56 protein-coding genes and 4 tRNA genes (1 of these 60 running past the window's edge) are annotated in these 57,671 nt (G+C 40.7%); 52 read left to right on the top strand and 8 right to left on the bottom strand.

The genetic code is table 11. The annotated features are described in order from the left end of the window. From GYA54_02745 to GYA54_02725, 5 genes are all read left to right on the top strand, one after another. A protein-coding gene (locus GYA54_02745) for a hypothetical protein (GenBank protein NMC51620.1) crosses the window boundary here: on the top strand, nt 1-164 show its 3' portion. 157 nt of this gene lie to the left of the window's left edge; the window shows 164 of its 321 coding nt (coding positions 158-321); its start codon lies beyond the left edge, outside the window; it ends in the stop codon at nt 162-164. A gap of 9 nt (nt 165-173) precedes the next feature. Then, entirely contained in the window at nt 174-1,904 is a 1,731-nt protein-coding gene (locus tag GYA54_02740; GenBank protein ID NMC51619.1) for a type II/IV secretion system protein, read from the top strand. A 30-nt stretch (nt 1,905-1,934) separates the two neighbouring features. After that, the gene (tadA, locus tag GYA54_02735) at nt 1,935-3,023 is read left to right on the top strand and encodes a Flp pilus assembly complex ATPase component TadA (protein NMC51618.1); all 1,089 of its coding nucleotides are present in this window, start codon (nt 1,935-1,937) and stop codon (nt 3,021-3,023) included. A gap of 3 nt (nt 3,024-3,026) precedes the next feature. Beyond that, complete coding sequence (locus GYA54_02730) at nt 3,027-4,232, top strand: type II secretion system F family protein (GenBank protein NMC51617.1); 1,206 nt, start codon at nt 3,027-3,029, stop codon at nt 4,230-4,232. 171 nt (nt 4,233-4,403) lie between these two features. Next, nucleotides 4,404-4,877, top strand: a complete 474-nt coding sequence (locus tag GYA54_02725) for a prepilin-type N-terminal cleavage/methylation domain-containing protein (GenBank protein NMC51616.1) — start codon at nt 4,404-4,406, stop codon at nt 4,875-4,877. A gap of 77 nt (nt 4,878-4,954) precedes the next feature. On the opposite strand, the gene GYA54_02720 is transcribed toward GYA54_02725, so the two are convergent. The 3 genes from GYA54_02720 to GYA54_02710 are packed head-to-tail and all read right to left on the bottom strand — an operon-like array spanning nt 4,955 to nt 7,778. Then, on the bottom strand, nt 4,955-5,362 hold the full coding sequence (locus tag GYA54_02720; GenBank protein NMC51615.1) for a GtrA family protein: 408 nt from the start codon (nt 5,360-5,362) through the stop codon (nt 4,955-4,957). A gap of 24 nt (nt 5,363-5,386) precedes the next feature. Then, on the bottom strand, nt 5,387-6,127 hold the full coding sequence (locus GYA54_02715; GenBank protein NMC51614.1) for a glycosyltransferase family 2 protein: 741 nt from the start codon (nt 6,125-6,127) through the stop codon (nt 5,387-5,389). Between the two features lie 13 nt (nt 6,128-6,140). After that, nucleotides 6,141-7,778 (bottom strand): hypothetical protein, encoded by a 1,638-nt coding sequence (locus GYA54_02710; protein NMC51613.1) that lies wholly within the window; start codon nt 7,776-7,778, stop codon nt 6,141-6,143. A gap of 79 nt (nt 7,779-7,857) precedes the next feature. On the opposite strand from GYA54_02710, the gene GYA54_02705 reads away from it, so the two are divergent. The 6 genes from GYA54_02705 to GYA54_02680 all read left to right on the top strand — a co-directional run bounded on the left by GYA54_02705 (nt 7,858) and on the right by GYA54_02680 (nt 11,873). Further along, nucleotides 7,858-8,322: a type II secretion system protein gene (locus GYA54_02705; GenBank protein NMC51612.1), complete on the top strand. Its 465-nt coding sequence runs from the start codon at nt 7,858-7,860 to the stop codon at nt 8,320-8,322. 61 nt (nt 8,323-8,383) lie between these two features. After that, the gene (locus tag GYA54_02700) at nt 8,384-9,196 is read left to right on the top strand and encodes a prepilin peptidase (protein NMC51611.1); all 813 of its coding nucleotides are present in this window, start codon (nt 8,384-8,386) and stop codon (nt 9,194-9,196) included. Nucleotides 9,197-9,201: 5 nt separating this feature from the next. Further along, nucleotides 9,202-9,786 carry a hypothetical protein gene (locus GYA54_02695; GenBank protein NMC51610.1) on the top strand — a complete coding sequence of 195 codons (585 nt, stop codon included), beginning with the start codon at nt 9,202-9,204 and terminating at the stop codon, nt 9,784-9,786. A 6-nt stretch (nt 9,787-9,792) separates the two neighbouring features. Further along, nucleotides 9,793-10,350 (top strand): hypothetical protein, encoded by a 558-nt coding sequence (locus GYA54_02690; protein ID NMC51609.1) that lies wholly within the window; start codon nt 9,793-9,795, stop codon nt 10,348-10,350. A gap of 22 nt (nt 10,351-10,372) precedes the next feature. After that, the gene (locus GYA54_02685) at nt 10,373-10,936 is read left to right on the top strand and encodes a prepilin-type N-terminal cleavage/methylation domain-containing protein (protein ID NMC51608.1); all 564 of its coding nucleotides are present in this window, start codon (nt 10,373-10,375) and stop codon (nt 10,934-10,936) included. Between the two features lie 19 nt (nt 10,937-10,955). Beyond that, nucleotides 10,956-11,873, top strand: a complete 918-nt coding sequence (locus GYA54_02680; GenBank protein NMC51607.1) for a hypothetical protein — start codon at nt 10,956-10,958, stop codon at nt 11,871-11,873. A gap of 55 nt (nt 11,874-11,928) precedes the next feature. Here the strand turns inward: GYA54_02680 and GYA54_02675 are convergent, their stop codons facing one another. Next, nucleotides 11,929-12,414, bottom strand: coding sequence for a hypothetical protein (locus GYA54_02675; GenBank protein ID NMC51606.1), 486 nt, complete (start codon nt 12,412-12,414; stop codon nt 11,929-11,931). A gap of 121 nt (nt 12,415-12,535) precedes the next feature. Between GYA54_02675 and GYA54_02670 the strand changes: the two genes are divergently transcribed. The 25 genes from GYA54_02670 to GYA54_02550 all read left to right on the top strand — a co-directional run bounded on the left by GYA54_02670 (nt 12,536) and on the right by GYA54_02550 (nt 32,662). Next, a tRNA-Ser gene (locus GYA54_02670) sits at nt 12,536-12,620 on the top strand. Between the two features lie 317 nt (nt 12,621-12,937). Further along, nucleotides 12,938-14,041 (top strand): UDP-N-acetylmuramate dehydrogenase, encoded by a 1,104-nt coding sequence (murB, locus tag GYA54_02665; protein ID NMC51605.1) that lies wholly within the window; start codon nt 12,938-12,940, stop codon nt 14,039-14,041. 11 nt (nt 14,042-14,052) lie between these two features. Beyond that, the gene (locus GYA54_02660; GenBank protein ID NMC51604.1) at nt 14,053-15,888 is read left to right on the top strand and encodes a DNA primase; all 1,836 of its coding nucleotides are present in this window, start codon (nt 14,053-14,055) and stop codon (nt 15,886-15,888) included. Nucleotides 15,889-15,992: 104 nt separating this feature from the next. Next, entirely contained in the window at nt 15,993-17,228 is a 1,236-nt protein-coding gene (locus GYA54_02655; protein ID NMC51603.1) for a sigma-70 family RNA polymerase sigma factor, read from the top strand. A gap of 60 nt (nt 17,229-17,288) precedes the next feature. Further along, the gene (locus GYA54_02650; GenBank protein ID NMC51602.1) at nt 17,289-17,543 is read left to right on the top strand and encodes a GIY-YIG nuclease family protein; all 255 of its coding nucleotides are present in this window, start codon (nt 17,289-17,291) and stop codon (nt 17,541-17,543) included. Continuing rightward, nucleotides 17,534-17,605 (top strand) — tRNA-Asn (locus tag GYA54_02645). The genes GYA54_02650 and GYA54_02645 overlap by 10 nt, the downstream gene beginning before the upstream one ends. Nucleotides 17,606-17,746: 141 nt before the next feature. Continuing rightward, nucleotides 17,747-18,244: a hypothetical protein gene (locus GYA54_02640; protein NMC51601.1), complete on the top strand. Its 498-nt coding sequence runs from the start codon at nt 17,747-17,749 to the stop codon at nt 18,242-18,244. 84 nt (nt 18,245-18,328) lie between these two features. Continuing rightward, nucleotides 18,329-19,831: a hypothetical protein gene (locus GYA54_02635; GenBank protein ID NMC51600.1), complete on the top strand. Its 1,503-nt coding sequence runs from the start codon at nt 18,329-18,331 to the stop codon at nt 19,829-19,831. A 122-nt stretch (nt 19,832-19,953) separates the two neighbouring features. Next, nucleotides 19,954-20,835 (top strand): hypothetical protein, encoded by an 882-nt coding sequence (locus tag GYA54_02630; GenBank protein ID NMC51599.1) that lies wholly within the window; start codon nt 19,954-19,956, stop codon nt 20,833-20,835. Between the two features lie 12 nt (nt 20,836-20,847). Beyond that, on the top strand, nt 20,848-22,278 hold the full coding sequence (locus tag GYA54_02625) for a hypothetical protein (GenBank protein NMC51598.1): 1,431 nt from the start codon (nt 20,848-20,850) through the stop codon (nt 22,276-22,278). Between the two features lie 23 nt (nt 22,279-22,301). Next, entirely contained in the window at nt 22,302-23,663 is a 1,362-nt protein-coding gene (locus GYA54_02620) for a DHHC zinc finger domain-containing protein (GenBank protein ID NMC51597.1), read from the top strand. A gap of 4 nt (nt 23,664-23,667) precedes the next feature. Continuing rightward, complete coding sequence (locus GYA54_02615; GenBank protein NMC51596.1) at nt 23,668-23,892, top strand: hypothetical protein; 225 nt, start codon at nt 23,668-23,670, stop codon at nt 23,890-23,892. Further along, nucleotides 23,868-24,119, top strand: a complete 252-nt coding sequence (locus GYA54_02610) for a hypothetical protein (GenBank protein NMC51595.1) — start codon at nt 23,868-23,870, stop codon at nt 24,117-24,119. The genes GYA54_02615 and GYA54_02610 overlap by 25 nt, the downstream gene beginning before the upstream one ends. Nucleotides 24,120-24,773: 654 nt before the next feature. Continuing rightward, nucleotides 24,774-25,172 carry a hypothetical protein gene (locus tag GYA54_02605; protein NMC51594.1) on the top strand — a complete coding sequence of 133 codons (399 nt, stop codon included), beginning with the start codon at nt 24,774-24,776 and terminating at the stop codon, nt 25,170-25,172. An 80-nt stretch (nt 25,173-25,252) separates the two neighbouring features. Further along, entirely contained in the window at nt 25,253-25,798 is a 546-nt protein-coding gene (locus GYA54_02600) for an RNA polymerase sigma factor (GenBank protein NMC51593.1), read from the top strand. Next, on the top strand, nt 25,780-26,322 hold the full coding sequence (locus GYA54_02595; GenBank protein ID NMC51592.1) for a hypothetical protein: 543 nt from the start codon (nt 25,780-25,782) through the stop codon (nt 26,320-26,322). The genes GYA54_02600 and GYA54_02595 overlap by 19 nt, the downstream gene beginning before the upstream one ends. A gap of 155 nt (nt 26,323-26,477) precedes the next feature. Beyond that, nucleotides 26,478-26,717 (top strand): DUF5320 domain-containing protein, encoded by a 240-nt coding sequence (locus GYA54_02590; protein NMC51591.1) that lies wholly within the window; start codon nt 26,478-26,480, stop codon nt 26,715-26,717. 97 nt (nt 26,718-26,814) lie between these two features. Further along, nucleotides 26,815-27,093 carry a DUF134 domain-containing protein gene (locus GYA54_02585; protein NMC51590.1) on the top strand — a complete coding sequence of 93 codons (279 nt, stop codon included), beginning with the start codon at nt 26,815-26,817 and terminating at the stop codon, nt 27,091-27,093. Nucleotides 27,094-27,096: 3 nt separating this feature from the next. Continuing rightward, on the top strand, nt 27,097-28,212 hold the full coding sequence (locus tag GYA54_02580) for a YibE/F family protein (GenBank protein ID NMC51589.1): 1,116 nt from the start codon (nt 27,097-27,099) through the stop codon (nt 28,210-28,212). Nucleotides 28,213-28,223: 11 nt separating this feature from the next. Further along, entirely contained in the window at nt 28,224-28,493 is a 270-nt protein-coding gene (locus tag GYA54_02575; protein NMC51588.1) for a thioredoxin family protein, read from the top strand. A 2-nt stretch (nt 28,494-28,495) separates the two neighbouring features. Next, complete coding sequence (locus GYA54_02570; GenBank protein ID NMC51587.1) at nt 28,496-29,719, top strand: hypothetical protein; 1,224 nt, start codon at nt 28,496-28,498, stop codon at nt 29,717-29,719. A gap of 218 nt (nt 29,720-29,937) precedes the next feature. Next, the gene (locus tag GYA54_02565; GenBank protein ID NMC51586.1) at nt 29,938-31,233 is read left to right on the top strand and encodes a hypothetical protein; all 1,296 of its coding nucleotides are present in this window, start codon (nt 29,938-29,940) and stop codon (nt 31,231-31,233) included. After that, the gene (locus GYA54_02560; protein NMC51585.1) at nt 31,230-31,634 is read left to right on the top strand and encodes a cytochrome b5 domain-containing protein; all 405 of its coding nucleotides are present in this window, start codon (nt 31,230-31,232) and stop codon (nt 31,632-31,634) included. Before GYA54_02565 ends, GYA54_02560 begins: the two co-directional genes overlap by 4 nt. 216 nt (nt 31,635-31,850) lie before the next feature. Further along, on the top strand, nt 31,851-32,171 hold the full coding sequence (locus tag GYA54_02555) for an FKBP-type peptidyl-prolyl cis-trans isomerase (protein NMC51584.1): 321 nt from the start codon (nt 31,851-31,853) through the stop codon (nt 32,169-32,171). A gap of 5 nt (nt 32,172-32,176) precedes the next feature. Continuing rightward, nucleotides 32,177-32,662, top strand: coding sequence for a PspC domain-containing protein (locus GYA54_02550; protein ID NMC51583.1), 486 nt, complete (start codon nt 32,177-32,179; stop codon nt 32,660-32,662). Between the two features lie 58 nt (nt 32,663-32,720). On the opposite strand, the gene GYA54_02545 is transcribed toward GYA54_02550, so the two are convergent. Then, entirely contained in the window at nt 32,721-33,464 is a 744-nt protein-coding gene (locus GYA54_02545) for a ZIP family metal transporter (GenBank protein ID NMC51582.1), read from the bottom strand. A 1-nt stretch (nt 33,465) separates the two neighbouring features. Continuing rightward, nucleotides 33,466-34,875 carry a hypothetical protein gene (locus GYA54_02540; protein ID NMC51581.1) on the bottom strand — a complete coding sequence of 470 codons (1,410 nt, stop codon included), beginning with the start codon at nt 34,873-34,875 and terminating at the stop codon, nt 33,466-33,468. 134 nt (nt 34,876-35,009) lie between these two features. Here GYA54_02540 and GYA54_02535 point away from each other — a divergent pair, with 134 nt between their 5' ends. From GYA54_02535 to ligA, 3 genes are all read left to right on the top strand, one after another. Then, nucleotides 35,010-36,380, top strand: coding sequence for a cation:proton antiporter (locus GYA54_02535; protein NMC51580.1), 1,371 nt, complete (start codon nt 35,010-35,012; stop codon nt 36,378-36,380). A gap of 74 nt (nt 36,381-36,454) precedes the next feature. Then, nucleotides 36,455-36,931 carry a prepilin-type N-terminal cleavage/methylation domain-containing protein gene (locus GYA54_02530; protein NMC51579.1) on the top strand — a complete coding sequence of 159 codons (477 nt, stop codon included), beginning with the start codon at nt 36,455-36,457 and terminating at the stop codon, nt 36,929-36,931. Between the two features lie 56 nt (nt 36,932-36,987). Further along, nucleotides 36,988-38,997 (top strand): NAD-dependent DNA ligase LigA, encoded by a 2,010-nt coding sequence (ligA, locus tag GYA54_02525; protein ID NMC51578.1) that lies wholly within the window; start codon nt 36,988-36,990, stop codon nt 38,995-38,997. A 59-nt stretch (nt 38,998-39,056) separates the two neighbouring features. On the opposite strand, the gene GYA54_02520 is transcribed toward ligA, so the two are convergent. Next, nucleotides 39,057-39,137, bottom strand: a tRNA-Tyr gene (locus tag GYA54_02520). 10 nt (nt 39,138-39,147) lie between these two features. Beyond that, a tRNA-Met gene (locus GYA54_02515) sits at nt 39,148-39,224 on the bottom strand. 252 nt (nt 39,225-39,476) lie between these two features. On the opposite strand from GYA54_02515, the gene gatC reads away from it, so the two are divergent. The 13 genes from gatC to GYA54_02450 all read left to right on the top strand — a co-directional run. Then, nucleotides 39,477-39,767, top strand: a complete 291-nt coding sequence (gatC, locus tag GYA54_02510; protein ID NMC51577.1) for an Asp-tRNA(Asn)/Glu-tRNA(Gln) amidotransferase subunit GatC — start codon at nt 39,477-39,479, stop codon at nt 39,765-39,767. Further along, complete coding sequence (gatA, locus tag GYA54_02505) at nt 39,764-41,203, top strand: Asp-tRNA(Asn)/Glu-tRNA(Gln) amidotransferase subunit GatA (GenBank protein NMC51576.1); 1,440 nt, start codon at nt 39,764-39,766, stop codon at nt 41,201-41,203. Before gatC ends, gatA begins: the two co-directional genes overlap by 4 nt. Before the next feature lie 163 nt (nt 41,204-41,366). Continuing rightward, a complete protein-coding gene (locus GYA54_02500; GenBank protein NMC51575.1) occupies nt 41,367-41,846 on the top strand; it encodes a hypothetical protein in 480 nt (159 codons plus the stop codon). A gap of 29 nt (nt 41,847-41,875) precedes the next feature. Beyond that, nucleotides 41,876-42,535 (top strand): SdpI family protein, encoded by a 660-nt coding sequence (locus GYA54_02495; protein NMC51574.1) that lies wholly within the window; start codon nt 41,876-41,878, stop codon nt 42,533-42,535. A 224-nt stretch (nt 42,536-42,759) separates the two neighbouring features. After that, entirely contained in the window at nt 42,760-43,392 is a 633-nt protein-coding gene (locus GYA54_02490) for a hypothetical protein (protein ID NMC51573.1), read from the top strand. 96 nt (nt 43,393-43,488) lie between these two features. Next, complete coding sequence (locus tag GYA54_02485; protein ID NMC51572.1) at nt 43,489-46,818, top strand: peptidoglycan DD-metalloendopeptidase family protein; 3,330 nt, start codon at nt 43,489-43,491, stop codon at nt 46,816-46,818. A gap of 557 nt (nt 46,819-47,375) precedes the next feature. Continuing rightward, entirely contained in the window at nt 47,376-47,942 is a 567-nt protein-coding gene (locus GYA54_02480) for a T9SS type A sorting domain-containing protein (GenBank protein NMC51571.1), read from the top strand. Nucleotides 47,943-48,071: 129 nt separating this feature from the next. Further along, complete coding sequence (locus tag GYA54_02475) at nt 48,072-54,008, top strand: DUF2341 domain-containing protein (GenBank protein NMC51570.1); 5,937 nt, start codon at nt 48,072-48,074, stop codon at nt 54,006-54,008. An 87-nt stretch (nt 54,009-54,095) separates the two neighbouring features. Continuing rightward, on the top strand, nt 54,096-54,350 hold the full coding sequence (locus GYA54_02470) for an NrdH-redoxin (GenBank protein ID NMC51569.1): 255 nt from the start codon (nt 54,096-54,098) through the stop codon (nt 54,348-54,350). Nucleotides 54,351-54,360: 10 nt separating this feature from the next. Then, complete coding sequence (locus tag GYA54_02465; GenBank protein ID NMC51568.1) at nt 54,361-55,041, top strand: thioredoxin domain-containing protein; 681 nt, start codon at nt 54,361-54,363, stop codon at nt 55,039-55,041. Nucleotides 55,042-55,087: 46 nt separating this feature from the next. Then, a complete protein-coding gene (gene lgt / locus GYA54_02460) occupies nt 55,088-55,936 on the top strand; it encodes a prolipoprotein diacylglyceryl transferase (protein ID NMC51567.1) in 849 nt (282 codons plus the stop codon). Between the two features lie 691 nt (nt 55,937-56,627). Continuing rightward, complete coding sequence (locus GYA54_02455) at nt 56,628-57,305, top strand: hypothetical protein (protein ID NMC51566.1); 678 nt, start codon at nt 56,628-56,630, stop codon at nt 57,303-57,305. Between the two features lie 130 nt (nt 57,306-57,435). Continuing rightward, nucleotides 57,436-57,671, top strand: a 236-nt coding sequence (locus GYA54_02450) for a hypothetical protein (protein ID NMC51565.1), incomplete at its 3' end; no start/stop codon positions are given.

The raw sequence follows: 57,671 nt of genomic DNA, 5'->3' as shown, positions 1-57,671 counted from the left end.
TTAACACCACTATTCAAACCGGAGCCAACGCTAACCCCGCCCAAAAAGAGGCAGCCATTTTGGAAGATAGTCTCTTCGCAAAGTTAAAAAAAATAGGTGACTGGCCAATAGTGCCTAGCAATGTTGGCAAAGCCGATCCCTTTGCTCCTTATTTCGCTCAGTAATTTTATTTTATGAAAAAAACAGAGGATCTCAAGGATAAAATTCTTGATTATTTTTTATCTAATGGCAAAATTACAGCTGCTGACATTAACCAGCTAAAATTAGAGTTAGATTTACCAAAACTAGAACAAGCCCTCCAAAAGACAAAAGATATTTCCGAAGAAGATATCACCAAGGCTAAAGCGGCAATTTTTAACTTACCCTATACAGTTTTGGGGGAGGAGCGCATTCCTGGCGCCATACTTTTTATTCTCCCTAGAGACTTGGCAGAAAACTATCAAATGGTTGTTTTCGCCAAAGAAAATGATTTGCTCAAAGTTGCCCTTGTTGACGCCCTAAATATAAAAGCCAGAGAAGCTGCCGATTTTGTAGCTCGAGGCAAAGGGTTGCAGATTGAATATTATATCACCTCTCCGAGCAGCTTCAATAAAGCTTTGCAGCAATATGGTAGCCTCAAAACTGAAGTCAGTGAAGCTTTAAAAGTTGCTGAAGATAAATTTGAGACCGAAGAACCTGGCGAAGACAAAATGGATCAGGTTATCAAATCAGCGCCCATTTCCAAGATGGTCTCTGTTATTTTGAAACACGCCGTAGAGCTTGGCGCTTCAGATGTTCATATAGAGCCAACAACCGGAGAGACACGAGTGCGTTATCGTATTGACGGGCTTTTGCAAACATCTCTTCTTTTGCCGAAATATGTTCATGCCGCTATAGTTTCACGCATCAAAGTCATGGCCAATCTAAAAATTGACGAAACCAGAATTCCCCAGGACGGCCGCATTCGTCTCAATATCAACAACAAAAATATCGATTTCCGTGTATCTACGCTTCCCCTATATAGTCAAGAAAAGGTGGTAATGAGGATTCTGGATACTTCTCACGGCGTTTCCACTTGGGAGGATTTGGGCTTTGAGGGTAAAAATTTAGAATTGATGTACAACAACATTGTTAAACCGCATGGCATGTTTCTTGTTACTGGCCCTACTGGTTCCGGTAAGTCAACCACTCTTTATGCCGCCCTGCAGATCCTCAACAAAGAAGAAGTAAACATTGTTACCCTTGAAGACCCAGTAGAATATTATTTGACTGGTGTCAACCAATCACAGGTTCACCCAGAAGTGAAATTTACTTTTGCTTCTGGCTTGCGCTCCATTCTCCGTCAAGATCCAGATATTATCATGGTTGGCGAAATACGCGACGCCGAAACAGCCGAACTGGCCATCCATGCCAGCCTTACTGGACACACTGTTTTGTCCACCCTTCACACCAATGACGCTTTTGGCGCCATTCCCCGTCTGATTGACATGAAGGTCGAACCATTTCTTTTGGCCTCTACCCTAAATGTTATTATTGCCCAAAGGCTCGTTCGGCGTATCTGCGCGGAGTGCAAAGAGCCAGTACCCATGCCCAAAACCCTTGTTGATCAAGCCAAAGAAATTTTTCAATCTATCCCCAAGGGTAGTCTACCAAAGGGCATAAACGAAGAAAGCCTAAAAACCATTTATCATGGCAAGGGTTGTTCTCGTTGCGACCAGACGGGCTACAAGGGACGCACCGCCATCGTTGAAGTTTTGGACATCAGCGAGGAGATAAAAAATATTATTTATTCAGGTTCTAGTCTTGACAAAGTCAAAGAAATTTTTGTGCAACAAGGCATGTTGACCCTCAAACAGGATGGTATTATCAAGGCCCTCGAAGGCAAAACTACCGTTGAAGAAATATTAACAGTTACCAAAGAATAATCTTTAAATAATTCTAATGTCCCAACCAATATGTCTACTCAAAGCAGCCTTATACTCAACAAAATAATAAATAGTGTTGTTAAAAGTGGTGCTTCTTGTTTTCATTTAGAGCCTGGCTCCAAGCCCATTGTCCGTTCAGATCAACGCCTTGTTCTTCTTGATAGTGAAGATATTGTTGGTAATGAATTTTTGGAGGATGTGGTCAAAATTATTTTATCGAAAGAGGAAGTAGCTGAATTTGAACAAAAAAAATCTATTATTATTACCCACACATTTGAGGGTGATATTCGTTTCAAAATTCATATCTTTTATCAAAAAAATAGTCTGTCAATGATTTTTACTTATATCCCGACTGTCATCAATGACCCAGATTTTTTGGGTATTAGTCGGGAATTTGCCGACTTAACCAAAAACAAAAGCGGTCTGATAATCATCTCTGGACACCACGGTTCCGGGCGGACATCAACAGCCTTGTCTCTTTTAAATAATATTAACAAAACAGAGTCAAAATATATTTTGACTCTTGAACAGCCTGTAGAGTATATTCTTACTTCTGAAAAGAGCATTATTGAACAGCGGGAGATAGGCCGCGATAGCGGCAGCTATCTTGACGCCCTCAAGTTTTCCAAAGACAGCGACGTTGATATTGTTTTTCTTTCCAAGATAGAAAGTGCTGATATTTTAAATAATATTTTTAGTTTTATAGAAAGTGGCCGCTTAGTAATAGCTATTACCGAGTCCAATTCTGTTGCCGATGCTGTTGATAATCTCGTGAAGCTGGTGCCCGAAAGTGAAAGTGAAAAAACAAAAGATACTCTTGCTGAGATCTTGTTGGGGGTTTTGGTCCAGCAGCTTTTGCCGCGTCGTGGCGGTGGTGAGATTACCGTTATGGAAATTCTTATTTCCAACTCTGCTTCCCGCGCCCTAATCAGAGAAGGACGCTTTGCTCAGCTGACAAGCGTCATCCAAATGTCCAAAGAAGAGGGGATGCGTAGCCTAGACCAGACACTCTTGGAGTTGGTAAAAACCGGAGAAGTTAGTTATACTGATGCCCTAAAGGCGGCTGTTGATAAAATAGATTTTCAGGCCATGGCTCAAAAATTTCATGTTGCCAATTAATATATGATATTCAAATATAGAGGCAAAAACAAAGAAGGACAGAGTGTTGAGGGGCTTATCGAGTCTATCAACAAAAATGATGCCGTGGCAACCCTTAGTGAACAAGGGGTTGCTATTATTTTTCTTGAAGCTCAAGCCAAAAAAACAGCGCTCAATATCAGTCTGCCATTTTTTAATAGAGTAAAAATAAAAGATCTAGTTATGTTTTCTCGTCAATTAGCAGTTATGTCTACAGCCACTCTTCCCATTGTGCAGTCATTGCGTATTTTGATAGAACAGACAGAAAACAATGCTTTTAAGTCTGCCATCTCCGAAATCGCCGATGATGTAGAGGGCGGCGAAAGGCTTTCCAACTCTCTGGAGCGCCACAAAAAGATATTTAGTCCATTTTTTATTGCCATGGTGCGATCCGGGGAGACGTCGGGCAGCTTGGACAAAGTTTTAAACTATCTGGCTGATGAGCAAGAAAAAGATTATGCTCTTATGAGTAAGATCAAGGGCTCAATGATTTATCCCGCCTTTATTTTGGCGGCCCTCGGCGGCGTCGGTATTATAATGATGGTTTTCGTTGTACCAAAAATTACTGCTATATTATCGGAAACTGGCGGCGAATTGCCGCTGGCCACGAGACTTTTGATCGGCACCAGTGCTTTCTTGGTAAATTATTGGTGGGCCATAATTATTTTTGCTGTTATTTTCGTTGTCGGCATGAGATATCTACTTCGTCAGCCCGGGCCTCGCCGCAAGTGGGACTATCTCAAGTTGAAATTGCCAGTTTTTGGCACACTTTTCCAGCGTATTTATCTCGTGCGCTTTACTCGCAGCATGGCAACTTTAGTGGAAGGCGGGGTCCCCATTACTACCTCTTTGAATATTGTCAGTGATGTTGTGGGCAATGCTTACTACAAAGACCTAATCGACCGCACAGCCAAAGATGTCCAGGACGGCAATCCTATTGCCACGTTATTTTTGAAGAGCAAGGAGATACCGCCTATGATTGCCCACATGCTTTCGGTTGGCGAAAAAACAGGCCGCATCAGTGATGTTTTGAGCAAAATGACCGATTTCTACGCTAGAGAGGTCGAGTCCTTGGTCGCCAACCTTATTAGTCTTATAGAGCCTATGATTATGGTAGTTATGGGCGTGGGGGTCGGTATCATGGTCGCGGCTGTCATTATGCCTATGTATAATATGTCTTCTGGCTTTTAGTAAATAGCTTATTTCAGCAAAATATTTGTCCTTTTTTTGTTTTGATGTTATAATTAAACTGTGGATAAATAATTATTTGCATTTAGTTACAAAATACAAAAGCAAAGGTCGAAATCTTTTTTTGTAATAAATCTAGCTAGGTTTATTAAATAAGTAATTTGTTAAAAATTTATGAAAAATAGAAAAGGTTTTACTTTGATTGAGCTCTTGGTTGTTATCGCCATTATTGGTCTTCTAGCTACTCTTTCTGTCGTGGCTCTAAACAATGCTCGTCAAAAATCCAGAGACGCCAAACGTGTTTCTGATATCAAACAAATCCAGACTGCTTTAGAATTATATTTTGTTGATCAAAATGGCTATCCAAGCGTTGGCACAGGCCAGACACTTGGTTCTAGTAATTATGCAGCTCTTAGCGCCGGTGGATTTACTGCTACTGGTTCTACCTCTGGCACAGTTTATATGGGTCAAGTCCCGAGCAATCCGACACCAAATGGTGCTGATTACACTTATTGTAGTGCCACTTCAGCTGCGCCCACCACTTGTGCTGCTAGCACCCAAAGCTATATGATTACTTTCAGTCTTGAGGGAGCTACTGGTGGTCTAGCCTCAGGCGCGAGAACCGCCACCCCCAACGGTATTCAGTAAATTTCGGTTTTTATAAAACGCCCCTTACGCATGAGGGGCGTTTTTGTTGTAAAATTTTATTTTTCGTTACTATTCTTTTAGGTTTTTTCAAAAGTTAATTTTTTGTTAGCCCAAAATGTCCAACTTACACCAAAAATAACCGTAATAATTTTGGCGGCTATATAATAAACATCAAAATATTCTACGAGAATATAAAGTGCGGCCGTATTTATCGCCAGCCCGACCAAGTGTATAACAAAAAAAGATTTATATTGTTGCCAGTATTTTTTGCCCCTATCATCAAATACCCACGCGCGGCTAATTGAGAAATGAGTAATTGAGCCCACCAGAAAAGAAAAGACGGAGGATATTAAATACCAGATGCCCAACCATTCTGTTAGTATATATAGCAGGGAGATATCCACTACCGTGGCTATGCCTCCGGAAATAGCGAAGCGGATAAATTTTTTTTGGAGAAAATAGTTAATTATCTTTTTAAATATCATTTTAACATCTGTAATTTGTATTAACTATCCAAATTTTTTGTATTTTTTCCAGCCCAACCTAAATAAAATATATTCTCCCAAATTTTTTATAATACTCAGGCCGTAGATCAGGCTTCTCTTGAATCCTATCATCGAAGCTTCTTTAAAATAACGAGTACTAATTGGCACTTCTTGGATATGCATTTTTTTTATTCGAAGTTGTATAATTATCTCTGTATCAAAAACAAAATCATCCGAATTGTCCAAAAAATTTATTTGTTCTAGAGCTTTTTTTGAATAAGCGCGAAAACCGGAATGATATTCGGTCAACCTAAGGCCAAGTATCAGGTTTTCCAACTTAGTTAAAAAAATATTGGCCCAGTATTTCCAGCTGGGCATGCCTCCATTTCTGGCTCCACCCGGTCTCATCATCCTTGATCCAAAAACAGCATCTGCGTCCTCTCTTAAAAGTGGCAAAAGTAAATCTGGCACCAAGCGCGGATCATATTGGTGGTCCGGGTGTATCATTATGGCGATATCGGCTCCCAGTTTTAGGGCTTCTGTATAACAAGTTTTTTGGTTTCCTCCGTAACCCAAATTTTTATTATGAGTGAATGTTTTTATCCCCAAAAATCTGGCCAATTCAACTGTTTTGTCTCCGCTGGCGTCATCTACCAATATTATTTCATCTACCCAATCTTTTGGTATATCGTCGAGTGTTTTTTTTAGGGTTTTCTCGGCATTATAAGCTGGCAAAACGGCTATTACTCTTTTGCCCGGGTGTATTTTTGGCATAATATTATTTATTTTTTGTTGGTTCTATTTTGACGTATAAACTTACCGGGAAGAGTTTGCCGATTGGTTTAAATGCCATGCGCCAATCGTCCGTCCGAAACCAGTCTTTGACATCATCAGAAGCACAAACAACCCAGACCCTTTTTGGGTTATATTTTTTTATCAGATAATTCATTTTTATATTTAAGCGACTTTCCACCATACCAGTTTCTTTTAATAAATGAAAAGCGCTTTCCACAAAACCCAAGGTGTCTCTTGTTGCCAAAAGATCATTCTCGCCAATAATCGTTGGATAAATAGTCTTAAAGCCCTGAATATCGTTTCTCAAATAATAATTCATATCCGATCTAACTATACTATCATTGATCAAAAGCAGGTCGCCATCCTTGTATTGCTCATTTATATAATTGGCCACTATTCCAAAGCGGCTGTTGATATCAAAAAGTGAATCATCGCTCAATATTTTTATATTTAGAGTGAATAAGCTTACAACTATCAAACCCAAAGCTATCAATATCCACCGGCTTTTTCGCAACCCAAAGACTATCAAAAAAGACAGCAATAAAGCCAAGAGAACAGAGTCAACTATCAGGTGTCTTTCCAGGAGCGTTGTATAAGCATTGGAGCTGGGCATAAAAAGAAAAAGCAGGCTGCTTATGACTATTACCCACCCTATAAAATTTATTGCCGACCGATTTTTTTTAAAGTGGTCTTTTCCGTTGGTTATAATTATTAGTACAAGTATTAATACAAAAATTTTTACAACAAAAGCAGCAAACACCTCCACTGGAGAGGATAGGGGCATTTTGTTCGTCCATATTAGTTGGCTCATTGCGGTTTCCATAAAATCAAAAGGCCTAGCCGTGGTCATCAGTATCTGGCTATTAGTTATCACATTATTGGACAAAAAGCTTTTAAAAATAAATACTGATAGCCACGGGTAAAAACCTAGAAAAATTATTGTCATAGTCCCCAGCCACCATAGAAAATCCTTACTCTTTTTTTCTTTTATTACTTTTATCAACCACCAGCTGGCCGTTGGTATTATTATTAGCAGAAACGAGTAGTGAAGATAAAGGCCAATTATGCTTGTCGCTGCGTAGAAGAAAGATAATAAAATTTTTTTATTCTTTTTTTCAGCTTCAAAATATTTGGCCAGCAGGATAATACTGGCCAAACCAAAGAAACAATAAATAGCATAAGGTCTAGCCTCTTGGCCATACTCTATCTGCATTGGCAAAATAGCCGCCAAAAACGAGGCAACGATAGCTATTTTTTTGTTTTTTAAAAAAACTACTCCGGCTATATAAGTTAACCATACAACACCCAAACTAAAGACAAGGGACATTGCCCTTGTGGCGGCTTCTCCGTGGCCGAATATTTTTATCCAAAAACTAAGCAAATAATAATAGAGCGGTGGGTGTATATCTACCAATCGTAAATAATCCCACATTTCTGCCAGATTGTTAATATAGTGTTTTGCCACTCCCAAACTTAAAAGTTCATCGCACCAATATGGTTCTTTCTCGATATTCACCAACCTCAAAAATAGCCCCAATATTATAATTAGAGTCAATAAAAAAGGATATTTGTGCGAAACAAGAAAAGATTTAAGATTTTTATAGTATTTATCTTTTGCCATTATCCACCGTTCTTTGTTGTTAATTATTATAATTTTAAGCTATAATAAATAATAATACAATAGAAACTATTTTTAAAATATGTTTTACAAACAAAAAAGTCAACCCGGGTTTACTTTAATTGAGCTTTTACTGGTCATAGCGATTATTGGGCTTTTGGCTACCTTGGCCGTAACTTCATTAAACAACGCCAGGATAAAATCACGCGATAGCCGCAGGTTGGGGGATGTTCGCAATATCCAAACCGCCCTTGAGCTTTATTTCAATGACTTGGGCGGTTATCCTTCTGGCACCATTGGTGGCGTGGTACAAGATGGAGCACTGGGTGTAGATCCCAGGACTAGCCTTAGTTCTGCCAACGGTTTTAATTCCTCGGTTTCCGGTAGTACTTATATGGCAAAAATTCAAGCGAACCCCTCTCCGGGTGGGTCTGATTATGTTTATTCAAGTGATGGCTCTACCTATACTATTACCTTTACTTTAGAAAGTCCCTCTGGCGGTTTGTCTTCGGGCGTCCACTCTGGTGTTCCCAACTATATAAGGTAATTACTTGTCACCCAAAACCCTTCTTCTCAACACAAGAAGGGTTTTGTGTTATAATAATATCATGTTTTATTTGTTTATTATTTTTTCTTTTTTATTTGGTTTGATCATAGGGAGTTTTATTAATTGCTTGGTTTATCGCCTGCATACGAAGCAACCTTTTGTCACTGAGCGCTCTCATTGTCCAAAATGCAGAAAACAGATTATCTGGTACGACAATTTGCCCATTATTAGTTACCTGTTACTTCGCGGTCATTGTCGTCATTGCCGGCAGACAATTTCCCTCCAATATCCCCTAGTGGAGTTCGCTTGCGGCCTTATTTTTGTGCTTATTTCTTTAAAAATTTATTTTTCTTTTGTTCTTGGTTCTATTGCTATTTTATATTTTGTTGGCTATTGTTTTTTTGCAGCCGTTTTTCTTTTTATTTTTATTTATGATCTAAGGTATTATTTGATTCCTGATGTTGTCACCTTGCCGGCCATTTTTCTTGCCTTAATATTTAATTTATTAATTTATTTTTCAGCCCCCACTGCCCAGGGCTTTTGGTCATTTTTTTCTGGTTATTTTTTGGGCGGACTGGTCGGTGGTGGTTTTTTCTTGGCCCAATTTATTTTATCCAAAGGCAAGTGGATTGGTGGGGGAGATATTCGTCTGGGTTTTTTAATCGGGTTTCTCTTGGGCTGGCCGCACACTTTGGTTTGTCTTTTCCTCGCTTATATTTCCGGAGCCGCAGTCGGTATTTTTCTCATAATTAGTAAAAAAAAGAGCATGCAATCAGCTATTCCCTTCGGCACCTTTTTGACTCCGAGCGCCCTTATCACCCTTCTTTGTGGGCAGTGGATTCTGACAAAATATCTTTCCCTTACTCTTTATTAATATTTATGGATATTGTCTTGATAAAAAAAATAAAAAATACAAAAGGATTTACGATCGCCGAATTAGTAGTCGCCGCTGGTATTATTGCTATGATTTCTGTTTTGGTGATTGCCAACTTCCGTGGCTCTAGCCAAAAGGCCGCTTTGGACAACGAAGCAGAAAGATTGAGTACTATTTTGAGGCAAGCCAACATCAACTCCCTTATTGGCTTGACTACCAGCAGTGGCTCTCGACCACCTGGTGGTTATGGCCTACATCTTTCCACTTGCCAAGCCAACTGTTCATATTTACTTTTTGCTGATGGCCTTGGCGCAGATCACATATACAATTCCAATGATACAAATGATATTCTTGTACAGACATTTGGCATGCTCGACGATGACGTTTATATCAATCAGGTTGCTATTACTCCGACTGGTGGTACGCCCCCAAGTTCTCTGGATATTGCCTTTGTGCCACCCCAGGGCCTTGTTTATATCAATGGCTCCAATACGGCCACGGGAGCACAGATCACTATTGGCTTCAAAAATACCAACTATACCAAAACCATTACTCTGGATGTCAAATCTGGTCGTATAAACATTCAATAAGTTTTTATGTTTTATTTATATCAAAACAAAAAAGGATTGACCCTGCTCGAGACCACTATTGCACTTGGTATTTTGATGATTGGCATCCTGGCCAGTCTGACCTTAATGCTCTCTTCTTTCAAATATATCCAGTCGACCGAAGACGAAATAGTCGTTGTCAATTTGGCCCGGGAGGGGATAGAGATAGTTCGCTCTATTAGAAACAACAATAGCGCCATTGCCGACAGTGAGCCCAGTAAAATTGATATATTTAGCGGTGATTATGATAATGAGAGTTATTTTGTGGATAGCCAGTCAAATAATACTCTTTCCACTTTCAATACCCTAAATTATGCCAGCCTCGATAACTGTGAAAATTGCAAACTTTATCTTGACAGTAATGGTCGCTATTCACACACCTTTTCACCCAGTGCCCAGGAAACCGTCTTTAAAAGAACGGTCACTATCAGTCCGTCTGATAGTGCCTATGAAAAAGTTATTACTTCGACCGTCTCTTGGCAGGTAAAGGGGCGGGTTTCTACTTTCTCCCTGGAAGCCCGACTCACCGATTGGCAGGCTGATTAAGGGCATAAAATTATTTTTATCTATGATATTGTCTCATCTCCAAAAACAAAAAGGTTTTACTTTACTAGAAATGACTATCGCCCTTGGTATTTTTGTGGTTTTATTTACCATGACCCTCGGGATTTATAATTATTCGCTACAGGCAGAACAGAGAACCATCCAGATTTCCAAACTTCAAAAAGAAGCCCAGTTTATTATGGAAATAGTAGCCAAAAAAATTAGAAGTGGAAAAGTAAATTATAGTTTTTATAATAATAATATTAACCAGGAAGGTGTGACCACCCTCGCTCTTCTTGATAGCGGAGGCAATGAGACTGTTTTCAAGTTTGAAGATAATAATATAAAAGTTTGTATTACTAACTGTAGTTTGAGTGGTAATTTTTTTGCGATACCACCGGCCGATGTCTCTGTTTCTGATTTAAAATTTTATATCACACCTGCCTCTAACCCTTTTGCTGATATCAACGTAGCCCCAACCCAGTTTCCCAAAGTAACGATTATTCTAGACTTAAAAAATATTCGTGCCGGCCAAGAAAGACACCTCTCAATTCAGCAGACAATCCCCCAAAGACTGGCCGGATTCTAATATCTTTTATCTTTTATTTATGAATAATAAGAAACCAATATTAAATAAATTACTATCAAATCAAGGGGGTATCGCCCTTGTTTTAACCGTTTTGATTCTGGCCAATTTACTCATGATTACTTTTATTGTTGCGGATGTCATCTTGAGGATTGGCAAGACCAGCCGAGCCATAGGTGAATCAGAGAGTGCTTATTTCGCAGCTGAAAGTGCCATGGAAAAAGCTATATATAAAATTGAAAAAGAGCGTGATGGGAGCGAGCTCGGTACCGAAGGCACCCCCGCTAGTGGTTTTCTCGATAATAATATTATTTCTTGGAAAAGCTATCTAAAGCCCATAAAAAAATTAGGCAGTGTCATATGTTTTGACAACTCCAACATAACCTCTGTTTTTACATATGGTTCTGTGGCCGATGTTACTGATTCTAGTAAGGGCGGAAATAAAAATTGTATCTATACCGAGACACTAAATTCCGACATTGTCAAAAATAACCCCCTAAAGGTTAGATTACAGCCGGGCCGTTCTTTTGAGATTGATTTTGGAGTTAGTGTGCCAACTGGGCTAGTTTTTTATCCAGATTCAATTGATATCGACTGGCCAGCACAAAAAGAAGGTAGAATAATTGTTTTGCACAAAAATGAGGGTGGTGGGGTAGAACAAGATGCCCCAATTTATACAAAACACATACCCTCAGATCCTGGCACCCTCCCCGCCTCTTCTCATCGGAACCTTGACATTATCAGCGGCAGTCAATTTTTGGCTCCGCGCATACGTATTATCAACGATGAAACCAATAACGCGGTTATTTATGAATTAAACCCGAGCATTGCCGGTGATATTTTTATGCCAATCGGCATTGAGGTTACTGCCAAGGGATATTATAACAACCAAAAAGAAAGAATAATTATTTCTGACCGTAAAAATTGGAAAATTTATTAATCTATCTATCAAAACAAATACCCCCGACATTACTCGGGGGTATTTTAAAATAAAATTATTTTACCGCCTCGATTCTTTTAGCCGTAAATTCTATCTTATCTTTGACATTTTTATAGTCAATGGCCGTTATCTCTTCGCCCACTTTGAGATCAGTTAGTTTGATTGTGGTGGTTTTATAAAATTGCCCAGTTTCTCCTGGCTTGACATTATTTATATCAAAATTCTTGTCTTGCCTTATGAATGTTGTTTCCTCATCAGTAAAAATAGTGATACTAGTATCTTCCTTGAGGTAGTTTTTGGCTGCTGTCGCCAGCATTACTATTTTATTGTCTTCGATTGACTGGATAGTCCCGAGATAGGAATAAAATTCATTTGGGAAACCGTCGCTACTCGGTGGGGCAACCTCTGGCCCCAAAATAGATTTCTTTAATAAATATGCGCCTCCGCCAATAACCACTATTATCAACAACAAGATTATTATGGCGGTGACCTTTTTGTGGCCATTGTTTTCGCCACCTGGTATGGGTATTGTGTTGTTCATATTTTTTATTTAATTAAAACATCTGCTTATATTATATCACAATTTATTATTTTGTAGTATCTTTGACTAAACGTTGAAAATTAGTTAAACTGGACTTAATTATATAAACTCTATTCAGGGCGGAGAGATCGCATAGCGGTCTAGTGCGCACGCTTGGAAAGCGTGTGTGTCGCAAGGCACCGAGGGTTCGAATCCCTCTCTCTCCGCTCTGAATAGAACAGCCAAAATATTTTTATTGCTTCTTATTAGGCTTTATCCACTCTGATATCAAACCGGGTGAGAAGCGAGCCAGCTGCTTGGCTCGCGTGAGGGATTCTAAAGCCGGAGTGATGTGTGGCGAGCCAAGGAGCGAGCCGCACCACGAGGCGGGGTCGCGCCGAGGAGGCGGAAGCCGACGAGAGTTGTGACCGACCCGCTCTCCGTTCTGGATAGAATTATTTTTAGAAACGCCAGCCGTCGGCTGGGTTTTTGCTTTTATACCCACATTTGCGTTAAAATGAGATTGTAGTAAGCTTAATCTACTATGAGCCCAAATATTCAAGAAAATGTGTCCCTAAAAGACCTGACTACCATGCATGTTGGTGGCCCGGCTCGTTTTTTTATTGAAGCCAAAAACATTGAGGATCTTCGGTCCGCCATTGACTGGGCCAAAGAGAAAACTTTATCAGTTTTTATTCTCGGCGGCGGCAGCAATTTGGTTATTAGTGACGCCGGATTTCCCGGTTTAGTTATCCAAGTAAAAATTAAATACTGGGAGGTTTTGCATGAAGATGATGATAAAGTATTTTTAAAAATTGGGGCTGGCGAAAATTGGGACGAGGTTGTTGCTCGAGTGGTTCGGCATGGCTGGTGGGGTTTAGAAAACCTATCTCTTATTTATGGCACGCTTGGTGGCATTATTGTCCAAAACGCCGGCGCTTATGGCGCGGAAATTAGCTCGGTCGTAAATCGGGTAGAAATCTACGACCGCGAAATTAGTGAGGTCAAAGAATTTTTTAAAGACGATTGCCATTTTGGTTATCGCAGCAGTTTATTTCAAAAAACTGAACGCTACCTCATTCTTTCCGCTGTCTTGGAATTAAAAAAAACCGGCACGTCCAATATCAACTACCCAGATGTCGCCAAATATTTTGCTGAAAAAAATATTATTGAACCAAATTTGTCTGACATCCGTCAGGCCATTGCTACCATCCGTCAGTATAAATTACCAGACCCCGAAGTCTTGGGCTCTGCCGGGTCATTTTTTAAGAATTTATTACTTACCACCGAAGAATATCAAAAGCTCAAAGAAAAAATTTCCGCCAATTTTAATTCCGATACAGTCACCAACCTTGAGGAGATAAAAAATAAATTTCCCATGGCTGAAGCTATCAAGATTCCCACTGCCTGGATATTAGATATTTGCGGCCTGAAAGGGGAGAGCGCTGGCCAGGCCTTTATTTATGAGAAACAGCCGTTGATTATTATTAATAAGAATAATTCCGCCACGGCTGATGACATTATGAATCTAGTCAAAAAAGTCCGCCAGACAGTTTTTGCCAAAACCGGGATAGAACTAGAGCTCGAACCAGAATTGGTGGGCTTTAGCCAAAAAGAATTGTTGGGTTATTTAAAAATTAAAAATTGAAAATTACTTAGATGCTCTCTAACGTTGAAGAAATAAAATCCAAGCTGGATATTGTGGATATTATCCAGGAATATCTGCCCCTAAAACAAGCTGGGGTCAATTTCAAAGCGAACTGTCCTTTCCATCAGGAAAAAACGCCGTCTTTTATGGTTTCCCGCGAGCGCCAGATGTGGCATTGTTTTGGCTGTAATGAAGGTGGTGACATGTTCGAGTTTATCAAAAAAATAGAAAATATTGATTTTCCAGAAGCCCTCAAGATTCTCGCCAATAAGGCCGGCGTCCACTTGCAATATCAGGACCCCAAAACCATCAATCTCAAAACGCGCATTTTGAGCATGAATGAAATAGCGACGGATTGGTTTTCTGGTCAATTATTAAATTCTTCTGCTGGCGCCAGAGCTCTAAAGTATCTCCGGGAAGCTCGCGGTCTAAATGACCAATTAATAAAAGATTGGCAACTGGGTTATGCGCTAGATAGCTGGGATGCCCTGGGGGAGCACCTGCGAAACAAGCAATTCACACGAGAAGAAATAATCCAAAGCGGCCTAGTGGTGCCCAAATCTGGCGGCTATGAATATTATGATCGTTTTCGCGATCGCATCATGTTCCCCATCTTGGACTATCATGGCAACGCGGTTGGTTTTACCGGCCGGGCCATGAAAGCTGAAGAGCAAGCCAAGTATGTTAATACTCCCCAAACCGCCGTTTATAATAAATCAGAAGTTATTTTTGGTCTCTATCAGGCGAAACAACATATTAAAGATAAAAATTTTGTTGTTATCGTCGAGGGCAATATGGACGTTATTGGCTCTGTCCGGGGGGGAGTCAAAAATGTCGTTGCTGTTTCTGGTACCGCTTTTACCCGCGAACAGGTGAAAATATTACAACGTTATACCAACAATATTATTTTTTCTTTTGATGCTGATTCCGCCGGCATTAGAGCCGCTGAAAGAGCCATTACTTTGGCCTGGCAGGAAGAGACCAATGTCAAAGTCGCTGTTATCCCAAAAAATATTGCCAAAGACCCAGATGAATTGGCCCAAAAAGACCCAGCTGCTTGGCAGTCGCTCGTCACCAAGGCGATCCCAGCTATGGAGTATTTTCTCAACCTCTATTTAGTTGATTATCATCCGGAAAAAATTGAGAGTAAAAAATTGGCTGCAAAAAACCTTTTAAATATTGTTATTAAATTGGAAAACCAGATTGAACAAGATTTCTACCTCAAAAAAATATCTGAAAAGCTAAACGTTTCCGAGAGTTCACTTCGCTCCGCAATTGACAAGGCAAAAAATAAAGTATCCGGCCAAAAAATGAGCCAGCCAGCAGCTGAGAATAACCAAAGAAAGATTAATATTGATAAAAAGTCAGCCGTCACCACTCGTTTGTTGTCTTTTATGCTGGTTGACCCAGACTATGCTGTTTATATTAGCGAGCAGCTTTCTCCCGACTATCTTAGCCCTGACTGGCAAGAAGTTTACCGCCTCTTGGTTGTTTTTTTAACCAAGCAGCTTTCGGGCAATGCGCCGACATCTGATCCCGTCGATTATGTCACAAAAAGCAATCCGAGTTTGACAACACTCGCAAATAGCCTGATAATAAAGAAAGAAGAATTGCGTGAGCTCTCTTATGCTGAGGCTGTTCACGAAATCAAACAGCACCTGGGTTATCTCAAAAAAATTTGTGCCGAAGACAGGCTGAACACCATCAAGAAAGAGATGCGCGAGCTGGAAAATTCTTTATCAGAGTCGTTGACACTGGCAGATCGTGAAAAAGTAAATTCTCAAATCAAAGAACTTTTAAGCCAATTTAATGTTTTATCCGCTGAATTAAAAGACACGGATTTTTAATTTTCTTTATGGCTCGCCCCCCAAAAAACAGCAGAAAGAAAAAAACGAGGAAAAATCATCCTTCCCATTTTAAGTTAAAAAATAAAAAAAATTATAGCCCAAAAATGAAGAAAAAAGATAAAGCAAAAAAAATATTCAAGCCCAGATTGAAAAAGAAGTTTTTCCACCCCAAATCAAAAAAGAAAGGCAAGATTATTCGTCCCAAAGCCAAAGTAAAAAAAGTAATCAAGGCAATGAGCCCTAAGGTGGAATTTCCCCAAGAGGCAGTAGATTCGCTTATAAAAAAGGGGAAGCTGCGCGGTTTTGTCACTGAATCAGAAGTTCTCTATGCCCTGCCGGAAATGGAGGAATATTTAGATCAGGCCGAAGAAGTACTTTATCGTCTCGATCACCTGAGTGTTAATATTATTGAAAAAGAGATTGGTTTTTTGGCCACAGAAAAAGTCCGCAAGGAAATTTTGGACGAAATCGGTATCAAATCAGACAAGAAAAAAGTGGATCTCACCGATATTTCCTCAGATTCTATTCAGATGTATCTGCGCGAGATCGGCAAAGCGCCATTGCTCCATACCGAAGAAGAGATGCAGTTGGCCAAGCGCAAGGAAAAAGGGGACAAAGAAGCGGAAAGGAAGCTGATTCAATCCAACCTGCGTCTGGTTGTTTCTATTGCTAAAAAATTTGTCGGTCGTGGCGGCCTGACTTTATTAGATTTGATTCAAGAAGGCAATATCGGTCTATTCCGGGCCGTAGAAAAATTTGATTATCGCAAGGGTTATAAATTCTCTACTTATGCTACCTGGTGGATCCGTCAAGCTATCACCCGGGCGCTTGCTGACCAATCTCGTACTATCCGCATCCCCGTCCACATGGTAGAAACAATTAATAAATTTCAACAGGTTCAACGCCGCCTGATCCAAGATCTTGGCCGTGAGCCCCTAGCCGAGGAAATCGCCGCCGAAATGGGAGAAGAAATTGAAAAGATTAATCATATCATGCAGATTTCCCAAGATACTGTCTCTCTCGAAACTTCGGTCGGTGATGATGGTGACGACGATGCCAAGCTTTCTGATTTTATTGAAGATACCAAGACTATGAGCCCATCAAAGGCCGCCTCCTTGCGGCTTTTGGCTGAACATGTTAAAAGTATTATTGAAGAATTAACGCCCAGGGAGAGAAAAATTTTAGAAATGCGTTTTGGTCTAGTTGATGGTGTCGCCCACACCCTAGAGGAAGTCGGTCAAGAATTTGGTGTGACCCGCGAACGTATTCGCCAGATTGAGACCAAGGCTTTGGAGAAAATTCAACAGCATTTGGACATGAAAAAGTTGAAAGACTATTAAATTTTGAATCACATTCGGGGATAGCTCTCCGCCAGCTGGCGGAGGTAGAGCAATAATTATATGGAATTTATAGTTTATTGTGTTTATAATAAAAAACATAATAAAATTTATATAGGGCAGACTAAAAATTTAGAAGAACGTTTAGCTTTGCATAACAATAAAATTTTTTCCAAGGGATATACCGCTAGGTTTGATGGTGAATGGGTTGCTATCTGCTTAGAGCATGTTGCGAGCAGGGAAGAGGCATTAAAAAGGGAGAAAGAATTAAAAAGTTATCGAGGCAGACAATTTATAAAAGGTTTTATTCGGGGATAGCTCAGCGGTAGAGCAATTGGCTGTTAACCAATGGGTCCAGGGTTCGAATCCCTGTCCCCGAGAATTAAAAAACTCATCAACTTTATGCTGGTGGATTTTTTAATTTTTAAGTAAACTCATAATAATATTGGCGCTGGGCAAACATGTATTGGGCTAGGAAAACAATTAAAAAATAGCCAAATTTATAATTAAATTATGAAAAAATGAAAAATAATAGATGGATAATCCTTGTCTTGTTAATTTTAATAATTTCGGGAACAGTGTTTATTAAATTAAAACAACCAAAACAAACGACAAAACAAGAAATAAACATTAGCGAGAAAAGTGCCGAAATTGCCCCTGTTGAAGAAAAAGAGAAAAAACCAATTAAGGTAATAATCATTAGCCCAAAGGAAGAAATGTTCCAAGCCAGACAAGCTCGAATGTGGTCGGCTAAGATTGATAATTTTGAGGATGAATACGGAAAATTTGGTTTTTGTGAATGGAGATTTTACCTTAACGAAAACAATGAAGAAGTGCTTTATAAAGAACAGACAGTTCGGACAGTGTTGAGTGCTGGTGGAGATAATACATGTGCTTTTACTTCTACATTTATTGAAAAAGTGGGTAAACTTAGAGTCGAGGTAACGGTGTTAATCAAAGATTTTCAAGAAAACCTAATCGAAACTTTCAAAGCTGAAAGAAACTATATTGTCGATTAAATAAATATTAATATTTATTTTTGTCAGAACTTTTCTATTTTTATAGGGATAAATATGTCTTATTAATTTTTAATAAAATAGCCTATGTCGATAAAAAAAATCTTGCCAATCGCAATTGTTACTGTAATAATAGTCATGGTCGTCGGTTTTTTGGCCTTAAAAAAAGGAGACAAAACTCCAACTTTAGACCAGACGGTTTATAGAAAAACCCTATCCGTTTCAAAAGAATATACTCTACTTAGATATCGGACTGAAAATGTTTTAGAAAAAGCCAAAGAGTACGGAGATTATGATAAATGGAATACTGAAATGAGTGCTGTTATTGATGGGTGGAAAGCGCTGGAAGGCGAAGTAGCGGAGTTAGAAAAAGAAGCTGACAAAATGGCTAATAAAAAAACAGCATTTAATTTAGTAAAAGGTGCTTCTGCTTATACTTCAGTTGAAATTCAAAAAGTAATTGAAAGTGCTCCAGCTGGTAAAACTGTAAGAACCCTGGCTAAACACCTGGGAGTTGATGTCAAAATGGCTCACTTAATTTTGAACCAAACTCAAGATCAAATTACCCGAGAGGCTTATGGGGAGGAAGGAGATGTCTTTGAAACTTGCGAACAAAATTCAATGAGAATTAAAAACGGAGCCAAGGTGACGGTGTTTGTGGGAGGGGTAGTGCTGACCGGAGGTGCTACTGGGGTTTTGGCAACGACAGCGACAGTGGTAGGCGGTGCGGATTTGGTTTTGGAGGTGGCGGATGATGAAGCCAGAATAGCTCTGGGAGATAAAAATAAGGTATCGGAAATGGTAAATAAGGCGAGAGCAGTGACTGAACCAGCAGCTAGTATTTTGACAATTGCCAATTTGCCGGGAAATATGTCAAAGGCGATGGAAAAAGTTAGTGCTGGCTATTTTGCTGCCGATCAAATCAGATCAGCCATTCAAGACGAAAAAATATTGGGAATTAGCATTAAAACTGATGAAAAGGGTGAAACTAAAGCTAGTGTGGCTGGGTTGACTGAGGAGGAAGTGCCTGAGTGGATGAAAGAAAATAATATCGTTAAAAGCGGAGAAAAAGTTGAGGAAATAATGAAACAAATTGAAGAAGAAATTAAAGAAGAAATCAAGCAAGAAGTAAAGCCAACAGAAGTTCTAAAAGAAGAAGTTAGCACGGAAACTCCAAAAACTAATTCTGATATTAATTCTAATCAGATTTTTAAAATTGTGAATGTCAGCGGAGAATCTTATATGATGGATGTTTGTTTTAATCCAACTTGTTGGGATGATCTGGCGGCTAATCCGGCCGAGGATAGAGATGTCGGCGGCATCTATACAATGGGGAAAGTCTATGGTCAGGGAGAAAGCTTCAAACATGGTTTCCGTCCATCTGATCTAAAAAAGAATAGTCAATCAGCGGAAATGCTAGCCGATAGTTATAGAATAACGGTTTATTTTGCCATAGCTCCTTTTGAGGGGCCAAAAAACAAGACCATTGAATATGGAACTTGGCAAAATCATTCAGTAGAAATAAAGGCGAAATATGGTGATGAACCAGTGATTGAATGGGATGGTAGTAGCTTAAGACAGGTTCAATAGGCAAAACTATTAATCATTATTAACCATCCAAAGCCGAAAGTAATCCCTTCTGGGCCAATGAATTTTAAAAACACCTGTTTTAACAGGTGTTTTTTTTTCTTAAATAAGGTATAATAAACAACATGAAAAGAAAAATTTGTATTGTTTTAGCGCTAATAATATTAGCAATAGTTGCTATTTTTATTTATTGGTTTAAACGCGGTGATGCTTGTTTGACACAACCCCCGTATTTCAATTGTCATACTCAAAATAAGCTTGATGATATTGATAATGAAATCAACAATTTATCAGGACAAATTTTAAGTTTAAATGAGCCGTCTATTTTCAATATTGATAAATATGAAGGTATGTTTTCTTTTAATCATATAGGAGAAGATGCTGATTTTGGTGTTGGTCGGACTAGAATCACGAAAAATGGAGAGATTAAATATTCCTTGGGTTTTTATACTAATTATATAGATCCAATACTTACACCTTTAACAAAAGACACTTTAATTGGTTCGGCTTGGCAATGGCCTCAAGATAGTAAATTATATAATGGTCCATTTACTAATTATTATTTAAATTTTAAAACCAGAAAAACTGTAGAATTACCGACTAAAGGTAAATTAGTTGCTAAATCGCAAGATGGTAGAAAGGTTGTTTTTCTAGAAAGTGAGTGTGATAAAAATCCACCTGTTATGGAAATAGATCACAGTTGCAACAATCAGAACTTAAGCTTAAGACTGATTAATTTATCTTTTATAAATGATGGGTATTTTATTACTCATTTTAAAGAAATGAAATTGCTTGATTTTAACCATGTGGTTTTTTCTCCTGATAGTAGTCGGATAGCGATTGAAGCAAAGATTAAATCAGTTGATTATGATACAGTAAACGAATATTGGACTTTATTTATTTTTGACCCAGAAAAAGGCGAAATTATTAAACAAAACAACAGGCTATCTAAAAACAGATATGAAAATGTTTTTTGGTCAGATAATGAAAATGTGATTTATTGGTAATTTAAATATATTATGAAAAAAATATCCTTTATTTTTATTGGCACTGTAATTATCAACTTGCTTATTATGTTATCGCCACGCAGTTTGGATGGTATGGTATTTGGTTACATCCCCGTAATTCTTATATATCTACTCATACCACTTGTTAGTGGTATTTTGTTTATATTGCTACAAAATAAAAATAGAAGTTATGAATTTTTGCCGATTCTTTTTATTGGCACTTTGGTTAACAATATAGCTATTGTCTTGGTCGCTTATTTTGTTGAATATTCACGTCATTTGTATTTGTACAAACCACCTTTTGACTTCTATATGTTTTTAGATATGTTTTTCCCTTTTGTTGTTTTAAGTCTGGCTGGCGGGTTGATTGGTTTGGTTATCAGAGGCATATCGGAGCAATTTAAGAAATATCCAAATTCAAAAATAACCATAACTTTGAGAAAAATATTTGGAGGAATATTTTTGGGCGTGGGGTCGTTGGGAATATTGACATCTGTAATTATATTTTTGATTTTATTTTTTAATCCCTCATGTTCTTGGCTTCAGCACGTAATGGTTGATTTTAGGATAATAGACGTTGTTGGATTTTTTAACTATTATTTATCGCTTTTATCCTTGCTGGCCATTATTACAATACCATTGTTTTTTGTAGGAATATTGGGATTAATGCTGTTTTCCAGTAAGAAAAATATTTTTAATTTAAAATTATTTTTAAAATTAATTTTATTATTCATATTATGTTTGGGAATTTTTATCTTGCAGTCTTGTCACCTGAATACTGAATTTCAAAATAAAAAGACTGAGTTCAAAGAAAAAATGCAAGAAGTCAGTATTGATATTAAAGATTTTGATAGTATTTATATTTCACGCTACGTTAAGTTTGACGACATAATAATTAAGCAAGGTGAATATTTTGATATTAAAGTCATAGGCAGCGAGTATGACCAGATTGGATTAGAATTTGCCAAAGTCGGCGATACTTTAAATATCAAAAGATCGGAATTGGAGACATATTATAATACCAATACTTGGACGATGGAGAATGATAAAATACCATTTGCAGCCGGCACTAAGCGTTTAACAATAGAAATAACAATGCCCGATATTGAAAAAATAGAGAATGAAGCCGCTAATATTATATTAGAAGATTTGGAAATTAATAATTTGGAAATAAAACTTACTCATAGATTTAATAATATAAAAGGTAATATAGAAGTTGCTAATACGTTAAAATTAGAAGCTGAAGGTGGTATAATCAATCTGACTGGTTCAGCTAAAAATTTAATAATAAATTCAGGTGATTGCTGGATTGAAATGGATAAATTTACAACGGAGCAAGCGACAATTAACGCGATAAATACGAGCAGATTAAATGTATATGTTACAGGCAATATGGAAGTTGTGTCAGGCAAAAATTCTGGCATCGTGAATTATTATGATTAATTATAAATTTTAAAAATATATTTATGAAAAATGTTTTAGTAATTATCAGTGAATATTTGTCCCGATTTTTTAGTGTAGCGCTGGTTGGGGGAACGTTGCTTTTATTTTCAACTTTTATTTCCATCCCTGATTTGTGGATGGGTGGCGGTCGGTCTGGCAACATATTTCACAATAATTTTGGCAGTATTTTTCTAGAAAATTTTGAAAATAATTATTCGTGGTTTTTCTTTTTCCCACTTTTGTATTTTACGCTTTTCTTTTTGGTAATATCAATTTTTTTATGGGTCTATTACCGGCATGATAAAAAAACCGGGGGAATCGGATTTAAAAATGTAATATTGTCCATACTTGTAGTATTTTTGTTAATTTATTTTCCGATTAGGGTTGATAATTTCGGCGATAAGATATCACAAATTAAAATAGAAGAGCTGGCTAGCTATAATTTGGTAAAAAAAATATCAACTCCGGCTGAACGTCGTGAATTGTTAAATGTTTATCACTCACTTTATCAAGAAGGCTTGGTGACTTGGCGACATGATCCGCTCAAGGTAGTTGAGTATGATCTTAAGTATGGAATTTTGCGGTCATTAGACGGCGAGAATAATGAACTAACTTTGGAGTTTGCGTCTGATATACAGGGAGGGGCGATGGGCAATACTATAGTTAGGCTGGAAAATGACAAACATCAAGCTGATATCCATTTAAGTTGTTTGGGTGGTGAAGAGGATAGAGTTTGGCTGACTTACGGATATGAGATTGATAAAAATTTAATAGAAAATAATTTTAGCAATGACAAAATTGAAAAAGCGATATCTAATTATCTTTTGACTGAAAAACATTTCAGCTGGAAAAACAGGGAGGACAGTCATAGTTTTTGTACGATTAAAAACCTAAAACCTGATCAAGAATTATTTCCATTATACATTTGGGCTTATTGTGGGGAATATGTGATTGAAGACAATGAATTAAAAACAGTAAGCGGTTCGTCTGGCCCGGCTAAAATAGATTATCCAAATGAATTATCATATTATGATTTGAATAAATTTTCTTACGAAGCTCCAGGGGATGGGTCTAATTATTCAAAAGATATTAAAAGAATATTTCCAGATGATGTTCAGCAAAAAATATTAGAACATGATGTAGAAGATTTAATTGCAAAAGCCGAAGAATACGCTTTTACTAATATTTCTAATTGGAATTTGATAAAACAGGCTATTGCAAATTGTGAAATAGCATCTATTATGCAAACCCATGCTTTAGAAGTAACAGCTGTTTTTAAAGATGGTAGAGAAATAACAGCCCAAGAACCTGTAATAGATGATATTTTTGATATTATAAACGAGTATAAAGATAAATGTGGTGAGATTAGAATGACTACTGAATAAATTTATGAAGAACGAAATAAAAATACAATCAGACCAAGAGGAAAAAGATCATAAATGGCGAAGAATGCTTTTATTTTTGCCCGTGTTAATATTAGGCGTTTCTATAATCATATTCGGCGGATATGACGACAGCCCCGGCGCTCAAGGGATCGGACTTTTAATAACTTTAATCGGCTTTTGGAAATTGATAATTAGAAAAAAGATATGGAGAAGAAAAACAAAAGAATAATTTATTTTGCGATCGGAACGGGACTTATACTTTTGATACCTTTGGTATTAACTTTGATAAACCCAAACGCGACTATTAACGGAGGTCAAGGCGGTGGCTGGGATTGGAGCTTAGGCGATTTTATTATGGTCGGTGTTTTCTTATTTGGCTCGGGCATTGCTTACGAATTGATTTCAAGAAGATCCAGCGATATATTTCCTATAAAGCAGGCGTGGGCGTGGCAATAGCGACAGCTTTGCTTCTTATTTGGATAAACGGGGCTGTTGGTATTATCGGAAATGAAGACAACCCAGCTAATCTGTTGTATGGCGGAGTCTTGTTAATTGGCGTTAGCGGCGTTTCTATCGCTCGCTTAAATCCGAAAGGAATGGCGATTGCGTTGTATATAACAGCGTTCGCTCAAATGTTGGTTCCTGTGATTGCGTTTTTTATTTGGCCCCCCAGCGTTATCTCATGGTCGCCCAGCGTTCCCGGAGTATTTGTCCTTAGCGGATTTTTCGCCACATTGTTTATAATATCGGCCTCGCTGTTTTTAAAAGCCAGCGAGAAGAAGTGATTTTTTATTGTTTGAATTATATTAAATTAGACACTCTTTTTTATACTGTCCCATTTGTCCCATTTGTGTTAAAATTTTAATATAAAGACCTCGACCCGTTCCCGTTGTTTACCACAGTACAAGTCGCCCAAAGAACCCCCAAAAGACCCCAATCTGGTAGTACTAGACCGAGGTTGGGAGAATTAAAAAACTCATCAACTTTATGCTGGTGGATTTTTAATTTATGAATAAAATATAAAAATGAAAGAAAAGACGCCTTTGAGTTGTATTAATAGTGAAAGGTCGTTAATTATTAGAATATATATTAGCTAAATAATATAAATATATGAAAATTAATAAAAAAATATTAATGCCTTCGTTCCTCGGATTCGCGGTCTTGTTCGGGGCTCTGGGCGCGAGTCAGGTTTTGGCCTATCAGGGAGATTATACTCAAAAAGGGCCAAATTATTCAGAAGAAAGACACGTCTTGATGACCAGTGCCTTTCAAAACAGAGATTATTCCGCCTGGAAAGAATTGATGGCCGGCAAGGGTGGGCGAGTAAACCAGGTTGTCAACCAAGAAAACTTTGCCAAATTTACTGAAGCCCACGATTTGGCTATGCAGGGAAAACGTGAGGAGGCCAACAAAATAAGACAAGAATTGGGCTTAAGGGCTGGTGGACAAAAAGCTGGGTCTGGCTATGGCCAAGGCAAGGGTCAGGGTTCTGGGCGCTATTCAAGATAATTATTAATAAAACAAACCCGGCTTGGAATCTCAAGCCGGCGTTTGTTGCTTTTTATTTTTGGAGAGGATAATATTTATATATGCACAACCTTGCGCAGTTATCAGATGAACAATTGGTTGAATATATTATCAAAGAAAATCAGGAATTATTTTCCGAAATAGTTTTGAGATATCAGGAAAAATTGTTTCGATATGCCAATTCTTTATCCAAAGACCGTGACAAGGCCGCTGATATTGTCCAGAATTCTTTCATTAAAGCTTTTATAAACCTGAAGAGTTTTAAAACAGAGATGAAGTTTTCGACCTGGATTTATAGAATTATACACAATGAGGCGATCAATGAGATTAAAAAAAATAAGCAACAGATTGAAATGCCGGAGGGCTTTGATATTGGGAGCGAAGATGATATGGAATTTGATTTTGATCGGCAGGAGATGATTAAAAAGGTGAGAAGTTGTCTAGAAGAAATACCTATTTTATATAGTGAACCATTATCCTTATATTTCTTTGAGGAAAAATCCTACAATGAAATAGCCGATATTTTGAGGCTCCCCTTGGGAACAGTTGGGACCAGGATCAATCGAGCTAAAATTTTTATGAAAAAAATATGTCAAACAAAGAAATAGATTTAAAAGAAAAAATAATGGAGAGGATTAAATCCGGAGAAATAAAAATGAAGCCAAGGTGGTATTTTGTTTTTGGCTCGCTGGCCTCAGCCGCTGGTTTGGTTAGTATTTTGGTAGTAACTATTTTTTTAGTCAACTTTGCTATTTTTTCTTTGAGGACCAATGGCTATATGCGCGGCTATAAGTATGATCAAATTATAGCTAGTTTCCCTTGGTGGGCGCTTGTCTTGGCTGTTTTTGGAGTACTCTTAGGCGTAGTCCTACTCAAGAAATATGATTTTTCCTACAAAAAAAATTTTTCAACAATCGTGCTCAGCCTCTTAGTCTCACTTCTGATCGCTGGTTTATTGGTTAATTTTTTGGGTATCAACGATGTTTTTGCCAGAAAGGGTATGATGAAAAAAATATATAAAAGATATGACGGCCGGTGCGGAGCTACGATGATTAAAAATGAAGCTGGGTCAAAAACGCGAGCCAATCCAACGCGCGTTTTTAAAGATCAGTTTATACTAGAAATTTCCTAAGAAGTGCTTATAGAAGTTGGTTTAAAAAACATTTCCACAATGAGGTGTTTTTTAGTTTTTATTTGACACAAAATAGTTATGGGTGTATATTCATAATAGGGATAGTGGATAAAGGTCGGACTATCTGCTAAAATTAATCAGTAAACTATAAATATATGCCTAGATTAAATAAAACAGGTCCGATGGGTCAAGGTCCTCTGACCGGCCGGGGAATGGGTCTTTGCGGCGGAGGGATGGGACGTGGCTGGGGTTTTGGGGGTGGCTATGGTTATGGTCGTAGATTTATTTCACCCAAAAACGAACTAGCCGCTTTAGAAGATGAGAAAAACTTGTTAGAGGAAGAATTAGCCGCTGTTCAGGAAGAGATAACTGTTTTAAAGGGCCAAAAAAAATAAAAGAAGGCGTGAGAACCGGCCCTCTGCCTAGGGTAGGGGGCCGAACGACCTTCTTTCAGAATTAATTTATCATATAAATTAGAAAATATCAATCTTTATGCCAAGACCCAGACTGTGCCGGAGAATAAGATTTAGTCCCCGGATAAATTATTTCAAACCCCAGGGCGTGCCCCTAAGCCAATTAGAATTAGTGGAATTATCAGCCGAAGAGCTGGAGGCTTACCGTCTGCGGCATATTAATGATTTGGAGCAAAAAGAAGCGGCAGAAAAAATGAATACCTCCCAAAGCACCTACCAAAGGATTTTGTATTCCGCTTATAAAAAAATTGCTGATGCCCTGATCAACGGCAAAGCAATCAGTATTATTAAAAAGTAAAAAATGAAAATAAAGTTTTTAACATTTATTTCTTTGGTTTTGTTTTTATTACCGATGTCCTCATTCGGCCAAGATTTTGATGTTGCCAACGAACAAATGTTTAAGGCTAGAGTCGTTGAGGTTCTGGAACAAAAAACCTCCACACGTGAAGACGGCTCAAACTCCATTCAACAGAAACTAAAGCTCCAAGGACTTGAGGGAATTTGGGAAAATAAAGACCTGATTTTTGACGGTACAGAACTTGATATGCTTTCTGCCAGCGAATATCAAGTTGGCGATCGGGTTTTGGTCAATCGCAGTTTGGGTCCGGTTGGGGAGGAGACTTTTTATGTGATTGGGTATTCGCGGACTAGCTCTATTTATTGGCTGGCGCTTTTATTCGCTTTAATAGTGATAATTGTCGGCAGGCTAAAGGGCCTAAGGGCTTTAGTTGTTTTGTGCCTGACGTTTTTGATTATTCTTAAATTCATTATTCCCAAAATTTTGGCCGGCAGTGATCCGCTCTTGATCAGCATCGCCGGCTCATTTTTTATTTTAATCCTCGCTGTTTATATTACCGAGGGCGTTAAAAAAACATCAACCATTGCCATTTTTGCTATTCTAATTTCCCTAGTTATTACCGGCTTATTATCCTTTTGGTTTTCGGCCATTGCCAAACTGACCGGCTTTGCCAGTGAAGAAGCGGTCTTTTTGATGGATCTCGCCGGAGGCAATATTAATATCAAAGGCCTGCTCTTGGCCGGTATTATTATCGGCGCTTTGGGTGTTTTGGATGACGTGATTATTTCCCAAGTAATGTTAGTCAAAGAACTAAAAACATCCAATCCCCAATTAACGAATAGTCAAGTTTACAGACAGGCTATGCGGGTAGGCATTTCGCATTTGAGCTCCATGGTCAATACCTTATTTCTAGCTTATGCCGGCGCTTCCTTACCCCTGCTTATTTTATTCAGTGTCAAACAACCGCCTTTTTTGACCTTTAATCAGGTGTTGGACAATGAGATGATCGCCACGGAAATCGTCAGAACCATCACCGGCAGTATCGGTTTAGTTCTGGCCGTGCCTTTAGCGACATTGTTGGCTGCCCAGTTTATTAAAAATAAAAAAATTAATAATTAATTTTGATCAATATGAAAGTTCTAAAATTTGGCGCTGTTTGGTGCGCCGGTTGTCTGGTTATGAAACCCCGCTGGAAGGAAATTGAAACGGAAAATACCTGGCTTAAAACAGAGTATTATGATTTTGATGCGGACAAGGACATGGTGGAAAAATATAATATTGATAAAACTTTACCCGCTTTTATTTTTTTGGATGATAATGGCGATGAATTTTTACGCCTAAACGGTGAGGTAAAAAAAGAAAAATTATTAGAAATTATCAACCAAAATCGCAATAAATAAGTATGAAAAAAAGATTGTTTTTCATATTAATTTCTTTTGCTCTTATTTTTTTGCTTTTTGGGCAAGTAAATGCTCAAACACGAAAAAAAGTTAATATCTATTTCTTTTGGCAGCAAGGCTGTCCGCATTGCGCTACAGAAAAACCATTTTTAGAAGATTTAGTTAAACAAAACCCACAACTGGAGCTGCGTTCTTTTGATATTGGCTCAAGCCATGAGAGTATAGAACTCTTAGCTGATATCGGGCGAAGATTGAATATTAATATTCAGGGTGTACCCTTTACTCTGATTGGAGAGAGGTATTTTATCGGCTGGCATAAAGAATCCACCACCGGAGCGTCTATTAAACAAGCCGTGGATTTGGCCCTCGTCCTGCCTTGCCTGGACATAGTTAGAGAAATTGAGATCAAAGAAGATATTTTATTGGACAAACCGGAGGAAGGCGAATGTCAGCAGAAAGGAGGGGTGACCATTCTCCCGGCAGAAATTAAATTACCACTTTTAGGCGAGGTCGCCTTGGAAAATATCTCTTTACCTCTGCTGACCATTGTCATGGGTGCGCTGGACGGATTCAATCCTTGTGCTATGTGGACATTACTTTTTTTGATTAGTCTGCTTTTGGGCATGAAAAATAGAAAAAGAATGTGGCTTTTGGGTGTGGCTTTTATTTTTACTTCCGCCCTAGTTTATTTTCTTTTTATGTCAGCTTGGCTGAATCTGATATTATTTTTAGGTTTTGTCACTTGGGTGAGGGTAATAATTGGAGCATTGGCCTTCTTCGGCGGCGTTTACAACCTAAAAGAATTTTTATTAAATAAAGACAGTGGTTGCAAGGTGGCCGACGACGAAAAGCGCCAAAAAGTATTTAAAAAAATTAAAAACATTATTGGGCAAAATAGCCTTTGGTTGGCCATCGGGGGCATTATCGCCCTAGCCCTTTTGGTTAATTTAGCAGAGCTTGTTTGTTCTGCCGGCTTACCTGCGGTTTACACCCAAGTCTTGGCTTTAACAGAATTATCAAAAACTCAGTATTATTTCTATATTTTGCTTTATATATTTTTCTTTATGCTGGATGATTTGTTTATTTTCTTTGTAGCCATGATTACTTTGGAGATGACCGGCATTACCACCAAATATACAAAATATTCAAAACTAATCGGCGGGCTTCTCATGCTCTTGATTGGCCTGCTTTTAATTTTCAAGCCACAATGGTTGATGTTTGGGTAGGGGCCAGTCTCTGGTCCTATTTTGGTAGGGTTTGTTGCCACAGCCACATGATTTAATCTCCAAAAGATAACCCCATCCATACGCTTACTTATTCTAGTTAGTTTTTTGTTTTTGGTATAATTAGTCTACAAAATAACCACCCCTGGTGGTTTTTGTTGTCAAAAATAAGAGATGATAATATAATTAAATTACCCTTAATTCAAGGTACAAAAATCCTCATGTCTAATAAAACAAAAATTATTCTCGGCTGGACCGTGCTTATTATCATAAATATTATCCCCGTCATCTTTTGGTTTTTTGTTGAGCCAATATCTTTTCGTTTTCTTAATCTCAACTCCACTCTCACTAGTTTTGGTCAAATATTTGCCCTTCTGGGATTTTCACTTTTTGCCACCGCTATTATCTTATCTGCCAGATTAAAATTTTTAGAGCAATATTTTAATGGCCTAAACAGGATTTATATTAAACACCATATTTTTGGCGGATTGGCTTTTGTCCTTTTATTATTTCACCCGCTTTGGCTGGCGGCCAAATATGCCACCTATTCGAGCCACAGTGCCGCTCTTTTCCTGCTCCCCAGTTTTAATAATTTGGCCAAAACTTTGGGCGGCCTCTCCCTTGGTTTACTGATTGTCCTTCTGATTATTACCTTCTACTCGGTGCTCAAATATCACCTCTGGAAGATTTCCCACAAGTTTCTGGCCCTAGCTTACATTTTTGGCTTTGCCCATATGTTTTTTATCCCGAGTGATGTTTCTCGGCATAGCGGCCTTAGAGCTTATCTAATTGGTCTTAGTTTAATTGCCTTTGCTGCTATTATCTATCGAGTAGTCTTCCCTAGCGCTTTTGTCAAAAAATATAATTACACCGTCAGTGCTGTCAATAAATTGAGTTATGATATTATTGAGGTTGCCATGCGTTCTTCAGGAGAGAAAATTTCTTTTAAGCCTGGCCAGTTTGCTTTTTTTGGTTTTGATATCACAGGATTTGACCGCCAGCCCCACCCTTTTTCTTTTACTTCCGTCTCTGGCGATGAAACATTAAAAATAGCCATCAAATCCCTTGGCGATTTTACGGCTGTTTTGGGCGAAAAATTAAAAGTTGGCACCAGCGTAAAAATTGAAGGCCCCTTTGGGCGGTTTTTTATCCCCGCGGAAAAACAGATCTGGCTCGCTGGTGGCATTGGTGTTACACCCTTTATCAGCCTGATGAGAAATCTTCCTGCTTATGCAAAAATTGATTTCTATTGGTCGGTCGTTAGCGAAAAGGACATCTTGTGGAGAGAGGAAATTGAAAATATTTTTTTAGTCAATAAAAATTTGAGGTTTTTCCCTCACAATTCCACCATCGATGGCCGCCTGACAGCCGAGATTATAAAAGACAAAAGTCAGGAGCTGGAGGGCAAGGAAATTTTTATCTGTGGTCCACCGGCTATGATGCGCTCGCTCAAAAAACAATTAATTAATCTGAATGTGGAGAAACACCACATTCACACAGAGGAATTTAGCTTATGACAAAAAAAATAGTTTCTGTTAGTTTGTTTGTCTTCTTTGCTGTGGTGGTGGCAGTTTTGGTGGCTGGCTTTGTTCTAAATGATCGCCAAAATTATTCAGGGGAGAATGCAAATCAGCCAGCTGCCAATCAGGGCGCCGTAATTACCCTCACTGTCGAAGAAGTGTCGCGCCACAGCAATGCTTCTGATTGCTGGGTAATTATAAATAACGAAGTTTATGATGTTACCGAGGCTATCGCCGGGCACACTGGTGGTAGTGAGGCCATCAGTGCTGCCTGCGGGACAGAAGCCACGGAGGTTTTTAATACCAAGGGAGACAAAAACAAACCGCACTCTATGTCAGCCAAAGAAATTATGGAGAATTATCTGTTAGGAGGGCTAAACCAAAAAATTAACCAATAATAAAAAAATATGTCAAAGAGCCAACTCGTCACTGTTTTTATTTTGGTGCTCGTTATTATCATCATTGTTTTGCTCTGGATTTTCCTGCCGGCAAAAAATTTTGATAACTCCGCCGCCGTGAATTCCAATCAAACAAACACCAATACCACCGTTGGTGCCAATAAGGAAGGTAATGCCATCAAGCCCGATACCAATAATCAATTAATCCAAAACCCCATGGAACTCCAAATTGAAACCCTAACTCCCGGCCAAGGCGAGCCGATTGTGGCTGGCCAGACGGCCGTGGTTCATTATACTGGTTGGTTGACCGATGGCACCAAGTTTGATTCCAGCGTTGATCGTGGCACACCGTTTGAATTTGTGGTTGGCGCTGGGGCTGTCATTGCTGGTTGGGATCAAGGTGTTATTGGCATGAAAGTAGGGGAGAAACGCAAGCTGACTATTCCCTCTGATCTGGCCTATGGTGACGCTGGCGTTGGTCCGATCCCGCCCAAAGCCACACTTGTTTTTGAAGTTGAGCTTTTAACCATTAAATAATTTTTATGGACACACAATCATCACAACCCAAAAAATTATACCGTTCCAGTAGCGATAAAGTACTCTTTGGCGTTTGTGGCGGTTTGGGCGAATATTTCGATGTTGATCCTATTATCGTCCGCGCTCTTTTTGTTGTCTTCGCCCTGATGGGCGGTGGCTCAATAATTCTGTATATAATTTTGGTTCTTATTATCCCGAGCGCCAACCCAACACTTACTTCCAGCCAAGAGATAAAACAATTTGCTGGTGAGCTGGGTGAAAAAGCAAGAGAAGTCGCTAATGAATTTAAAAAAGAAGAAAAACCCTCACCTAGCAATTCGCACCGCTTCTTTGGCCTAATAGTTCTTTTGGCGGGTTTATTTTTTCTGTTGAAAGAATTTTTTCCCTGGCATTTTTATTATTATTTTTCCTGGTTACGCTGGGGCATAATTTGGCCACTTTTGGTGATTGCGCTCGGCCTCTATTTAGTTCTCAAAAGCGACAAAGAATAAATTTATTAGAAAAACAGGGGATTGCTACCCCTGTTTTTTGTTTAAATTTTTTCCAATCTTATTCTACTATGATTTTACCCATCAGATAAACTAAAACAATCCCCGCCACAAACCACACTGCCTGTTTGGTTATTTTTTTACTATCGGTTTCGTGATGAATTATTGGTATGAGATCAGCCATGGCCAGATAAATAAAATTACCAGCCGCTATAGCCAGGAGTACGGGCGTTATTGAGAGCTTGTCGGCCAGAAAATAGGCAGTCAGTGCTCCTATGACCGCTGTCAGCCCGAAAAATAAATTATAAAGATAAATTTTTTTCATAGACAGTCCGGCATAGGACAAAACTCCAGCATCTGACAATTCCTGAGGTATTTCATGCACCATTATAGCCACCGCTGTCAGAAAGCCTAGCCGGATATCAACCATAAAGGCCGATGCCAAGACCATGCCGTCTACAAAATTGTGTAGTCCATCGCCAAACAAATTGAACCAAGCCAGATGATGGTGGTTTTCACCCTCGCAATTACCATGTTGGCAGTGGTGCCAGCGGAAAATCGTTTCTGCCAGAAAAAATACCAAAATTGTTATTAGGATGGTTACCCCCAAAGTGGCTGGCGCGAGCCCCTCTTCTAGCGTCTCTGGGATAATATCCAGCCACACCACTGCCAAAAGCACCCCAGCGGCCAGGCTGATCAGTCCGATTATTTTTTTATATAAACCAGTTTTGTAGAATAAAAAAATTCCCAAAACAGAAATCAGGCTGATTATTATTGTTGAAGATAAAATTATGATTAATGTCATATTATTTATTCATATACTCTTTATATTGACTGGTCTTCTGCCAGCTCTCCCAACCAATTGTCGGGTGTACTGTTCTGCCGCCTAGCTGAATCGCTCGGATAATCGCTTCTGCTGGGTAGTTGCCATAAACATAAGCATTCAAAAGCGTGCGCCAATTTTTTGTACTTATTTTTACATTACCCAGCCTTATTTTTATTAGCGCTCTCAGTTCTTTTTCTTTAATTGCCTCTTTGCTGATGAGGAATTTTGGTTTCATATAATAATCTATCCTCAATCTAGTGCTGCCGGGGATCAGGGGGTCATAACCGTATTTTATTTCCACATCATCATTGTAGCTGTCACCATCCGTGTCTTTTTTGTTTGGGTTGGTGCCAATTTCTTTTTCATAAGTATCAGACAGCGTATCACCATCCGTGTCCTTGTATGGTTCTGGTGGCACCTGCGGCTTTGGGATTACCAGACTGGGGTTCAATGTCGTAAAGGTGTATTCTTTTGTTTCTTTTCTTTTACCATAAAAACTGTCATAACATTCCAGTTTATAATAATATGTCGTTGACGGTTCTAGCCCGGTGATAGTAATAGCGTGGTCCAGAAGTCGTTCTTTGTTGTTCGCTTCCAACTCTTTATTGTGTTCATTGGTTTTGGTACCATAGCGTATTTTGCATCTGGCGATCATATTGGTTTTCCAGCTGAGCATTGCCTCTCTGGAAAAAATCATTGTCGGGTCAAAATCTATTGGTTTTATATTGTCTATTATCAAATCGTTTTTATTACTAATATAAATGCCGGTTCTGGCGCTAACCACCTCTGATATTTTGTTCCCACCCCGGTCCTCGGCTATTATTTTAAAATAATATTTCTGGTCAGCATCCAAGTCTTGAATCAAAATATCGTGTCTCTTCTTAAATTCACCATCGCCGGCGCCTCTATTAAGATTATTGAGATCGGGGCTAAACTTTATCTCCGCCCTTGTTTCCTCGTTTGTTTCCCAAAAAATAGCCGCAGCGTCCCTGGTAGTCTGGATGACATTGGTGGATACAAATTCCGGCGCAATCGTATCCGGCATGTCTTTGGTGGAGAATGTCTGTAAAAATAATTCTTTAGCTTCTCCTGCTTGGTTTATTGCCACTATTTTGTAATAATAAGTAATATCTTTTTCCAGTCCATAAATAGTGCTTTCATGGCTAAAATCATAAACCCCATATTCAATAGTTTTGTCGAGTTTGTCAGCGCTGGTACCATAATAAACAAAAGCCTTGGTCGGTTCGCCAAAAGTGTCCCAGCTGATTTTGGCCGTACCGTTTTTTATAGCATAAACATTAACATTGCTAAACTTTATCTCCGCCCGGACCGTTCCGGCCAAAAACAAAAAAGCCAAAATTAAAACACAAAAAAAAGCCCTTTTTTTCATAAAATTTATTTAAAAAATCTAATTGTTAACTGTTTTTATTATTTCATATTTTAGCCATCTTGTCACTTTTGACAGGTATGTTAAAATAAAGCAAAGGTTTTTATTAATTAATAAGATAAACAAGCAATACTTCTATGTTCTTAAAATCAAAAAGCAAAATCTTGCTCTTTTTTTTGTTATTTTTAGTTTTCGGATCAGCCGCGTTTGCTTCCGGTTCATCGGAGTCCTCGGTCCACATCAATCCCGCCCCCACCTTTCTATGGATCGCAGTTATTTTAATTGCGGCTAAAGTTTCTGGACTAGTAGAAAGATTTGGTCAGCCTGCAGTTCTGGGTGAACTGGTCATTGGTGTTCTTTTGGGCAATCTCGCCCTTGTTGGCGTTCATATTTTTGAGCCATTACGTAGTGATTATATTATAAAATTTTTATCCGAGCTCGGAGTTGTTATCTTATTGTTCCAAATTGGCCTTGAGTCCAATATTAGCCAGATGAAAAAAGTTGGTTTACGGGCTCTTATTGTCGCCACCGTTGGTGTGATTGTTCCATTTGTTCTCGGTACTTATTTGGTTGGTCCTTGGCTTTTACCAGGCCTGAGTTTCAATGCCTATTTGTTTTTGGGTGCGACCCTGACCGCTACTTCCGTCGGCATTACTGCCAGAGTCTTCAAGGATCTAGGCAAGCTAAAAACATCTGAGGCCCAAATTGTTTTGGGTGCTGCTGTTATAGATGATGTTATAGGCCTTATTATTCTTGCTGTGGTTTCTGCTATTGTAACTGTCGGTGCTGTTAGTTTTGGTGCTATCACCTGGATTACTGCCAAAGCTATTTTGTTTTTAGCCGGCTCTATTATTGTGGGGCAGCTCATCGCGCCTTGGCTCGGCCGTATTTTTTCCAAGATTCACTCTGGTACCGGCATGAAATTTACCATGGCTATTTCTTTTGGTTTGATTTTCTCATTTCTGGCTTATAAAATAGGGCTGGCTCCGATTGTCGGCGCTTTTGCTGCTGGTCTTGTTTTGGACCCGGTTCATTTCAAAAAATTCAAAGCCCCGCAGGCGGTTTCGGATATTGAGGAGGCCTTTTCCAAAGCCGGCACGCCCCTCAAAGAAAAAGTCTCTGAACTCTTGGCTCATCACACCCACCGCCATATCGAAGACCTGATAGAGCCGCTGGCCTATTTCCTCGTCCCGATATTTTTTGTGATGACCGGCTTTGAGGTAGACCTTTCCACTCTTTTCAACATACCAATTTTACTGCTCGCGCTGGGTATTACCCTGGCTGCTTTCGTGGGTAAAATAGTTTCCGGGCTTGTGGCCGGAAAGGTGGATAAAAAAATTGTGGGTTTTGGTATGGTGCCAAGGGGTGAGGTGGGGCTCATCTTCGCCATGATGGGCAAGAGCCTTGGCGTGGTCACCGATCAGATTTTTTCTGCCATTGTTATTATGGTAATTTTGACCACCCTTTTGACCCCACCGATTTTGACGTTTTTATTAAAGAGAAAATAACCGCTTCTATTGTTTAGCATTTTTGTGTTATAATATAAGTGTCAAGAAGTTATCAACACCTCTTTATTATTTATATGTTAAATAAAAAAGGTTTTACTTTGATTGAGCTCCTAGTGGTTATTGCTATCTTTGCCCTGATGGCCAATATCACTATGATCTCTTTGGATCGTGCCAAAAGAGAATCGCGCGACACAAAAAGAATGTCTGATATCAACCAGCTCCGTTCAGCGCTCCAGCTTTATAGCACGGACAAGCAATCTTATCCCGCGGGCGACGGCGTAGCCCTTGGTGTTACCTCGCGTTCCACTCTTGATGGCCGTGGCTGGGCCGCTGGCCCGCCAGAAACTCCTTTTTATATGCCGATTGTGCCCCGGGACCCCAAGATGGTTAGCCAGACCGAAAGCCCTTGTACGGATACATCCAGCTCACCGTGTGATTATGGTTATACTCTTTATTCGGCCGACAGCTATGTTATTTATTTTTATTTTGAAGGTAAATTAGGCGGCATGGAACCGGGTTTGCACTGGGCCACCAAGGACAATATTTATTAGACGCAAATTTTTATACCCCCTCTTTCAAACAGAGGGGGTTTTGATATAATAAGACTATGGATAAAAAACAAGCCAAGGAAAGAATAGAAAAAATAAAGGCCCAAATGGCAGACATTGATTATGCCTATTTTGTCTTGGATGCTCCGACTGTTTCCGATGCTGTACGCGACTCCCTGAAGCGTGAATTAAAATCCCTAGAAGATCAGTACCCCGAATTTATCACGCCCGATTCGCCGACCCAGCGTATTGGTGGCAGGGCCTTGGGTAGGTTTGCCAAAATCAGACACCAGATCCCCAAATATTCTCTGGATGATGTTTTTTCTTTTGATGAACTCTTAGAGTTTGATACCCGGGTCAAGCGGTTTTTGGATTTATCGCCCAACACAGACATTGAATACACGGCCGAGCTCAAAATCGATGGTCTCAATATGACCTTTATTTATAAAAAGGGATTATTTGAAAAAGCCATTACTCGGGGTGACGGTATTATCGGTGAAGATGTCACCCACACCGTCAAAACCGTAGAAAGTGTCCCTCTAAAACTAAAGCAACCCATAGATATTGAAGTCGGCGGCGAGATCTATATGCCGATCAAAAGTTTTGAATCTTTAAATAAAATAGCCCTAAAGCAAAAAGAAGAACCCTTTGCCAATCCGCGCAATGCCGCTGCCGGCACTGTGCGCCAGCTCGATCCCGGCATCGCGGCCAAGCGCGATCTTCAGGCATTTTTTTATTCTGTCTTTACACCCCTTGGTGACTTGCCTGGCAAAAAAATCACTACCCAGTTTGGTACCTTGGAATTTTTGCGTTCGCTTGGTTTTCGGGTGGAGCACCATTTTTCCCATTTCAAAAATATTAATACTGTTAAAAAATTTTTGGAGCAGGCCGAGAAGTTGCGAGATTCTCTTGGTTTCCAGATTGATGGCGTCGTTATCAAAGTAAATGATCTCGACTTTCAAAATCGTCTCGGGCGTACAGCCAAATGCGTGCGCTGGGCTGCGGCCTATAAATTTGCCGCCGAAGAGGCTACTACTATTGTAGAAGATATCCAGATCCAAGTTGGTCGCACTGGGGTTTTGACCCCCGTGGCTCACCTCAAGCCAGTTTTGGTGGCTGGCTCCACTGTCTCGCGTGCCACCCTCCACAACGAAGATGAAATAAAACGATTGGGTGTTAAAATAGGGGACACAGTTGTCGTCCAAAAAGCCGGAGATGTCATCCCTGATATTGTAAAGGTATTAGAGAAGATGCGCACCGGCCGGGAAAAAGAATTCCGCATGCCCAAAAATTGTCCAGTTTGTGACTCGCCAGTTGCTCGGTCAGAGGGGGAAGTGGCTTATCGTTGCAGTAATAAGAATTGCTATGCTCAGCAAAGAGAAAAAATTTATCATTTTGTTTCCCGAGCTGCTTTTGATATTGACGGGCTCGGCCCCAAAATCATTGATCAGCTTTTGGATGTTGGGTTGATCAAGGATGCGGCTGACATTTTTACCCTGACCCAAGATGACCTTTGGCCACTAGAACGCTTTGCTGAAAAGTCTGCCAAAAATCTCATCGCCTCTATTGAAAAAGCCAAACACGTCGCCTGGCCCAAATTTATTTTTGCTCTGGGTATCAGAAATGTCGGTGAAAAAACCGCTCTGGATCTATCAGCGCATTTCCCTACTTTGGAAAAATTGCAATCAGCTACCCAAGAAGAGTTAATCGCTGTGCCAGAGGTCGGCCCGGTAGTGGCGGAAAGTATTTTTAGCTGGTTTCAGGACAAACACAATCAAAAATTTATTGACCATCTTTTGGGCCATGGCGTCCGACCGGAAAAAAGTATTGTCCGCTCTGGCGGCAGACTGCAGGGTCAGATCTTTGTTTTGACTGGCACCCTTGATTCTATGAGTCGTGATGAAGCCAAGGAAAAAATTCGTACTCTAGGTGGTGACACCTCTGAATCAGTCTCCAGACAAACCAGCTATGTTGTTGCCGGCGCCAATCCCGGCTCCAAACTAGATAAAGCGGAAAAGCTGAGTGTTAAAGTTTTAACAGAAAAAGATTTTCTCAATTTAATTAAATAACTTTAGACAAAAAGAAAAAGCCCAATCTAATTTAATTTTAGAGATTGGGCTTTTTAATTTGGTGCCACTACCCGGACTTGAACCGGAAACCTCCGAGCCATGTGTACAGGCACAGCGCTCTACCATTGAGCTATAGTGGCAGTCCTCCTTTGAACTCGCCCTTGGACTCGAACCAAGAACCCTGGGATTATGAGCCCCACGCTCTGCCGATTGAGCTATGCGAGTCCCACAGGACAAACTTCACCCCGCGTTAAATTTAAAGAAGAAGGGGGGCACGGCACACTTCATTTTCAGAAGCGCAGTTCCGCATGCTCTATTGGATAGGGTAGGAATTAACCTTAGCCTACCCAGAGCTCAGAACTTCCCCCCTTCTTCAATTTTCCTCATCTTACAGATATGGCCAAAGTCTGTCAATAGTTTGCCAAAAAGCTGAAAAATGCTAAAATCAAATTGTCTTTATTCTTATATTTTTATTTTTTATGTCCTTAGACATCCACCAAATTGAACATCTAGCCAATCTAGCCCGGCTGGAATTAACCGCCGAAGAAAAGGAGCTTTATACCGCCCAGTTGGCTGGCATTTTGGATTATTTTAGAAAATTACAAGAATTGGACACCACTGGCGTCGAGCCAACCGGCCAGACTGTTAAATTACACAATGTTTTTCGCCACGACGATCCCAAAGAGCCGACAGGGGATATAGATAAAAAGATTATTAATAATGCTCCTGATAAAACCGGTCGGCACATCAGAGTCAAAAAAATATTATGAGTGATTTAAGTAAACTGACAATCGAACAAGCGCATCTTGGCCTGAAGAATAAGGAATTCAGTTCTGTTGATTTGGTTAAAAATTGCCTTGACCAGATTGGCAGTATTGACCATCGCCTCAAGGCTTTTGTCAATATTTTCCCCGATCATGCACTATCTACTGCTGAAAAAATTGACGAGTCGCTTGCACGCGGCGATGAATTGCATCCTTTGGCTGGTATTCCTTATGCCGCCAAAGATATTTTTTGCACCGAAGGTTTGCTTACTACTGCCAGTTCCAAAATTTTGGAAAAATATGTTCCGCCCTTTGAATCCACCACCACCGAAAGACTAAAAAAAACAGGAGCAGTATTAGTCGGCAAGACCAATTTGGACGAATTCGCCATGGGCGCTTCTACTGAAAATTCAGCTTTCTTTCCCACCCAAAATCCGCACGATGAGACGCGCGTACCCGGCGGATCTTCTGGTGGTTCAGCTGCAGCCGTGGCCGCAGATGAGGTTGTCTATGCTCTTGGTACAGACACCGGCGGTTCTGTCCGCCAGCCCGCTTCTTTTTGCGGCGTTGTTGGCTTAAAGCCTACCTATGGACGCACTTCACGTTATGGTGTGATCGCCATGGCCTCTTCTTTGGATACTATTAGCCATTTTACCAAAACAGTCGCCGACGCCGCTTTGGTTTTACAAACGATTGCCGGACGTGACGATTATGATTCGACCACGGCCAATGAACCCCTGGATAATTATTATGAAGAAATAAAAAAGCCGGCTGCTGGCCTTAGGATTGGCTTGCCAGAGGAATATTTTGAGACCGAAGGCGTTGCTCCACAAGTAAAAGAAGTCATTCTTTCTGCTGTCAAAAAAATAGAAGAATTGGTCGGCTCCAAAGTCGTGCCTGTTAAATTGACACCACCCGATTATGCCCTGGCTTGCTATTATCTCATTATGCCCTCAGAGGTTTCTTCCAATCTGGCGCGCTATGACGGAGTGAAATATGGACTATCGACGCCAGGCAAAGATTTATTGGACACCTATCTGAAAACTAGAGGCGCCGGTCTAGGCGCTGAGGCCAAGCGTCGCATCATCCTTGGTACCTTTGCTTTATCTCACGGCTATTATGATGCTTATTACAAAAAAGCCTGTGCTGTACGCGCTCTGATCAAAAAAGATTTTGAAAAAGCTTTTGAGAGTGTTGACCTGATTCTTGCTCCGACTTCACCCACTATTGCTTTTAAATTAGGGGAGAGGAGCGCCGACCCACTGCAAATGTATTTGGCCGACTTATTCACCATCCCTATGAGCTTGGCCGGCGTACCCACCATTTCTGTTCCCACTGGTCTATCCGATGGCTTGCCAGTTGGGCTCCAAATTATTGGCAAGTGGTTTGATGAAAAAACAGTCCTGCGGCTAGCCCACCACTTCGAACAATCTCAAAAATAATTAATTAGCCATCAATATGGGCAGTGAGCATTTTGGACAAGATTATTACCCGCCCCTCAACCGAATACGCAAACATATAATTGGAGACATGGAAATAGAGATGATACACCAAACAAGGCCAGGTGATTGTGTGCTAATTAATTTTTTAAATACATACAGCATTATGCATGAGGGTAAGATAATCATGTCGCCCCGCGAATTAAGAGACTTAGTTATAGAGAAGAGGAGACAATCTGGAGAAGACCCCGGAGACATATTGAATGATGACCAGCCCTTAAGCTATACCGACGTAGTCAGACTATTTTCCCTTGTTTTGGGCTCAAGGCCCAAGCAAGAGGACATTGTTACTGTTCGCACGGATAATCTAACCAGGGGGCAAGTCGAAAATAATATAGAAAACGGTATTCTAGAATATTTAGACACCTATCAGTCTGGATTGTGCACGACAGGTCTTGGCTACCACTCTAGAAGCATCTGGAAACTAGATGCTGATAATTATATTTTAATTGATCCAATGAATGAAAATGGTTTTGAAAAAAAGAACAGAGGACAGCTAGTCGATTTTTTAGCAAATATAATGCTAAACCAGCCGGCTAATAATAACTTCTTCTTTTTTCTAAGAGAAGAGAATGATGAACAATAATTGTATATCTAAAAATTAGCATTATTTTTATGAAAAACCCCCTTGCTCCAAACATCAAAACCGAAATTGTACCCATATTTTTTATTGTTGTTGGTCTGATTTTGAGTGTTTATTTTTATTCTCATTTTCCGGAGCGCGTGGCTACCCACTGGAATATCAGCGGTGAGGTAGATGGCTGGTCCAGTCGGGGCTTTAGCGCTTTCTTTTTCCCCGCGTTAAATCTCGCTATATATCTTTTGATGATCGGCTTGCCGTCACTTGATCCGCGCCGTGGTAATTATGAAAATTTCAGGACCGCCTATCATGTGATAAAAGGCGCCTTGGTGGTGTTTTTATCTCTTATCTATTTTGTTGTTGGTCTAAATGGTCTTGGTTATAAAATACCCGTTGGGACCATTATTCCCATTGGTATTGGTGTTTTGTTTGTGGTCATTGGCTATTTCCTAAACCATGTCAAACAAAATTGGTTTTTGGGTATCCGCACCCCCTGGACCTTGAGCTCGGAAAGCGTCTGGCAAAAAACACATCACTTTGCTAGCCGGATTTTTATGTTTTGTGGCGTGCTCATGGCTGTCTGTGGTTTTTACCCCAGCTTTTTTTGGCCGGCCATGATCGCCATTTTGGCTCTTATGGTTTTTGGGACGATTGTTTATTCTTACCTAGTTTTTAGAAAGGAGAAAGACCACTAAAAACAACTAACCCAGACGATCTTGACACCTTTTGGTTTTTTATAGGATGATTTGAAAGCTAGATTATATGCATCGGAACAAAGCCCAGTTTGAAGACTTGATTATTCAGGCTCTGGGCTTCAGAGCAGTGTCTTTTTTGCCTTCAAAAAACAGCAGTATAACCTGTTGTTTTTTGTTTTCCCAAGGTATAATAAATATATAAATTAACCAACTAAACAAAATATATGTTCAAAAAACACCTGCCCAAAAAATACACCCCCATCATCATGGTGGCTCTCGCCCTCCTTGCTCTTTTGGTTGTCGCCATTGTCGCTGGGTTAGATAGTAAGTTGGACTTTATCTGGGACAATAACCAGCCCACAACCAGTACTCCGGTTGCGATTGACACAAGTGATTGGAAAATCTATAGAAATGAGGAGTATGGGTTTGAGTTTAAGTATCCGGAGGATTTAACAAAAAAAGAAAATAACCCTAATGACAAGGCCTTGTTATATATAGAGTTTAATAAATATAATAAAAAATATTTTTTATTTGGAGTTTATAAGACCGAAGAGCAATTAAGTGCCAAGCAATGGCTTGATAATAAATGGGCGGGATATAGCGGTAAATGGCCAGGAACATATCAAGAAACAAAGATTAATAATTATGATGTTACATTAGCCACACTAGACAATAGGAAAAACGAAGACCCCTTTAGGTGTTATATGAGATATGCTCTTTTCTACAAAAATAATATTTTATATAGTTTTTATCTAGAGGAGTTGTGTAATCAAAATGATAATAAAGACATTGAGGTAGAGAATAATAATTCCATAAATTTATTTGACAAGATTGTATCAACAATTAGATTTAAATAAAAACTAAAATACAAATTAAAATAAAACAGCACATTAAAAATTGAATAAATTAAATAATAGAAATTACCAGAAGTAAGACAGGAAAGGAGTTCTGCAATGAAAAAATTTTTATTATTCATTGTTGGTGTCTTTTTGTCGTCCAATTTTATATTAGGACAAGACGCCGCTAGTAGTTTCCAGTTTCCAGTGAGTAACTACCAGGTTAATGGTTATTACTTTGGTGATCCTAACGGTGGAACGGGAGTTCATACAGGAGAAGATATTATATTAAATCCGGGCACTCCAGTTTATTCCACCGCGAATGGCCTTGTAAAGATTGTTAAAACAGACGCCCAAGGATATGAACAAGTAATAGTTATTGAACACACTTTGCCGAATAACGAAAAGGTCTGTTCAATTTATGGGCACTTATCAGAAAGAGCGGGTTATCCACTAATTGGTGTTAGGGCTGTTAACAAGGGAGAAGCCGTGGGTTATGTTGGATGGGATGATGAAAATGGAATTGGAGGACCACATCTTCATTTTGGTATTAGGAAGGGAGCTTATAAAGATCTCTATGAAGGAAGGGCGGCAACAACCAATGATTTTTATAACCCTTCTGATTTTGTTAACTCTCATTCAACCCCCAACCCTGTCGGCCTTTTTCCAAACAACCAAGAAGATCCGACCATCACCCCCAGCTTCCGCAGTTTCTATTCCACTAACGGTGGCGAGAGTACCTTTGGCCTAGTTTGGGACAATGGTGGCGGCAAATATGTCCACCTATCCTATGGCGCCTATGTCCAGGATTTTTTAAAGGGCAGTATCTGGTGCCAGTTTGTCTGGAATGCCCAGATCAGTAGCACCAAAGTTGTCTTCAATAAAATCCTGCAATTCATCTACGCCAACGGTGGTTATACCAGATGGGGTGTGCCGTATATCAATGAAACCACTTATACCTATTATGGCAGCGCTTGTGGTCAGTCTGGCGACAGTGTTATCCTGCAGAAATTTATCAAAACCGATCTCACCCAAAAAACCATTATTTACAATGCCAGGTTAAATCTGGTGGCCAATTATCCGGTTGGTGTTTTTTCCTACCCAGTCGCTAGTTTGCCAAGTGGGTTTTATTTGGGTGAATATTTCAGTAATGATAATATAGTGTCTTTCCCCACTACCACTCCCAAGAATGGCCAATATGAATGGCTGGTTGATGCTGGTAATCATGTCTTTTGTATCTTCAAGATAGTCAACAATCAAAAACAGATGGTTCAATCTCTGGCTCACTATGTTTGGGAAGGTAATGACCAGCTCTGGTCTCCGGATAATCCGCCTACTCCTGATCCCAATCCGAATCCTGATCCAACGCCTGATCCTGACCCCACACCTGATCCGGATCCAACGCCCGACCCAGATCCTACTCCTAATATCTCCATTCTTCACGTGTCTAGACCAGCCAATGGTATTCTTGATTTCAGTTTTGATCAGGTCAAAAAGGTATTTGAGATTAGCGATGCTGGTTCTGGGATGTTGGATTGTACTGTCTCTACCAGCGCCCCTTGGCTGACGGTCAAATATACCGAGCTCGGCTATCACTCTCCCCACAGCAATTGTGTTGATACTGCCTATGTCAATCGAAGTGGTCTGCCAGATGGCGATTATACCGGGTATATTTATCTGAATTCCAATGGCGGCCGAGATACCATCACGGTTAAAATGTATAAAGGCAATTGCCTCACCCGGCAATATTATTCTGCTTCCGGTGATGGCTATATTGCCAGCAATTGGGCTGAATGGGAGACTGCCCACAATCAGACAATCGGTTATTCCAATCCCCCCTACGCTCAACAAATCGCTGACGGCTTTGGTAGAACTGAATGGGAGGCTGGTAAGTGGAAAATCTGTCGAGGATTTCTCGGCTTTAACACCATCGACCTGCCTGATGATGCCAAAATCGTCTCAGTCGCCCTGAATATCTACTTTGCCCAAAGAGATGGTTTGAGCGATGATTCTTATCATATTGTTGCCGCTTCGCAGTCCGATCTGGCCTCCTTGTCAGCCGCTGACTATAGTCGCATCGGGACAGTCTCGTTTGCTGATATCGCCATCAGCAGAGTCACTTATTCCGGTTATACCAAATTCACACTGAGCACCCTTGGCCTGGCGAACGTCAATACTCAAGGTGATACCAAACTGGCCATCCGGCTCGGCTCGGATTTGAATGATAAAGAACCCAGACTAAACGGCTCTACCCGGGATCTCAATTCCTGCGGTCTCCGCGCCTATATGTCCGAATGGTCAGAACAAGATAAAAGGCCGTATCTGGAAGTTGTCTATAGCCTGCCTGTAGTCAATCCTCCGCCCGATCCAGATCCGCCGCCTTCGGCCATCCCAGTACTCTCTGTCTCTCCAGAAGGTTTTGGTTTTGAAACAAGAACCAGTGCCACTTTTCGTATTAGTAATACTGGTACTGGCACCCTAGAGTGGCAAGTGAGTGATGATAGTAACTGGTTGAGTTGTGCGCCCACCGTCGGCAAAGGCACTGCTGATATTACCATTACCGTTGACTACTCTGTGGTTGGTTACGGCACACACACTGGCAATATTACCATTCACTCCAATGGTGGTGATAAACAGATGCTTATCACCCTTACCAAAAAAGAACCACCGGGTGGTAATCAAAATGTTAATGGTTATCTGGAAGCAGAAAACGGGACCATCTTTCCTCCCATGATCAAGGGTCGCGATGGACACGCTTGCGGCAGCTACTATGTTTATGTGCCAGAAAATAACAGCGCCAAAGACAATCTTGGTTCGGTTGTTTTTTCTCTGACCACGAGCACTGCCGGCGACTACTATTTTTTTGGCCGTACTCTTGGCCCGAGTGATGTCTCCAATTCTCTCTGGTTCCAGATTGACGCTGGCGCAGAATACCTCTGGTTTTTGAACAAAGACAATCTTTGGCAATGGCGACCGCTGTGCACTACTTATCAGGTGGAACAGAGCCGGGTGGTTATTCATCTTACTGCCGGTACACACACTCTGACTATTAGGAACAGGGAAGACGGCAGCTGTCTCGATGCTCTTTTCTGGTCCTTGGACAAAGAAGCCACCTTGCCCACTTCGCCGCCAAGCGACCCCAACCCTATTATCACAGCCATTGATAGTAGTAGTCTCAAAGTTAGTAGCTTCACCCTTCACCCCCCTTATCCCAATCCTTTCAATCCCGGGACCACGATCAGCTATGACTTGCCAGAGCCAGTGTACGTTGTGTTGATCATCTATGACTTACAGGGTAGGGAAGTGGGTAGGTTGATTGATACTGAAAAGCCAGCTGGCCAGTATTCCATTTTCTGGCAGCCGAAAAGTCTCTCAAGTGGGACCTATTTCTGCCGCCTGTCAGCTGGCCACCAAACACAAATTAAAAAAATACTTTATGTTAAATAACTCCAGAAGGAGGCAAATCAACAGGGCCTAGCTCCAAAGCTATTGTGAGCTGGGTCCTTTTTTATTTGTCTTTTCCTTGTTTTTTGGTATAATATCTTTGTCCCCAAGAAATAAGTTTTATTATTCTGAGCCTTTTTATAACGAGTAGATCTAGGATCTCGCGTGAGTGGGCCCCCAAGGCAACCTATACATGCGGGATTCTATTACCCGTTCAAATCTGGTTCAGTTTAATACAGACTCAATTTCTTATGGTTATCACAAGTCCCCAATCCGGGCAATTTATCAATATAGAGCAAAAATTAACCGCTTACCTTTGCCCCATATTTTTTGTTAATCAAAAATCAGCTAAAACCAATAAAACAGCCAATTTTTAGGGCTGTTTTTTTGTTTTTTGCCAGCAGTATATATTGCTATTGACAAAAACCAAAAAACTGGTAATTTTAGTAGAATTCCTAAAACAAATAGTTAACAATTTAATCGATATTGTTCATTAAATGAGGAGGGTTTCTACCATGAAATCCGCAAGATTTTTTTTCGCCGCACTAGTGTTCTCCCTGATGTTCTGGGGATCGAGCGCCGCTCGAGAAAAACCCCAACCTATTTATATCGGACGGGTGGAGAATCTTATTCTTCAAATTCTCGACAAAGGGGTAAAGGCGACGTGGGACCTAACCACCCCCACTACCCCGATAAACATTTGTATCATTGAAACTAGCGGCGGAGACTCTGTTATTTTTAGAACTAGCTTCCTTGATACTGGGGCAGTGGTTGTTGACGATTTGCGTCCGGGCAACTACTGGATAGGAATAACCATTGGCAATAGTTGCACTACTGCCGGTGGTTGGTTCTTTATACCGCCCGCTCGTTATCTGCTGTTTCCCAACTATCCCAATCCCTTCAACCCTTCAACCAATATCACCTACACCCTGGCCAAGAAGTGCCGAGTTAGCCTCGCGGTCTACAACATGCGAGGAGAGCTGGTCGAGACGTTGATCGATACCGATCAACATGCCGGTAATCACACCATCACCTGGAACGCGACCAATGTTCCGAGTGGTGTGTATCTCTGCCGGATGCAAGCGGGTGATTACATTGCAACAAAAAAAATGACGCTGATGAAGTAGGGATCATCTTACCTGTTCTTCAGGAGGAAATCTAGGCCGACAAGTTGAGTTATTAAAACAACTTGCCGGCCTTTTTATTTTTCTTAAATTTATGCTATAATGTAAGTATAATTCATATATTTATAATTTATGAAAAACATTTCTTTTACAAAGGTTTTTATTATAACCCTATTTTTTATAACGGCTTTTTTTATTTTACCAGCAGCATCGACAAAAGCAGCCCAGAAGGGGTGGTGCTGCAATACCTGTGGTGAGCCAGAGCCTAAATGTTATGCTTCCGCGGGTGCCCTGTGTTATAATGGGACGGCTTTCAATCAATTTGAGTGTTGCACCTATCAAACATTGCCTTGTCCGCCGGGCTTATGTTTGTGGCTTGGCTTAAATATCTGTTACAACAATGTTGGTTATTATAATGGTGAACAAATAAACACATCTGATATATCTACGGACCAAGAGGTGGCTGGTGATCTTGGTAACGGTTCTAAGTGGTATGATCAAGATTTTAATGGCAGCTTTGAAGGAATGGAAAATTATGCTGGTACTTTTTGTAAATCGACCTGGTTTAATAATAGTAATTATTGTAAATCAGCGGGCCCTGACAGTGTTTGCAGCGATTATGATAATGGCGAAAATGGTTTCTGCTGTGGTGATGACACCAACGAGAAATCTGTTCCCAACTGTTCTGGTACCGCCAATGCTGCCTGTTGTCCGAGTACTGCCAGCTACTATAATGAATCAACCGGCACTTGCGTCTCTTCCTGCCCTGTCGCTCCGACTGCCCCGAGCAATCTTGAAGTTGTCTCTACTTCTTGTGATGTGGGCAGCCAAAACATGAATATTAAGTGGGCTGACAACTCCAGCAACGAAACTGGTTTTTACCTTTATCGCAGGACCGACACCAGCGCACCGAGTTCGGCTGATCGCTTGCCAGTCACCCTTGGGGCTGGCACCACTCAATATAACGACACCAATACAGTTTCTGGTACCAAATACTATTATTGGGTAAGTTCATACAATGGTGTTGGCGAGAGCACCAAAACCGGTCCAGCCGGTGACTGGGCAGACTATATTGATACTGTTGATAATTTAACTCCCAGCCAAAACGCAGTTGGCACTTCTATCACCTGGAATTGGACTGCCCCAAGCGGCGCAACAGATTATTTGGTTATAGTTTGGAATGATGATCCAATTTTGCCTTTTGATCATTATGCCACAGTATCAACAAACAGCTATACTATCACGAGTTTAAGTCCCGGTAGCAAGCGCGGCATACAAGTCACCGCTCGTTTCAGTAATGACAACCCTTGGGGGAACTCCTTATTAAATTGTCAGAGCGACACAGTCTGGCACACCCTAACTGCTAATCAGTCACCCACCGCTTTCAATCTTGTCTCTCCCGCCAATAACTCCACCATGGTTTCTCAAAATCCGACTCTGACCTGGGGTGCTTCGAGCGATCCCGAGGGCCAGGCCATTACCTATAATGTCTATTACTGTTGTTCTACTACAGCTGGTTGCACCTTACCTGGCACTCCAAACACCTCTGTTTCCGGCACCTCTTATAGTCTTTCTGGCTTGACTCTGGGTGATTACTGCCGCTGGAACGTGGTTGCTTCTGATGGTCCCAACCAAAAGATTTCTTCCGATGGTCCATTTACTTTCCGCGTAGATCAAGCGCCCAATACCCCGAGCAACCCCTCACCGTCTGATGGCGCTACTTGCGTGGCCACCAATACCACTATCAGTTGGAGTGGGGGAGACCCAGACGTAGGTGATACGGTCACTTATACTATTTATGGCTGTCAGGGCGTTGGTTGCAATCCTACTGCTGTGATTGGGACTACTAATAATACTTCCTACACTGGTGCTGGTTTCAACCCCGGTGTGACTATCGGCTGGAAAGTTTCCGCTTCTGATGGCGACGCTTCTGTTACCGGACCTGTCTGGCATTTTGGCACCACTGCCGGTACGCCCGCAGCCACCATTACCGACGGTGCCAGCGGCTCTTGCATTACTTCTGATACCATAACTGCCAGTTGGACCAATGGCACAAATCCCGAATACGCCTATAGCGCTGATGCGGTTTGTAATTCTTCCGATAGTTATGTCGCTGGTTCATCAGTCACGGTCAGTACCACCCACTCAGATTATGTCTGTTTTAGAAATTCCAATGCCTGTGCTACGACCTATAGTGCAGCTCAAGGCCCGCTCTCTGTGGATGCTACTGTCCCAGGCATTACTTCTGTCACCGCCAGCTCACCCCAATGTGAAAAAATTACCTTTACAGTCAATGGTGCCGCTGATACCGGTTGTGCTGGTTTAGCCGCTAGCGCTTATTCTTTTGACGGTGGTGCTACCTGGCAAGCTGCCAATTACAAAACTTATGATGGCACGAGCTACACGATCAACGCCAATCAGATAAAAGTTCGTGATTCTCTTGGTAATACTTATACTTATAGTAGTTCTGTCAATGGCACATCGTCTGCCTGCCCAGCCAATGGTACAACCATCACTGTCAATCCTGGCTCACAGGCTTGTAGCCAAAGTGATCCAACCCCACAAATCACCATTGATGATGCTGACGGTGTGACTTATGGCCGCTGGAATAATTGTACCAACCCGACCTGTGACCCCGGCACCACTGATAGTAATAATTCCCCATTTGTTTGTAGCGGCTCCACGCCTTGCATTGCCAATATTAATGAAGTGGTGACCACCGGCGCTTGGAAATATTGTGCTCGGGGCAAAGACAATTTGGGCAATTGGAGCTCCCTTATCTGTTCTGATGGGTATTTCAATGTTGATAAAACTCGTCCCACCATCAATACTTTTACTGTTGAAGGCGCCAGCGCTGGTGGTACCGCGACTATTTCCTCTAGTGGTGAAAAACCAACTGTCAAGTGGACCACTAGTGATGTTGGTTGTGGCGGCTTTGACAATATCCAACTCTGGCGCGCCAACTACAATGCCACTAATTGTAATGGTACTACCATGACTGGTTGTGGCTGGAGCCAGATTTGGGCTGATTATAATGAAGACAACGCTACTATTGGCAGAGATGATACCACGATCTCGGACACTGGTGACTATTGGTATGGCATTCATGTTAGAGATGAGGTCGACAACTGTACCCTAGAAAACAATGTATCCTGTGGTTCCACTGGCAATCCGGTCAGAGTCACCATGAATATTTCCACCCCCGCCTGTACTATTGCTCCCGGCCAACCGACCAATTTGGTTCACACCAGCAACACCACCAATTCAATCACTTGGCAGTGGAGCGCCCCTTCTTCTGGTGATGCCCCGAGCGAATATCGTATTTATAATTCTTCTAGTCAATTGATTGGTACCACTTCCGGTACCACCTATACCCAGACTCAAGTTTCTGCATCAGGTGCCAATCTCACTTCAGATACTTCCTATTCTATTTATGTAGTGGCCGCAAATTCTTGTGGCACTGGTCCTGCCTCAGCCACTGCCTCGGCCTACACTTCGGCCGACCCGCCAGCCTCCTGTTCTGGCAGTGCTGCCTCATCCACCGAAATTAGTTGGTCTTGGATCTCCGGGGGCAGACAAAGTGAATTTTATGCTTCCAACTCTGCGGGCAACACCAATTGGACTACCAGCACTAATTGGAATCAAAGTGGTTTGGTTTGTGCTACGAGTTATACCACTTCAGTCAAAGCTAGAAATCACGATGCCGAGGAGACTGCGTCAGTTCAATGTTCCATCAGTACAGCCATTTGTGATGATGGTGAAGACCCTCCGAGCGGTCCTATCGCCGCCGATTTTCAGTGGTGCGCCGCCAATACCTCGGTGATTATCTTTATTGATGGATCAACTGGCGGCACAGGCGGAGTGACTGGCTGGGCTTGGAACTTTGGTGACGGTTTGGGTGCCAACTCACTTTGTCTTAATAACTGCAACACTGGCAGCTACAATGGCAGCAATCAATACCCGGTTCATGAATATTCTCCCTCTGCTCCTCCTGATTGGGCCAATGAAAACTGGGTCTATCGTCGGAAAATTACTTTTGATAATTCTGGCCGTTCCGCCCTTACCAACTTTCCTGTTCTTGTAAAACAAACTTCAACTGATACTGGTTTTTGGGCTCATGTCCAGAGCGATGGTGATGATATTCGTTTCTTTGATTCCAATAATTCCACCGAGCTTTACTATGAAATAGAAAAATTTGATTACGCGGGCAAAGAATTATTAGCTTGGGTCAAGGTGCCCCAGGTTGACGGTACCAATACTGATAATATTTATCTTTATTATGGCAACACCACCACCGGTGCTACTGCCTATAAATCTCCAGCCAATGTCTGGGATAGTAATTACAAAATGGTCTGGCATTTAAATGATGCTTCTGGCCGTCTCCAGGATTCTACTAGTAATAATATTGATAGTAGCTCTGAGGGCGGTATGACCTACCGCGCTACTGGTCAGATCGGTTATGGTGTCTCTCTGGCGGCTGGTTGGCAGGCTAGCAATATTACACGCAACGATGTTGCCGCCCTGCGCCAGTATCCTTATACTTGGGAGTTCTGGTATAAGGGTGTGCTAGCGAGCGGCAATCAATTCATGTGGAGTCAGGATATTGGCTGGCGCTATTCCAATGGGTCAACTTACATTTATGAGTGGAAAGACGAGGGTGGCGACGATTTCAATGTTGATTCAGTTAGAAATTCTGGTGGTACTCACGACGGCAATGCTTGGTACCACGGAGTTTTGACCCTCAACAATACTGGTAACAACCGCGTCAAGTTTTATCGCAATGGTTCTCTTTTTTATGAAGGTGGTGGCACCAACAGCCCGGCTCTCGTCGGGAGTATTGATTGGGGTACCTGGCGTTGGAACTACCCAGTTTCAGCCGCTATGACCTTTGACGAAATCCGCATTTCTGCTGGTGTACGCTCTGCCGACTGGCTGGCCTTTGAATATTGCAACATGAAGCAAACGTGTATCAGCTACAGCGCCGAAGAAAACGGTTCACCCATTACTGATTACACCGTCACCCTGACTGCCAGAGATTCTGTCAATAATACTGACCAATCAATCCAAACAGTTCGGCTTGACCCAGTCAATTATTCTTGTGCCGCTCTTGGCTGTGAGCCCGCTTGCTATACCCCGACCGCCTGCACTACTTCCCAGTGTGACAATAATGCCAATGGTTATCGTTATCAGCAGATTAGAGATTCTAAGTGTGGAGACAATTGTCATTGCCCTGCTTGGTCAGGGTATCAAAGTTGTCAGGCCTCTTACACCAATTGTCCCACTGCCGCCCCTTATAATCGGGTAGATTGTTATGAAGGTACCGGCTGCGACACTGCTATCAATACCTGTACTTGTATTGCCGGCTATGAGCCAGACGGCACCGGACATTGCAAGCTGAAAGAATTTGATTTTAATATTATAACTGCGCTTGGTTCGGAGCAGTTGTCTCTCACTTGGGAAAAACAAGAAATTGCCAGCGAATACCGGATTTATCGCGACTTGGCCCTTATTTCTACCGAGCCTGCAGCAGATATTTGCAACGCCAGCGTTTGTTCTTTCACCGATACCGGTCTGACGCCTGGTACCACCTATCGTTATGATGTCTTTGCTGTTGTGGGGAGTGGCGGCATTTATGATTCTACGGTTTCTCCCGTTTGCCATGGCACTCTGAACAACCAGTGCCCGAGATATGGCACGACGGATAGTGTCGTTCAGAATTTTACCATCAGCTCTATCTGTGGCCAGCTCACGCTTGGCTGGGATCATATCAATGTCGGTGGCGTCTCTGGTTATACTTATCAGATCTACAAAGGCACCTCTCCCAACCCCACAGAGTTATTCAAAGAAATGGCCAAAAATCAGAGCAGTTGTCCGACTGGAGGCGCTGAGTGTCTGGTCTGTGCTGATAATGCCGCTCGCTGTACTATTCCCGACAAAGAGATAATCCCCAAGGTCAGATATTATTACAAGATTGTGACTATCAATGAAGATGGTGATCCTTCTTATGAGGACGCCAACGCCAACGCCAGCTCTTATTGTTATGAAGCTCCGAGCTGGGAAGAACGCTAGACTTATTAATCCAAAACGGGCGGGATATTTCCGCCCGTTTTATTTTTTATAAAAAATGTTATAATTATTATAATTAAAAATTAAGATATTTATATGCAGATAAAAATCTATTCCACTCCCATGTGCCCCTATTGCCACATGCTCAAAGACTATCTCAAGGGCAAGGGTATTCAATTTGAAGATATTAATGTGGCCACTGACGAGGCCGCGGCCGAAGAAATGGTAAAAAAATCTGGCCAGATGGGCGTGCCAGTGTCTATCATAGCCAAAGATGACAGTACCGAAGAGGTTATCGTTGGTTTTGACAAGGCGCGCCTCAATCAAATTTTAGGTATCAATTAATTTTTTATTTATGTTACCAGAATCAATTACTCCCCCCCAAAAAAAATCGTCTTCCAGCCGTTCGCCTTGGTTTATTTTTCTCTTTGGTTTGGTTTTGGGTGTTGCCATTTTTTCCACTTATCATTATCTGAGATTATCAAAAAAAACAACCGCTCCAACCGAGGAAAATAAAGTAGTCTCATTTAATATTGGCGACACGGACCATATCTGGGGCAAAAAAGATGCCAAAATAACCATGGTCGTTTTTGGCGATTTCACTTGCCCTTATTGTCGGGAATATTTTGTCACCCTAGAAGAATTTATCAAAAACCGCTCTGACAAAATGCGTATTGTTTGGAAGCATTTACCCCTGAGCTTGCAAAGTGTCGGTTCTGTTTCCTCAGCCACGGCCGCTGAATGTGCCGGAGAACAAAACAAATTTTGGGAATATGCTACTGATCTTTATAAAAATCAGGATAAGCTCAGCCCAGAATTTTATGAAGAGGCCGCCGTTGGCCTAGGCCTGGACAAAGATATTTTTTCCGCCTGTGTGTCGAGCGGCAAGTATGATGCCAAGATCCAAGCTGATTATAATGAGGCTATTATTAAAGGGGTAGATGGCGCACCGGCCAGCTTTTTGAACGGCCGCTATCTGCCAGGCGCTTTGCCTCTTGAACAACTAGAAGCTCTGATCGACCCACTCCTAAAATAATTAAACCTTAATTCTGATTTTTGTTTTTTGCATTTGATTTATTTCCATGTTTCTCCATACACTTCACCCTTCTCCTGTTCTTTTTGATTTTGGTTTTGCCAAGATTCACTGGTATGGCCTTTTGATTTCTATCTCTATAATTATCGGCGCTTGGTTGGGAAGAAAGTTATTTCGCCGCCACAAATTGTCAGATCATTTGTTTTTTGATCTGGCTTTTTATGTGATTATTTTTGGCTTTCTGGGCGCCCGTCTCTGGCATGTATTTTCTGAATTTTCATATTATCTTGTTCATCCTTTTGATATTATAAAAATCTGGCAAGGCGGCCTGGCTATTCACGGCGCCATTATTGGCGGGGCTGTTTTTATTTATTTTTATTATCGAAAACACCGTGGGCAATTTAAAGAAATAAATTTTCTATTACTCCTAGATATTTTTGCGCCGCTTGTCGCTTTGGGGCAGGCGCTCGGCCGCTTTGGCAATTATTTCAATCAGGAGCTTTACGGCCGACCGACTGATTTGCCTTTTGCTATTCCCATTAATTTTACCAACCGTTTGGCTGGCTACGAAAATTTTGAATATTTTCAGCCCATATTCTTGTATGAGAGTTTGTGGTGTTTCTTGATTTTTATTCTGCTTATTTTTTTACACCGCCGGCGTTTATTAATTCCCTGCCACTCTACAAACCTGCCACCCTACCAACCTGGTGCTATTTTTTCTCTTTATTTGATCCTCTATTCCTTTGGTCGTTTTCTGGTTGGCTTTCTACGCATTGACCCCCAGCTGTTTTTTGCCGGTTTGCGCCTAGATCAGTGGGTGAGTATGGTATTATTTTTAGTGGGTTGTTATTTTCTTTTTAAAAGTATCAAAAACAGCCCAAAAATCACCACCAAATAATCACTCTTTACAAATATTTACAATAGGTCTACACTAAAATGTTTCCCAGTTGGGAGACAAAAATAACAAAGGAGGCGCAAAAGTGAAAAAGATTATTCGTATCACCTTGTTTCTCATGGCCCTTTTGCTCTTGGTGGGCTGTGGCTGGGACATAAACGGTCCCTACTGCGGCCACCCAAATCCACCGAGTGTTAATGGAAGACATTTTTCCGTTGATATGTTGGCGGTGCTGGGAGGCTGGTGTTTGCTTTGGGTTTTAAAGCGCACCTTGTTACCGCGTTTGCAAAAAGTTTCAGCCAAATAGGAAGACTCATGGATTTATTTCCTGGACCTTCCGGGCTGCTGCAAAAGATTTGCAGCAGCCCTTTTATTTTACCGAATTGACAATAATTAGGAAAAGTAGTTAACCTATTAAAAATCAAATAGAATTATCATCATCATGATATGAGCTAACAGGAGGCTTGTCATGAAAAATAAAATCAACCCCAGATTATTTAGCCATCGGGAAGAGACCTTCTCTTTATTTTCATCCCAATATAAATCTCACAAAAGTGGGAAGATATTATGGAGGAGGAATAAGCATCTTTTTTGGGAGATCCTAATTTCATTTGACAAAAACACCAAAAAGTGGTTTTATTAATTAAACAAAAACATAAACAACTATAACAATTATCATAAAAGGAGGTTTGCCATGAAAAAGAAAATCATGGTTTTATTTTGCCTTTTAGTGGCAAATCTTTTTGCCCAAGATCGTTCGGAGGAAAATGGCTGGATGCATGGCACTGCTTTTTCCTGGGGTGCTGTCTGGCCTTTAGCCGAAGGTTATATTCATGGGTTGACTTTCACCGGTGAAAAACCCATCAGCTATCCTCTCGGTATCAAAGTGGATCAGGATAACAAGCATGCCCTCTACCTTGCTCACCGTGGCGCAATGCTCGGTGGGGCGATCTCGCTCGCTATGTGGCGCCCACCAGCCAAATATTTTTTTACCGCCAGAGGGCTTTCTAGAACATTTGGGGTCTGGTGTGTCTGGACATCTATATTCAACGCCACCATCCGAAAAGTTCAGACTGGCAAATATTTCCCAGCCGACAACCAAAAACATGGTTATGCTCTGGACATTGCCGGTCTGTATATGCGCTTTCAGGAGCCGCCAGCTTGGGTGCGAAAAGGCCAGTTGGTTGCTGGGTTAACTCTTTATTTTCTGCCAGACATCATTGATCTTTTTCATAATCAATCAAAGGCAAAAACAAAACCAGCCCCGGATCTTTTGGCCGATAAAAATAAATTGGCGTTTAACCTTTCTCCCCACATTAACCTTACAAAAGGGGAGAGGTTTTATGGGGGAGAAATAAATATCGTTTTTTGAAATAATCCGGCTTGGTTTCGATCAAGCCGGTTTTCATTTGACAAAAAGAAAAATTGATGTTTTAATAAAATCATCTAATAAGCAAAATAGCACTTTTTTAATAAACATAAATCATCACAAGGAGGAACCCATGAAAAAGTTCTTATTTCTTTCCGCGGTACTCGCCCTTGTTGGGTTGAGCGTGGCCGGCGCCGGCACAGTTGTGCCTGTCGACTGGTATATTGCTTCCACCAGCCCCAGCTCTTGGCGGTGGAGTTCGGTCTCCGGCGCCAAAGACTATCTCGTGCTTGTATGGCTGGATACTTTATCGGCACCGGTAAGCTACACCGTTCAGACCAAGTCGGAGTATTCATTATCCGACAGCGG

Source organism: Candidatus Kuenenbacteria bacterium (assembly GCA_012797775.1).
In the GTDB taxonomy this organism is placed as follows: Bacteria; Patescibacteriota; Patescibacteriia; order UBA2196; family GWA2-42-15; genus JAAZMX01.
Note: the sequence above shows the minus strand (reverse complement) of the source record. Positions and strands in the feature narration are given on the sequence as shown.

Bases quoted from the DNA above. Each gene is read 5' to 3' on its own strand.
- GYA54_02740 (NMC51619.1), top strand. From the start codon at position 174: ATGAAAAAAACAGAGGATCTCAAGGATAAAATTCTTGATTATTTTTTA.
- tadA (NMC51618.1), top strand. From the start codon at position 1,935: ATGTCTACTCAAAGCAGCCTTATACTCAACAAAATAATAAATAGTGTT.
- GYA54_02730 (NMC51617.1), top strand. From the start codon at position 3,027: ATGATATTCAAATATAGAGGCAAAAACAAAGAAGGACAGAGTGTTGAG.
- GYA54_02725 (NMC51616.1), top strand. From the start codon at position 4,404: ATGAAAAATAGAAAAGGTTTTACTTTGATTGAGCTCTTGGTTGTTATC.
- GYA54_02720 (NMC51615.1), bottom strand. From the start codon at position 5,362: ATGATATTTAAAAAGATAATTAACTATTTTCTCCAAAAAAAATTTATC.
- GYA54_02710 (NMC51613.1), bottom strand. From the start codon at position 7,778: ATGGCAAAAGATAAATACTATAAAAATCTTAAATCTTTTCTTGTTTCG.
- GYA54_02705 (NMC51612.1), top strand. From the start codon at position 7,858: ATGTTTTACAAACAAAAAAGTCAACCCGGGTTTACTTTAATTGAGCTT.
- GYA54_02700 (NMC51611.1), top strand. From the start codon at position 8,384: ATGTTTTATTTGTTTATTATTTTTTCTTTTTTATTTGGTTTGATCATA.
- GYA54_02695 (NMC51610.1), top strand. From the start codon at position 9,202: ATGGATATTGTCTTGATAAAAAAAATAAAAAATACAAAAGGATTTACG.
- GYA54_02690 (NMC51609.1), top strand. From the start codon at position 9,793: ATGTTTTATTTATATCAAAACAAAAAAGGATTGACCCTGCTCGAGACC.
- GYA54_02685 (NMC51608.1), top strand. From the start codon at position 10,373: ATGATATTGTCTCATCTCCAAAAACAAAAAGGTTTTACTTTACTAGAA.
- GYA54_02680 (NMC51607.1), top strand. From the start codon at position 10,956: ATGAATAATAAGAAACCAATATTAAATAAATTACTATCAAATCAAGGG.
- GYA54_02675 (NMC51606.1), bottom strand. From the start codon at position 12,414: ATGAACAACACAATACCCATACCAGGTGGCGAAAACAATGGCCACAAA.
- murB (NMC51605.1), top strand. From the start codon at position 12,938: ATGAGCCCAAATATTCAAGAAAATGTGTCCCTAAAAGACCTGACTACC.
- GYA54_02660 (NMC51604.1), top strand. From the start codon at position 14,053: ATGCTCTCTAACGTTGAAGAAATAAAATCCAAGCTGGATATTGTGGAT.
- GYA54_02655 (NMC51603.1), top strand. From the start codon at position 15,993: ATGAAGAAAAAAGATAAAGCAAAAAAAATATTCAAGCCCAGATTGAAA.
- GYA54_02650 (NMC51602.1), top strand. From the start codon at position 17,289: ATGGAATTTATAGTTTATTGTGTTTATAATAAAAAACATAATAAAATT.
- GYA54_02640 (NMC51601.1), top strand. From the start codon at position 17,747: ATGAAAAATAATAGATGGATAATCCTTGTCTTGTTAATTTTAATAATT.
- GYA54_02635 (NMC51600.1), top strand. From the start codon at position 18,329: ATGTCGATAAAAAAAATCTTGCCAATCGCAATTGTTACTGTAATAATA.
- GYA54_02630 (NMC51599.1), top strand. From the start codon at position 19,954: ATGAAAAGAAAAATTTGTATTGTTTTAGCGCTAATAATATTAGCAATA.
- GYA54_02625 (NMC51598.1), top strand. From the start codon at position 20,848: ATGAAAAAAATATCCTTTATTTTTATTGGCACTGTAATTATCAACTTG.
- GYA54_02620 (NMC51597.1), top strand. From the start codon at position 22,302: ATGAAAAATGTTTTAGTAATTATCAGTGAATATTTGTCCCGATTTTTT.
- GYA54_02615 (NMC51596.1), top strand. From the start codon at position 23,668: ATGAAGAACGAAATAAAAATACAATCAGACCAAGAGGAAAAAGATCAT.
- GYA54_02610 (NMC51595.1), top strand. From the start codon at position 23,868: ATGGAGAAGAAAAACAAAAGAATAATTTATTTTGCGATCGGAACGGGA.
- GYA54_02605 (NMC51594.1), top strand. From the start codon at position 24,774: ATGAAAATTAATAAAAAAATATTAATGCCTTCGTTCCTCGGATTCGCG.
- GYA54_02600 (NMC51593.1), top strand. From the start codon at position 25,253: ATGCACAACCTTGCGCAGTTATCAGATGAACAATTGGTTGAATATATT.
- GYA54_02595 (NMC51592.1), top strand. From the start codon at position 25,780: ATGTCAAACAAAGAAATAGATTTAAAAGAAAAAATAATGGAGAGGATT.
- GYA54_02590 (NMC51591.1), top strand. From the start codon at position 26,478: ATGCCTAGATTAAATAAAACAGGTCCGATGGGTCAAGGTCCTCTGACC.
- GYA54_02585 (NMC51590.1), top strand. From the start codon at position 26,815: ATGCCAAGACCCAGACTGTGCCGGAGAATAAGATTTAGTCCCCGGATA.
- GYA54_02580 (NMC51589.1), top strand. From the start codon at position 27,097: ATGAAAATAAAGTTTTTAACATTTATTTCTTTGGTTTTGTTTTTATTA.
- GYA54_02575 (NMC51588.1), top strand. From the start codon at position 28,224: ATGAAAGTTCTAAAATTTGGCGCTGTTTGGTGCGCCGGTTGTCTGGTT.
- GYA54_02570 (NMC51587.1), top strand. From the start codon at position 28,496: ATGAAAAAAAGATTGTTTTTCATATTAATTTCTTTTGCTCTTATTTTT.
- GYA54_02565 (NMC51586.1), top strand. From the start codon at position 29,938: ATGTCTAATAAAACAAAAATTATTCTCGGCTGGACCGTGCTTATTATC.
- GYA54_02560 (NMC51585.1), top strand. From the start codon at position 31,230: ATGACAAAAAAAATAGTTTCTGTTAGTTTGTTTGTCTTCTTTGCTGTG.
- GYA54_02555 (NMC51584.1), top strand. From the start codon at position 31,851: ATGGAACTCCAAATTGAAACCCTAACTCCCGGCCAAGGCGAGCCGATT.
- GYA54_02550 (NMC51583.1), top strand. From the start codon at position 32,177: ATGGACACACAATCATCACAACCCAAAAAATTATACCGTTCCAGTAGC.
- GYA54_02545 (NMC51582.1), bottom strand. From the start codon at position 33,464: ATGACATTAATCATAATTTTATCTTCAACAATAATAATCAGCCTGATT.
- GYA54_02540 (NMC51581.1), bottom strand. From the start codon at position 34,875: ATGAAAAAAAGGGCTTTTTTTTGTGTTTTAATTTTGGCTTTTTTGTTT.
- GYA54_02535 (NMC51580.1), top strand. From the start codon at position 35,010: ATGTTCTTAAAATCAAAAAGCAAAATCTTGCTCTTTTTTTTGTTATTT.
- GYA54_02530 (NMC51579.1), top strand. From the start codon at position 36,455: ATGTTAAATAAAAAAGGTTTTACTTTGATTGAGCTCCTAGTGGTTATT.
- ligA (NMC51578.1), top strand. From the start codon at position 36,988: ATGGATAAAAAACAAGCCAAGGAAAGAATAGAAAAAATAAAGGCCCAA.
- gatC (NMC51577.1), top strand. From the start codon at position 39,477: ATGTCCTTAGACATCCACCAAATTGAACATCTAGCCAATCTAGCCCGG.
- gatA (NMC51576.1), top strand. From the start codon at position 39,764: ATGAGTGATTTAAGTAAACTGACAATCGAACAAGCGCATCTTGGCCTG.
- GYA54_02500 (NMC51575.1), top strand. From the start codon at position 41,367: ATGCATGAGGGTAAGATAATCATGTCGCCCCGCGAATTAAGAGACTTA.
- GYA54_02495 (NMC51574.1), top strand. From the start codon at position 41,876: ATGAAAAACCCCCTTGCTCCAAACATCAAAACCGAAATTGTACCCATA.
- GYA54_02490 (NMC51573.1), top strand. From the start codon at position 42,760: ATGTTCAAAAAACACCTGCCCAAAAAATACACCCCCATCATCATGGTG.
- GYA54_02485 (NMC51572.1), top strand. From the start codon at position 43,489: ATGAAAAAATTTTTATTATTCATTGTTGGTGTCTTTTTGTCGTCCAAT.
- GYA54_02480 (NMC51571.1), top strand. From the start codon at position 47,376: ATGTTCTGGGGATCGAGCGCCGCTCGAGAAAAACCCCAACCTATTTAT.
- GYA54_02475 (NMC51570.1), top strand. From the start codon at position 48,072: ATGAAAAACATTTCTTTTACAAAGGTTTTTATTATAACCCTATTTTTT.
- GYA54_02465 (NMC51568.1), top strand. From the start codon at position 54,361: ATGTTACCAGAATCAATTACTCCCCCCCAAAAAAAATCGTCTTCCAGC.
- lgt (NMC51567.1), top strand. From the start codon at position 55,088: ATGTTTCTCCATACACTTCACCCTTCTCCTGTTCTTTTTGATTTTGGT.
- GYA54_02455 (NMC51566.1), top strand. From the start codon at position 56,628: ATGAAAAAGAAAATCATGGTTTTATTTTGCCTTTTAGTGGCAAATCTT.